General features: G+C 70.1%; 42 protein-coding genes and 6 pseudogenes (1 of these 48 running past the window's edge). 31 read left to right on the top strand and 17 right to left on the bottom strand.

The features are described 5' to 3' along the window. Positions 1-693, top strand: the 3' end of a protein-coding gene (gene leuC, locus ACFY32_RS32545; RefSeq protein ID WP_390676197.1) for a 3-isopropylmalate dehydratase large subunit. 738 nt of this gene lie to the left of the window's left edge; only the last 693 of its 1,431 coding nucleotides appear in the window; the start codon falls outside the window, past its left edge; its stop codon occupies positions 691-693. A 97-nt stretch (positions 694-790) separates the two neighbouring features. Continuing rightward, on the top strand, positions 791-1,408 hold the full coding sequence (leuD, locus tag ACFY32_RS32540; protein ID WP_359198772.1) for a 3-isopropylmalate dehydratase small subunit: 618 nt from the start codon (positions 791-793) through the stop codon (positions 1,406-1,408). Positions 1,409-1,722: 314 nt separating this feature from the next. Here the strand turns inward: leuD and ACFY32_RS32535 are convergent, their stop codons facing one another. Together ACFY32_RS32535 and ACFY32_RS32530 are read right to left on the bottom strand one after the other, a co-directional pair. After that, positions 1,723-2,973, bottom strand: coding sequence for a cytochrome P450 (locus tag ACFY32_RS32535; protein ID WP_390676196.1), 1,251 nt, complete (start codon positions 2,971-2,973; stop codon positions 1,723-1,725). A gap of 687 nt (positions 2,974-3,660) precedes the next feature. Then, positions 3,661-4,005 (bottom strand): hypothetical protein, encoded by a 345-nt coding sequence (locus ACFY32_RS32530; RefSeq protein ID WP_359198766.1) that lies wholly within the window; start codon positions 4,003-4,005, stop codon positions 3,661-3,663. 394 nt (positions 4,006-4,399) lie between these two features. Between ACFY32_RS32530 and ACFY32_RS32525 the strand changes: the two genes are divergently transcribed. From ACFY32_RS32525 to ACFY32_RS32500, 6 genes are read left to right on the top strand one after another with little or no spacing between them, the layout of a single operon-like run. Further along, entirely contained in the window at positions 4,400-5,419 is a 1,020-nt protein-coding gene (locus ACFY32_RS32525) for a 3-oxoacyl-ACP synthase III family protein (protein ID WP_390676195.1), read from the top strand. Between the two features lie 23 nt (positions 5,420-5,442). Next, positions 5,443-6,363, top strand: a complete 921-nt coding sequence (locus tag ACFY32_RS32520) for an alpha/beta fold hydrolase (RefSeq protein ID WP_390676194.1) — start codon at positions 5,443-5,445, stop codon at positions 6,361-6,363. Beyond that, on the top strand, positions 6,360-6,779 hold the full coding sequence (locus ACFY32_RS32515; protein WP_390676193.1) for an AMP-binding protein: 420 nt from the start codon (positions 6,360-6,362) through the stop codon (positions 6,777-6,779). The genes ACFY32_RS32520 and ACFY32_RS32515 overlap by 4 nt, the downstream gene beginning before the upstream one ends. Next, complete coding sequence (locus ACFY32_RS32510; protein ID WP_390676192.1) at positions 6,776-7,930, top strand: AMP-binding protein; 1,155 nt, start codon at positions 6,776-6,778, stop codon at positions 7,928-7,930. The genes ACFY32_RS32515 and ACFY32_RS32510 overlap by 4 nt, the downstream gene beginning before the upstream one ends. Continuing rightward, on the top strand, positions 7,927-8,934 hold the full coding sequence (locus tag ACFY32_RS32505; RefSeq protein ID WP_390676191.1) for an NAD-dependent epimerase/dehydratase family protein: 1,008 nt from the start codon (positions 7,927-7,929) through the stop codon (positions 8,932-8,934). Before ACFY32_RS32510 ends, ACFY32_RS32505 begins: the two co-directional genes overlap by 4 nt. 8 nt (positions 8,935-8,942) lie before the next feature. Continuing rightward, entirely contained in the window at positions 8,943-10,424 is a 1,482-nt protein-coding gene (locus tag ACFY32_RS32500; RefSeq protein ID WP_390676190.1) for a beta-ketoacyl synthase N-terminal-like domain-containing protein, read from the top strand. A 25-nt stretch (positions 10,425-10,449) separates the two neighbouring features. Here the strand turns inward: ACFY32_RS32500 and ACFY32_RS32495 are convergent. Together ACFY32_RS32495 and ACFY32_RS32490 are read right to left on the bottom strand one after the other, a co-directional pair. After that, positions 10,450-10,611 (bottom strand): annotated as a pseudogene (locus ACFY32_RS32495) (IS5/IS1182 family transposase); the annotation flags it as partial. A 34-nt stretch (positions 10,612-10,645) separates the two neighbouring features. Beyond that, a complete protein-coding gene (locus tag ACFY32_RS32490; protein ID WP_359198752.1) occupies positions 10,646-11,014 on the bottom strand; it encodes a hypothetical protein in 369 nt (122 codons plus the stop codon). Between the two features lie 676 nt (positions 11,015-11,690). Between ACFY32_RS32490 and ACFY32_RS32485 the strand changes: the two genes are divergently transcribed. The 5 genes from ACFY32_RS32485 (at position 11,691) to ACFY32_RS32465 (ending at position 17,869) form a co-directional block, all read left to right on the top strand. Next, a complete protein-coding gene (locus ACFY32_RS32485) occupies positions 11,691-12,878 on the top strand; it encodes a cytochrome P450 (protein WP_359198749.1) in 1,188 nt (395 codons plus the stop codon). Positions 12,879-12,897: 19 nt separating this feature from the next. After that, entirely contained in the window at positions 12,898-13,098 is a 201-nt protein-coding gene (locus tag ACFY32_RS32480; protein WP_359198746.1) for a ferredoxin, read from the top strand. A 773-nt stretch (positions 13,099-13,871) separates the two neighbouring features. Beyond that, positions 13,872-14,534, top strand: a complete 663-nt coding sequence (locus tag ACFY32_RS32475) for an HAD family hydrolase (protein ID WP_390676189.1) — start codon at positions 13,872-13,874, stop codon at positions 14,532-14,534. Between the two features lie 657 nt (positions 14,535-15,191). Next, positions 15,192-16,298 carry a hypothetical protein gene (locus ACFY32_RS32470; RefSeq protein ID WP_390676188.1) on the top strand — a complete coding sequence of 369 codons (1,107 nt, stop codon included), beginning with the start codon at positions 15,192-15,194 and terminating at the stop codon, positions 16,296-16,298. A gap of 281 nt (positions 16,299-16,579) precedes the next feature. Beyond that, entirely contained in the window at positions 16,580-17,869 is a 1,290-nt protein-coding gene (locus ACFY32_RS32465; RefSeq protein WP_390676187.1) for an FAD-dependent monooxygenase, read from the top strand. A 350-nt stretch (positions 17,870-18,219) separates the two neighbouring features. On the opposite strand, the gene ACFY32_RS32460 is transcribed toward ACFY32_RS32465, so the two are convergent. Both ACFY32_RS32460 and ACFY32_RS32455 read right to left on the bottom strand, forming a co-directional pair. Further along, entirely contained in the window at positions 18,220-19,632 is a 1,413-nt protein-coding gene (locus ACFY32_RS32460; RefSeq protein WP_359198734.1) for an FAD/NAD(P)-binding protein, read from the bottom strand. 37 nt (positions 19,633-19,669) lie between these two features. After that, entirely contained in the window at positions 19,670-20,587 is a 918-nt protein-coding gene (locus ACFY32_RS32455) for an ATP-grasp domain-containing protein (RefSeq protein ID WP_390676186.1), read from the bottom strand. Between the two features lie 726 nt (positions 20,588-21,313). Between ACFY32_RS32455 and ACFY32_RS32450 the strand changes: the two genes are divergently transcribed. From ACFY32_RS32450 to ACFY32_RS32440, 3 genes are all read left to right on the top strand, one after another. After that, the gene (locus tag ACFY32_RS32450) at positions 21,314-22,141 is read left to right on the top strand and encodes a phenylacetaldoxime dehydratase family protein (protein WP_390676202.1); all 828 of its coding nucleotides are present in this window, start codon (positions 21,314-21,316) and stop codon (positions 22,139-22,141) included. A gap of 80 nt (positions 22,142-22,221) precedes the next feature. Then, on the top strand, positions 22,222-23,010 hold the full coding sequence (locus ACFY32_RS32445; protein ID WP_390676185.1) for a class II aldolase/adducin family protein: 789 nt from the start codon (positions 22,222-22,224) through the stop codon (positions 23,008-23,010). Positions 23,011-23,064: 54 nt separating this feature from the next. Continuing rightward, positions 23,065-23,229, top strand: coding sequence for a transposase (locus tag ACFY32_RS32440; protein ID WP_390676201.1), 165 nt, complete (start codon positions 23,065-23,067; stop codon positions 23,227-23,229). Between the two features lie 69 nt (positions 23,230-23,298). On the opposite strand, the gene ACFY32_RS32435 is transcribed toward ACFY32_RS32440, so the two are convergent. After that, the gene (locus tag ACFY32_RS32435) at positions 23,299-24,183 is read right to left on the bottom strand and encodes a helix-turn-helix transcriptional regulator (protein ID WP_390676184.1); all 885 of its coding nucleotides are present in this window, start codon (positions 24,181-24,183) and stop codon (positions 23,299-23,301) included. A 211-nt stretch (positions 24,184-24,394) separates the two neighbouring features. On the opposite strand from ACFY32_RS32435, the gene ACFY32_RS32430 reads away from it, so the two are divergent. Both ACFY32_RS32430 and ACFY32_RS32425 read left to right on the top strand, forming a co-directional pair. Continuing rightward, positions 24,395-25,411 carry a zinc-dependent alcohol dehydrogenase family protein gene (locus tag ACFY32_RS32430; protein ID WP_359198726.1) on the top strand — a complete coding sequence of 339 codons (1,017 nt, stop codon included), beginning with the start codon at positions 24,395-24,397 and terminating at the stop codon, positions 25,409-25,411. A 43-nt stretch (positions 25,412-25,454) separates the two neighbouring features. Then, complete coding sequence (locus tag ACFY32_RS32425) at positions 25,455-25,865, top strand: cupin domain-containing protein (RefSeq protein ID WP_359198962.1); 411 nt, start codon at positions 25,455-25,457, stop codon at positions 25,863-25,865. Between the two features lie 320 nt (positions 25,866-26,185). Here the strand turns inward: ACFY32_RS32425 and ACFY32_RS32420 are convergent, their stop codons facing one another. Continuing rightward, positions 26,186-27,073, bottom strand: a complete 888-nt coding sequence (locus ACFY32_RS32420) for a hypothetical protein (RefSeq protein WP_390676183.1) — start codon at positions 27,071-27,073, stop codon at positions 26,186-26,188. 240 nt (positions 27,074-27,313) lie between these two features. On the opposite strand from ACFY32_RS32420, the gene ACFY32_RS32415 reads away from it, so the two are divergent. Next, positions 27,314-30,673, top strand: coding sequence for a hypothetical protein (locus ACFY32_RS32415; protein ID WP_390676182.1), 3,360 nt, complete (start codon positions 27,314-27,316; stop codon positions 30,671-30,673). Continuing rightward, complete coding sequence (locus tag ACFY32_RS32410; protein WP_390676181.1) at positions 30,670-33,270, top strand: CHAT domain-containing protein; 2,601 nt, start codon at positions 30,670-30,672, stop codon at positions 33,268-33,270. Before ACFY32_RS32415 ends, ACFY32_RS32410 begins: the two co-directional genes overlap by 4 nt. A 99-nt stretch (positions 33,271-33,369) precedes the next feature. Here ACFY32_RS32410 and ACFY32_RS32405 read toward each other — a convergent pair whose 3' ends face one another. Genes ACFY32_RS32405 through ACFY32_RS32385 form a run of 5 tightly spaced genes read right to left on the bottom strand, consistent with a single transcriptional unit; the run spans position 33,370 to position 38,701 of the window. Beyond that, positions 33,370-34,593 carry a cytochrome P450 gene (locus ACFY32_RS32405; protein WP_359198717.1) on the bottom strand — a complete coding sequence of 408 codons (1,224 nt, stop codon included), beginning with the start codon at positions 34,591-34,593 and terminating at the stop codon, positions 33,370-33,372. Next, positions 34,590-35,822, bottom strand: a complete 1,233-nt coding sequence (locus ACFY32_RS32400; RefSeq protein ID WP_390676180.1) for a cytochrome P450 — start codon at positions 35,820-35,822, stop codon at positions 34,590-34,592. The genes ACFY32_RS32405 and ACFY32_RS32400 overlap by 4 nt, the downstream gene beginning before the upstream one ends. Positions 35,823-35,826: 4 nt before the next feature. Next, entirely contained in the window at positions 35,827-36,099 is a 273-nt protein-coding gene (locus tag ACFY32_RS32395; RefSeq protein ID WP_359198711.1) for an acyl carrier protein, read from the bottom strand. After that, entirely contained in the window at positions 36,096-37,784 is a 1,689-nt protein-coding gene (locus ACFY32_RS32390; protein ID WP_359198708.1) for an AMP-binding protein, read from the bottom strand. The genes ACFY32_RS32395 and ACFY32_RS32390 overlap by 4 nt, the downstream gene beginning before the upstream one ends. Further along, complete coding sequence (locus ACFY32_RS32385) at positions 37,781-38,701, bottom strand: hypothetical protein (protein ID WP_390676179.1); 921 nt, start codon at positions 38,699-38,701, stop codon at positions 37,781-37,783. The genes ACFY32_RS32390 and ACFY32_RS32385 overlap by 4 nt, the downstream gene beginning before the upstream one ends. Before the next feature lie 1,506 nt (positions 38,702-40,207). On the opposite strand from ACFY32_RS32385, the gene ACFY32_RS32380 reads away from it, so the two are divergent. The 8 genes and pseudogenes from ACFY32_RS32380 to ACFY32_RS32345 all read left to right on the top strand — a co-directional run bounded on the left by ACFY32_RS32380 (position 40,208) and on the right by ACFY32_RS32345 (position 52,313). After that, positions 40,208-40,972 (top strand): hypothetical protein, encoded by a 765-nt coding sequence (locus ACFY32_RS32380; protein WP_359198704.1) that lies wholly within the window; start codon positions 40,208-40,210, stop codon positions 40,970-40,972. Between the two features lie 718 nt (positions 40,973-41,690). Further along, the gene (locus ACFY32_RS32375) at positions 41,691-42,152 is read left to right on the top strand and encodes a hypothetical protein (protein ID WP_390676178.1); all 462 of its coding nucleotides are present in this window, start codon (positions 41,691-41,693) and stop codon (positions 42,150-42,152) included. Between the two features lie 152 nt (positions 42,153-42,304). Next, complete coding sequence (locus tag ACFY32_RS32370) at positions 42,305-43,711, top strand: multiprotein-bridging factor 1 family protein (RefSeq protein ID WP_390676177.1); 1,407 nt, start codon at positions 42,305-42,307, stop codon at positions 43,709-43,711. Between the two features lie 238 nt (positions 43,712-43,949). After that, the gene (locus ACFY32_RS32365) at positions 43,950-47,156 is read left to right on the top strand and encodes a M20/M25/M40 family metallo-hydrolase (protein WP_390676176.1); all 3,207 of its coding nucleotides are present in this window, start codon (positions 43,950-43,952) and stop codon (positions 47,154-47,156) included. A gap of 1,129 nt (positions 47,157-48,285) precedes the next feature. Next, a pseudogene (locus tag ACFY32_RS32360) lies at positions 48,286-49,063 on the top strand (IS5 family transposase). 132 nt (positions 49,064-49,195) lie between these two features. Further along, positions 49,196-49,378: a hypothetical protein gene (locus ACFY32_RS32355; protein WP_359198698.1), complete on the top strand. Its 183-nt coding sequence runs from the start codon at positions 49,196-49,198 to the stop codon at positions 49,376-49,378. Between the two features lie 1,085 nt (positions 49,379-50,463). Next, a complete protein-coding gene (locus ACFY32_RS32350; protein ID WP_390676175.1) occupies positions 50,464-51,591 on the top strand; it encodes an SGNH/GDSL hydrolase family protein in 1,128 nt (375 codons plus the stop codon). Positions 51,592-51,671: 80 nt separating this feature from the next. Further along, on the top strand, positions 51,672-52,313 hold the full coding sequence (locus ACFY32_RS32345; protein ID WP_390676174.1) for a hypothetical protein: 642 nt from the start codon (positions 51,672-51,674) through the stop codon (positions 52,311-52,313). Here the strand turns inward: ACFY32_RS32345 and ACFY32_RS32340 are convergent. The 3 genes and pseudogenes from ACFY32_RS32340 to ACFY32_RS32330 form a co-directional block, all read right to left on the bottom strand. After that, the gene (locus ACFY32_RS32340) at positions 52,310-53,464 is read right to left on the bottom strand and encodes an IS630 family transposase (protein WP_390676173.1); all 1,155 of its coding nucleotides are present in this window, start codon (positions 53,462-53,464) and stop codon (positions 52,310-52,312) included. The genes ACFY32_RS32345 and ACFY32_RS32340 overlap by 4 nt on opposite strands. A 461-nt stretch (positions 53,465-53,925) precedes the next feature. Further along, a pseudogene (locus ACFY32_RS32335) lies at positions 53,926-54,229 on the bottom strand (IS701 family transposase); the annotation flags it as partial. An 830-nt stretch (positions 54,230-55,059) separates the two neighbouring features. Then, positions 55,060-55,866: pseudogene (locus ACFY32_RS32330) on the bottom strand (IS5 family transposase). A 142-nt stretch (positions 55,867-56,008) separates the two neighbouring features. Between ACFY32_RS32330 and ACFY32_RS32325 the strand changes: the two are divergent. The 3 genes and pseudogenes from ACFY32_RS32325 to ACFY32_RS32315 all read left to right on the top strand — a co-directional run. After that, positions 56,009-56,185: a hypothetical protein gene (locus ACFY32_RS32325; protein WP_390676172.1), complete on the top strand. Its 177-nt coding sequence runs from the start codon at positions 56,009-56,011 to the stop codon at positions 56,183-56,185. A 151-nt stretch (positions 56,186-56,336) separates the two neighbouring features. Next, positions 56,337-56,618 carry a hypothetical protein gene (locus tag ACFY32_RS32320; RefSeq protein ID WP_390676171.1) on the top strand — a complete coding sequence of 94 codons (282 nt, stop codon included), beginning with the start codon at positions 56,337-56,339 and terminating at the stop codon, positions 56,616-56,618. Positions 56,619-57,096: 478 nt separating this feature from the next. Next, positions 57,097-57,216: pseudogene (locus tag ACFY32_RS32315) on the top strand (site-specific integrase); the annotation flags it as partial. 12 nt (positions 57,217-57,228) lie between these two features. On the opposite strand, the pseudogene ACFY32_RS32310 reads toward ACFY32_RS32315, so the two are convergent. Beyond that, a pseudogene (locus tag ACFY32_RS32310) lies at positions 57,229-57,582 on the bottom strand (His/Gly/Thr/Pro-type tRNA ligase C-terminal domain-containing protein); the annotation flags it as partial. Positions 57,583-57,671: the final 89 nt, after the last annotated feature.

Below are 57,671 nucleotides of genomic sequence, written 5' to 3'. Positions count from 1 at the left end.
CAGATCACCTTCGACTACCTGGCCGGTCTGCCCGCCGCCCCCAGGGGCGAGGCCTGGGACGAGGCCGTCGCCTACTGGAAGACGCTCGCCACCGACCCCGGCACCCGGTTCGACCACACGGTGCGGTTGGACGTCGGCGAGCTGACGCCCTATGTCACCTGGGGCACCAACCCCGGCCAGGCCGTCCCGCTCGGCGACCAGGTGCCCGAGCCCGCTGCCTTCGCCGACCCGGAGCAGCGAGCCGCAGCCCGACGGGCCCTCGTCTACATGGGGCTGGTGCCGGGCACGCGTATGGACGCCATCGAGATCGACACGGTGTTCGTCGGCTCATGCACCAACGGCAGGATCGAGGACCTGCGCGCGGTGGCCGACGTCCTGCGCGGCCGGAGGATCGCCGACAGCGTGGACATGCTGGTCGTCCCGGGCTCGATGGCGGTCCGCCGACAGGCGGAGGAGGAGGGCCTGCACGAGGTGTTCACCGCTTCGGGCGCACAGTGGCGGCTCTCCGGCTGCTCGATGTGTCTCGGCATGAACACCGACCGGCTGATCGGGGCCAAACGCTGCGCGTCCACATCGAACCGCAACTACGAGGGGCGACAGGGCGCTCAGGCGCGTACCCACCTGGTCTCGCCCGCGGTCGCGGCCGCCACCGCCGTGACCGGCCGGCTCGCCGCGCCGAGCAACCTTCTGTGACCAGTGTCCTGCCGCGGCCGGGCGGCACCCCGACGCCACCGACCCCGGCATGACCCGCCTGGCACCATCCCCCACCGAAGCTGGAGCACCGTCACCGATGAAACCACTGGCTCTGCACACGGGCCGGGCCATGTCGCTGCGCCGCGGCGATGTGGACACCGACCAGATCATTCCCGCCGAGTTCTGCAAGCGGCTCACCAAGAGCGGCTTCGAGGACGCGCTGTTCGCCACGTGGCGCGCGGATGCCGGCTTCCCGTTGAACGACCCGCTGCGCCAGGACGCGACCGTCCTGGTCGCCGCCCACAACTTCGGCACCGGTAGTTCCCGTGAGCATGCGGTGTGGGCCCTGCGCGACTGGGGCTTCCGCGCCGTCGTGGCAAGCAGTTTCGGTGACATCTTCCGCCGCAACGCTCTCAAGAACGGCGTCCTGGCCGTGGAGTTGCCGGCTCGGTCGATCGAGGGTCTCGCCGCCCGGGTCGAGGCGGACCCGGCGTTCGAGATCACCGTCGACCTGGAGGCATGCGAGCTACGGGCCGACGGGCACAGTCATCCCTTCGAGGTGGAACGACGTGCCCGTTGGCTGCTGCTCAACGGCTACGACGACATCGCGGTGACCCTCCACCACCACGAGGCGATCTCCGGCTACGAAACCACCCGGCCGAGCTGGTTGCCCCGCATCGACGCGGCCGGGACAGGGCTGCTCGACCGGGCCTGAACTTCGGTCTGCTCGACCATGTCGACGCCGAGAGGTATCCGGCGGACGGAGTGGGACTGAGCGACGCGGACCTCGACCGCATCCGGGCCGGCGACGCCGTCCTGCTGGGCGCCGTCGGTGATGCCCGAGTCGACCACACCGACTACGTACGCAGTGTGCTGCTGCGGCTGCGCTTCGAGCTGGACCTGTACGAGAACCACCGGCCGGCGAAGCTGCGGGTCTGTACGCCGGAACGGGTGGAGTGCTGCGGCCGCGAACGCCGTTCGAAACGACCATGGACGTCGAGATCAACACCCATCACGGCGTGTCCCGGATCATCGACTACGCGTTCTCTGTCGCCCGCCGATCGATGTGCATGGTCGGCAAGTCCGACCGGTCGACGGCTCGGTCGGCCCCTCAACAGCCGCGCCGCCGGGGGACCGAGCGGAAGTGGGGGCGGGGGTGAGGCGGGTCCAGCCGGCGGGTGGGGCCAGGAGCGTGCGGACGTGAGGTTTGCGGGCGCGCAGCCGCACGTGTCCCCGGTAGCCCTGGAGGATGAGATGGCCGAGGTGTTCGAGGGCCTTGAGCGCGAAGCCGTTCGCTGGGCACATGCCCTCGCCTTTGCCGAAGGGGAGGTAGGAGCGCCGCTGGGCGTCGGTCGGTCGCTCCCAGCGCGAGGGGCAAAAGTCCAGGGGCCTGTCCCATACGGCCGCCGACCGGTGGATCGCGTGCGTACCGATCAGGACGTGCTCGCCCGCGCGGACCCGGGAGCCTGCCATGTCGTGGTCGGCGGCAGCCACTCTGACCAGGCGCCAGGCAGTCGGATACAGCCGCAGCGCCTCCCTGACCAGTCGATGGACCTGCTCCTGCCGCACCGCCGGGGTGTCGTAGCCGTGCCTGATGCCGAGCAGCACCGTCCATTCGAGGGTCACACCGGTGAAGCCGACCGTGGACAGGACGAGGCGTTGCAGCAACTGCGCGCGATCGGCCGGGGTCAGTTCTCCGGGCAGGCCCAGCACCAGGTCGACCAGGTCCTGCGCGCCGCTCTCCCGGGCCGGCAGTCGGCCGAGCTGTTCGGCGAGCCCGGCCCGGATGGCGGGTACCGTACGGTGCGAGCGCCTCAGTACATGGCCGACGATGTCGTCGGCGACGACGCTCGACGTGACATAGGCGTCGACGAGCGCGTTGATCTCGGTATGGCGCCGGTGCGCGATGACGGGGGCGAAGTACCGCCGGACCAGCTCGACACCCCAGCCCTGGTGCCGCAGACGGCCGCGGCCGTCACACACCTCGCCGAGGGCGGAGTCGAGGTCGAACGACGACGCGAGGTCGTGCCGGGCCAGGACTTCGAGCAACTCGCGGGAGGCTGCGCCCCGGACCGCCTGGGGCAGGGACCGCGGTCCGAGGCGGAAGAAGCCGGACTGGGACAGGTAGTCGTCGGCCGAGTCGACCAGGACGTCCCGGGCCGAGTCGGCATCGGCCACGAAGAGGGTGCCGAAGCGGAGCCTGAACGGACCGTCGCGCTCCGCGGCCTGCTTCTCCCACCGCCGCAGTTGCGGCCACAGGCTCTTCCTGTCAAGGAGCATGGGTCGTCCGCCCGTCTGACGGAGGACGGGACGCGTGGCGGCCCGGCCACTCGTCCCGTCCCTTCGCGGAGAGGACGTCAGGCGTTGCGCCCGTACCTGTCGCCGTACTGGTTGCGGCGCGCACGCGCCTCACCGCTGAGCGCCCGAAGGCTGCTGATGATCCATGCCATCGCGGCTTCCCTCCTTGTCGGCCGGGGCTGTACCTGGCCCGGCTGCCCAGCGTCAGTCCTGCTTCCCGTAACCGACGAAATACCCGTGCCACCGTGCACGCATCTCACCGCTGAGCGCCCGAAGGCTGCTGGTAACCCACGACATGTGGTTCTCCTTGTCGATCGGTGCCCTTGGACTGCGCCGCGGATACGGCATCCCGGCGGCCCACCGCTGGGGGCTCGACGCTACTCCCACGGCAGGAGCTGGGTGACTGCCGGAATCGGCCAAAGACGGTGGTGCTCCCGGGGTGGGCCGGCCGCGTTGCGACCCTCGACAACGTCGACCACGCCGACCACGCCGATATCAGTCGTACAGCCCGTGTCCAGGGTTCGGAGTCGGGACCGAAGGCCGGGTAGTCGGTGTTTCGCTGGTCAGGCAAGCCGGTTGAAGGACTTAGGTGTGGAGCGGCGGTGTTCGTTCGTACGGGCAGTCGTCCAGGACAGTCAGGCCCGGGTAGCCGACGGGACCGTACGGGCTTCAGCCCTCCGCGTCCGCGAACCTCGCCGCGAGCTCGCGATGCCTGTCTGCGGCCGACTTCGCCTGGGCAGGGCTGATGGTCGATCCCGGCATGCCGCCGAGGCGCTCGACCTCGTCCGCGAAGCGCAGGTGCCCGCGCCGGGCGTGCTCCCGGCAGGCGAGGCAGGTGACGTTGTCCGGGCTCGGCGAGGTCATCGCGTACGGCACCCGCAGCCCGCATCCGGTAGTGACGAGGCTCGGCAGGTCACCAGCCAGACCGAAGGTGGACGCCACCACGCCGCGGACGGCGGCATCGCGGCGGACCACATCCGACTCGACATGGACGTGCGGATCGTTCCCGTACACGTGTCCTCCCTGCCCGGCGACCGGACTTCCCGGGAGCATCCCCCGGCCGGTCGCACACCGCAGGACGACTTACCCATGTTACGGGCCGGCCGCACTCCAGCGCAGCACCAGAAGTCCGACGGGAACTGTGGAATGTTCTTGGCGGGTGGGGGCAGGGCATGACGCGGGAAAAGGCACGTCCCGAGGGGGGTAAATCAGCAAGCGGTGCTGCTCATCGCGGGGCTGGCCGATCTGGCGGCGAGCACCCGGGGTTCCGCGCGGATTGCCCGACCTGGCGCGGATCGAGGCGGATCGGGAAGGTGAGGAGAGCGAGAGTCAGCTCGGCTCACTCATTCGAGTGGAGAGACGCGACTTCCTGGTTCGGGCATGGGCACGACATGAATACGGTGGGTCGGTGTCCGAAGCCCTTCGTGCTCATGTCACGGCCGTCGCGGTTCATCTGCCGTCCCGTTACCGGACTCTGGACGAGAGCCGCCTCAAAATCGCCGCCAGTGGTGACTACGCCCCGCCGCCCGGCTTTCTGGAAGACCTCACCGGGGTGCGTGGTGTACATGTGCGCGAGGACGGGGAGAACGCCTCGGACCTCGCGGCGGCGGCCGCGTGCGCGGCACTCGACGAAGCGGGCATAAGGATCAAGGACATCGATCTGCTGCTGTTCGCGGCCACCGCTACGGACATGATCGAACCCGCCACCTCCCATCTGGTGGCGGTCAAACTGGGCGCCTGCTGCCCTGTGTTCGACGTCAAGAACGCCTGCAACAGCTTCCTCAACGCCATGGAAGTGGCCGCGTCCTTCATGGCGGCCGGCCGCTACCGCACGATCCTCATCGCCTGCGGCGAGGTGGGGTCCATGGTCACCCGCTGGAACGTGCCCGACCGACAGGCGCTGTTGCGCGCCCTGCCCGGATACACGGCCTCCGACGCCGGCGCGGCCATGGTCCTCACCGCCGCTCCCGTGGCGGACGGCCGAGGCATCCTGGACATGCGTTTCATCAGCAACTCCGCCGCCTGGGAGTCCTGCACCGTGGCAGGCGGCGGCACCCTGCACGGGCGCTCAGTACACGACGACCATGCCACCCTGCGCGTGAACGGGGACCTGCGCCAGGGTGCGTTCGACGCGCTCCCCGAAATCCTGGAGGCCGCGGGAGAGCTGCTCGCCGCCGCACGCGCCGGTGTTTTCGTGGCCTTCCACCAGACCGCCATGCCGCAGTACCGCGACACGATCAACACGCTGTCCCTACCCGAGGAGCGGTGCATGCCCGCGGTGGCCGGGCACGGCAACTGCGCGGCCGCCTCCCTCCCCCTGCAATTGGTCAAGGCCCGGGAGACCGGTCGGGTCGCAGAGGGGGACGTCGTGTCGATGATCGGCCTGGCCAGCGGTTTCAGCTTCGGCATGGCTCTCGTCCGGTGGTGACTCCCCGGGCCTGCCGTGTCACGGTGCGACGGTCCGCGGTCCTGGACCGGACGATGCCGGGCTACCCGGCCCCGTGCCACTGGCGGCGGGTACCGGCGACCGGGCAGCACTATCTCGATGCCGGCGCCGGTGATCCGGTGCTGTTCCCGCACGGCAACCCGTCATGGAGCTACGTCTGGCGCAAACTCGTCGCACAGCTCTCCCCGCACGTCCGGTGCCTGGTCCCGGACCTGCCGGGCTTCGGCCTGTCCCGGCACCTGCGGGCGGCCTCCGCACCCGCCGCCCTCTATCGGACGCGACTGGACCACCTGGACGCCCTCCACCGGCACCTGGTCGGTGACCGGGGACTGCCGGAGCGGGGCTGGACGTTCGTCGTGCACGACTGGGGCGGCCCGCTCGGCATCGCTTGGTCCCTGCGGCAGCCGGGCGTGATGGCGCGTCTCGTCGTCTGCAACACGGTCGCCTTCCCCTGGCCGGCCGGTTTCCGGCTGCCGTTCTCGCTGCGCTGCATCCGCGACAGCACGCTCGTGGCCGACGCCGTGCATCTCACCAACGGCTTCGCCCGCGCCGCCGTTCGCATCGGTGTCCACCACCGGCTGCCCGCGGCGGAGCGGCGCGCGTTCCTCAGACCCTTCGCCCGCCGGGCCGAACGCCGGGCCGTCACCGACGCGGTGCGTGCCATCCCCCGCGACACCACGGACCCGGCCTGGAAGCTCCTCGAACCCACCCGGCCCGGAACCGGCCCGGAATCGGTGCCCCTGCTGATCGGCTGGGGCATGCGTGATCCCGTATTCACTCCGCTCGTGCTGGCGGAATGGGCACGCCGCTACCCGCACGCCGTCATCCACCGATTCCCCGACGCGGGCCACTTCGTGATGGAGGACGCCGCCGACGAATTCGGCGCCCGCGTCCGCGACTTCCTGCGAGGACCCCCATGCCCATGACCGTGCTCGACATCCTCGCGCGTCTGGCCGATGAGCCCGACGCCACCGCGCTCATCCGGCACCGCGAGGGGAGCGCCCGGACGACCAGCAGACGTGACCTGCTCGGTGCCAGTCACACCGTCGCGCACGTCCTGCGCGACGCCGGTGTCCGGACCGGCCACAAGGCCGTCGTCATGACCCGCGACGCCCACGACCTCTCGGTCGTCACCTACGCGCTGATCACCCTCGGTGCCGTCCCCGTCCTGATCGAGCCGCGCGCCGCGGTGGGCCGCTGCCTGCAAGACGTCGCCCCGGACCTCTTCATCGGCAAACCCTGGCCCACCTCGGGCGCAGGCTCCTGGGCTGGGGCCGCCCGCGCGTACGGACAGCCCTGGTCACCGGCGCGACATGGATGCCCTCGGGTAAACGCCTGGTGACCGGGACACCGGCCGCCCATGGCCCCTGGCCGCCACCGCGGGAACCCGATGCCGACGACCTCGCCGTGATCGCCTTCACCTCCGGCTCCACCGGCCGCCCCCGAGGCGCGGAGTACCGCCACGCCACCCTGGCCGGACAGCTCGACGCCCTCACGACGCTGCTGTCCCCCCGGCCCGACGACGTCCTCCTCGCCGGATTCCTGCCGATCGCGATCCTCGGCCCGCTTCTCGGCCCGGCCACCGTCGTCCCGGCCGTGAACCACCTGGCCCCGGCCCGCACACCCCCGGAGGAACTCGTCGAGCCGGTCCTGAAGCACGCAGTCACCACCATTCTCGCCTCGCCCGCCGTCCTCGGCCTGCTCGCCGGTCACTGGGCCCGGCACGGAGTCGCCCTGCCCTCGGTCCGGCGCATCCTCTCCTTCGGCGCCCCGCTGCGCACCCGCCTCGCCGACGCCCTGCGCCGGGCCGTCCCGGACGACGCCGAGATCCTCAGCGTCTACGGCGCCACCGAATGCCTGCCCGTCTCCGCGATCAACGACCACGACCTGCGGGAGTCCCTCCGCCGGCCACCCGACGGTCACGCCGGGACCTGCCTGGGCAAGCCCCTGCCCGGCATCCACGCGCGGATTCTGGAGGCCGACCGCACCGGCCTCGGGGAGATCGCCGTCCGCGGCCCCACCGTCAGCCCCGCCTACCACGCGCGCCCCGACGCCGACGCGGCCACCAAGAGCGCCACCGGCCTCGGAGTGCTGCACCGCACCGGAGACCTCGGCCGACTCGACGACCAGGGACGGCTGTGGTACCTCGGCCGCAAGGTCCACCTCGTCACCGGCCCCGGCTTCACCCTGACCACCGAGGACGTCGAGATCGCGGCGGACGCCGCACCCGGAGTCCGCCGCACCGCCCTGGTCGGCGTCGGACCGGCCCTGTGCCAGTTGCCCGTGCTGTGCGTCGAGGCCGCGCCCTCCGCACGAGGGAGCGCGGTACTGGCAGCGGTCCGCGCCGTCCTGCGCGACCACCCGGAAGGACACCGCGTCGGCGCGCTGATGCTGCATCCGGGCTTTCCCACCGACCCCCGGCACAACTCCAAGATCGACCGGTTGCGGCTGGCCGGCTGGGCCGCCAAGCGCCTGCGCGGGAGGACACCGTGAAGGTACTGGTCACCGGGGGAAGCGGCTTCCTGGGCGGGGAGATCTGCCGCCAACTCACCGCGTGCGGCACCACCACGTCCTCCCTGTGCCGCCGTCCCAGCGCCGCTCTGGAACAGATGGGCGTACGGCAGCACCTGGGCGACCTCACCGATCCCGACGCGGTCTCCCGCGCGGTCGCCGGGTGCGACGCCGTCATCCACAACGCCGCCCTGGCCGGGGTCAGCGGTTCACCGGGGCCCTACTGGGCCACCAACGTCACCGGCACCCGCCACGTCATCACACAGTGCCGTGCCCACCGGATTCGCACGCTGCTGTACACGTCGACCGCCAGCGTCGTCTTCCGGCCCGGCGGCCTGGAAGGCGTCAGCGAGGACCTGCCCTACCCGCCCCGTCACCTGGCCGCCTACCCGGCCACGAAGGCCCGCGCCGAGGCCCTCGTCCTGGCCGCCCACAGCGCCGACCTGACCACCGTCTCCCTGCGCCCGCACATCATCTGGGGCCCGGGTGACCCCCACTTCGTCCCCTCCCTCACGCGTGCGGTCCGCGCCGGCCGTCTGCTGATGCCCGGCGACGGAACCAACCTCATCGACACCACCCATCTCCGCACCGCGGCCCACGCGCACCTCCTCGCGCTGGGCCGCCTCCGGCAGTCACCGGCGGCCGGCGGCCGTGCCTACTTCATCAGCCAGGGCGACCCGCGTCCCCTGCGCGAGATCGCCCAGCACCTGTTGCGGGCCGTCGGAGTCAGTGCCAGGTGGTGCGCCGTACCGCCCCGACTCGCGCGGGCCGCGAGCACCCTCGGCGACATCGCCCTGCGGCTGACGGGCAGTTCCCGCACCCATGTCCTGAGCCGCTTCCTGGTCGAGGAACTCCTCCAGCCGCACCACTTCGACATCGGCGCGGCACGCCGCGAACTCGGTTTCGAACCGCCGGTCGGCCTCGACGCCGGGCTCGCCGAACTCTCCCGGAGCGCCCTGACTTCTCCCGGACGGCAACGAGGATAGGAGCCACCGTGCCGGACACCTACCAGCGCCTCTGTTCCCTCCTGACCAGCACTTTCCGCATCCCGGAGGAACAGATCGAACCGTGCAGCACTTTGCAGCAACTGGACCTGGACTCCCTCGCCCTGGCGGAACTGTCCCTCGTCATCCACGAGGAGTTCGGGGTGCGGATCACCACGGAGCAAGCCACACCCGACACCACCGTCGCCGACATCATCGAGCGCCTGGACGCCCCGCAGGCCCGAACCGCCGAAACGGTGGACCCCCTCGTGACAGCGCCAGTCGCCATCACCGGACTCGGCCTGTGCACTCCCGGCGGAGCGGACGTCGACACCACATGGGACTCGGTCTGCCGCGGCGTGAGCACCGCGACACCCGACCCGGCACTGACCGGACTGCCCGTCGACTTCTCCTGCAGGGTCCCGTCCGCGCCCGAGACCGTGGACCGGAGCATCGGACGCGCCGCCTGGCGCATGTCCCGGACCGCGAAGCTGGCCGTGCTCGCGGCCCGTGAGGCAGTCGACGACGCCGGCCTCGATCCGGCGTCCTGGGACGGCGACCGGATCGCCGTCGTCATCGGCTGTGGCCTCGGCGCGGACTCGGTACGCGAGGAGCAGGCCAGACGACTGCGGGAGCTGGGACCCGACATGATCTCCGCGCTCACCATCTCCCAGATCATCCCGAACATGCCGACCGGCGAGGTCTCCATCGACCTGGGGGCGCGCGGCCCCAGCCTCGCGCCGGCCACCGCGTGCGCCTCCGGCGCCACAGCGATCGCGGTGGCCCGGGATCTGCTGCTCTCCGGGCAGTGCGACATCGTCGTGGCCGGCGGTACGGAATCCGCCATCAGCCCGCTTTCGATCACGGCATTCTGGCGTCTCGGCGCCCTGTCCCGGCGTTCCGACGCGGTCCGTGAGGCATCCCGGCCGTTCGCCGCGGACCGGGACGGGTTCGTCCTCGCGGAGGGGGCCGACGTCCTGGTCCTGGAACGCGCCGCGGACGCCGCCGCACGCGGCGCCCGCGTCCGCGCCCGGCTCGCGGGCTGCGGCAGCACCTCGGACGCCCACCACCCCACCGCACCGGCGCCGGACGCCCGCGGCGCGGAGGCAGCCCTGCGCATCGCCCTGACCGAGGCGGGGCTGGCCCCGCCGGACATCGACCACGTCAACGCCCACGGCACCTCCACCCCGCTCAACGACGCGGGCGAAGCAGCCATGATCGCCCGTGTGCTGCCGCACCGCCCCAGCATCACGGCCCCGAAGGGCGTGCTCGGCCACAGTTGCGGAGCCGCGGGGGCCATCGAGGCGGCCCTGACCGCCCTGACCCTCCAGCACCGCACCGTGCCCCCGATCGCCAACCTCCACGCCGCCGCCCCCGGGTTCGACCTCGACTGCGTCACCGGACAGCCCCGCGGGCAGGAACTGCGCACCGCCGTCAGCCATTCCTTCGGTTCCGGCGGCCACAACGTGGTCCTCGCGCTGACGCGGGCTTGAGCTCGTGTGATTCCTGGTGGGCTCACGTGCAGCCGGTCATGGTCACGAAGACGATCGCGGCCAGCACTTCACGGTCGCCGTGCCGGCGTCGGCCGCAGCCCTGAGGCCGCGAGGGTGCCTCCGGCACCACGCGCTGGAACAGTTCGCACAACTCGTCCGGCACCAGCCGCTCAACGATCCCCGCCACGGCCGACAGTCACCCAGTCAGATGAGATGCCCTCTTATACGGGCTCGAATCGGACCGACAGGAAAAGGACGCTGTTGCCGGTGTCACCCGGTTCGATCGGGTTGCCGAAGAGCGCGCAACTGGGGCCCACGTAGACGACGGCGCGGGCGTTCGTCTGGTTGTTGGGCGAGCCGCCTGCCGGGATCGGATAGCAGATGCCGTTCACCGGATTGTGGAGCTGCTGGGGCGTCCCGAGGTTGGTGTAGAAGAACGTCCCGGTGGCCTGGGCGCCGGTCGGGGCCGAGGGTGCGGCCGAGGCGGGCGCGATGGACAGCCCGGCGGCGCAGGCCAGGGCGGCGGCGCCGAGGCTCAGCCGCCTGATCGTTTTTCTGCTGCTCCTCTGCGTGGGAGCGGTACTTCGCATCACAACTGCTCCTTCGAGAGTTCTCGTCGTACGAGAGGTTGATTGGCGACGATTGTTTCCGCCGCCTTTCGTAGGTACGGACTCGGGGAGCAGTCCTGGTTCGCCCATAGCACGTCAGGAGGGGGGCATTCGCCCCCCGTTTGCGCACCCTCCTACCCACGCCTCGCGCACACCCGTCTTGCGGCGCACACCCGTGTGCGGTGGTGTGCGCCTGTGTGCGCGCTGTTCCAGGACGCCACGGGCGTGGGTCCGACCGGCCGAAGGCGAAGCCACCGTGTCCGGCGGGGCGTCCGGGTCAGGACCCCATCGGCATCTCGCCCCACTTTCCACGCAAGCGGCAACGTGACAGCACGCCGTCCGCCGCTCTTCGCGCGGGACGTCTGCGGACGGACCGGCTGTCGAGGAGGGGGCAGGACTGATCCGCGGCCACCGTGGGCCGGATCGGGCCAAGTTCGCGGGCTCCGTGACCGACCCCGGGAACGGGTCCGCCGGGGGTGGGAGAGCTGGTCGCGGGCCCGTCGGACAGCCGAGCCGGTGGGGGACCGACCACTTCGCGGGCGGGAGGCCGGAAAGCCGTCTGGCGGACCGCCTGAGCCGCTCCTACGGTGGGCCTCCTACGCCACCCGTCCGCCTGCCTCTGGAAAGGCCCACGACGATGGTCGACGACGATGCGCCGATGAGTTACCCGTTCGCGATGGAGTCGGCCCTTGAGCCCTCGGCCCAGTTCGCCGAGCTGCGGGAGAGGTGCCCGTACGCCAAGATCTCCATGGACGGCGGCGAGATGGTGCTGCTGACCCGTTACAACGACGTACGCACGGTGATGGCGGACCCCCGGTTCTCGAGTGCGCTGACCGCCGACGGGGCGGTCCGCCTCACCAAGGACGGCAGCGACGTCTTCAGCCGCCGTACCGAGTCCAGCAGCATGGCTGTCGGCGAGGCCCACGAGCAATGGCGGCGGATGGTCGGACGCTGGTTCACCGTCAAGCGCATGAGCGCGCTGCGGCTCGGGATCGAGGCGATGGCAGAGCGGCTGATCGACGGCATGCTCGAGCGGGGAGCGCCGGCCGACCTCAGGGAGCACTTGGCGTTCCCGCTGCCGGTGTGGGTCATCTGCGACATGCTGGGCGTGCCGCAGGAGGACCGGGAGAGGTTCTCCCACTGGTCCAGCGTCACCTTCACCTTCACACGGTTCTCCCATGAGGAGGTCGCAGCGGCCGACGCGGAGTTCGACGCCTACATGCTCGCCCACATCGAGGCGAAGCGCCGGGCTCCCAGGGACGACCTGCTGAGCAACCTGATCACGCAGACCGGCGCGGCCGGCTACCGGATGCCGGGCGGTGAACTCCTCCAGACCGCTAAGGGCCTACTCGTCGCCGGCCACGAGACCACGGCGGGACAGATCACCAAGATGACGGCGATGCTGCTGGCGGACCGGAGCCGCTGGGAGGCGCTGCTCGCGGACCGGTCGCTGATCCGCACGGCGGTCGAGGAGGCACTGCGCTTCGACGCCAATCTCGGTTTTGGAGTGCCCCGCTACCTCAGCGAGGCGGTCACGCTCGGCGACACGGTGCTGCCGGCCGGTACAACGGTGATGCTGAACATGTCGTCCGCCAACCGTGACGAGAGGGCGTTCGACCGGCCCGGGGAGATGGTGCTCGACCGCAGTCCGAACCCCCACATCGCTTTCGGGGCGGGTCCGCACTCCTGCCTGGGGCAGGCGCTGGCCCGCACGGAACTCCAGGTGGTCCTCGACGTGATGTTGCGTCGCCTGCCCGGACTGGAGCTGGCAGTCGCGGTCGAGGAGTTGCAGAACACCGAAGGACTGCTCGTAACAACTCTCACCGAACTCCCGGTCGCCTGGTGACCCGGGGAAGGACGGCGTCGTGAAAGTAACCGTGGACGAGAGCCTCTGCTGCGGGGCCGGACGCTGCGTGCTGCTGGCACCGGAGGTGTTCGACCAGCGGGAGGACGACGGAATCGTGGCCGTGCTCACTCGGGAGCCCGACGTGGAGCACGCCGCCGCGGTGCGGGAGGCCGAGGCAACCTGTCCGACAGGAGCCATCGAACTGCTCGACAGCGAGTGAGCCGGACCAGTCTTCGCGCGAGAGCGCACGGTCCTCGTCGAGCACCACGCCCCGCTCTCCGAGAGCGCCTCCGCCTTCTACCCGGCCGCCCGCGCCCGACCGGCCCCGCCGGCCCCGGCCGTGGGGCTGAGCGCGCAAGGGGAACGGTTCCTCGGTCCCGAGGCGGCCGACCACCCGCTCGGCGATCCCGACGGCTGCCTCGCGGTCGCCCAGTCCGAACCACTGGAACCGGTCGGCGATGATCGTCGCGGCCGCTCCGCCCGGTTGCCACCACGACGCGAACCAGGCACCGGCCTTCCTGATGGCCTCGGCCATCTTGAGCAGCACGCTGGAGAATCGCCCGTCCTTGGCCACGGGCCCGCCGAGCGCGACCGCACGCAGGAAGGAGCGGCGGGGTCTTTTGCGTACGCGTTTCCCTGTACCAGGCAAGGCACGGTCTCCGAAAGTGGTAGTGACGCAGAACGGGCCCACCGTCCCACCCCGCACTGCTCACTCTCCAGGCCGATCACTGCCCGGTGCTGCTCACTCCTGTCCACCTCCGCCGGACGACGCGGGGGACCCTCGGACCCTGCACGCCGCGGTACGACGTCCGCGGTCGTCCCGGGGCTCCTCCTCGGCGGCCTGTTCGCTCTTCGTTCCTGGAAGGCTTCCTCGATCGCCCAGCGTGGCCGTGCCGAAGTCCCAGCAACCGCACGCACAGGGCGTGTATCGGAAGCACAGGGGGCGCCCCCCCCGGATCTGGATGTCACGCGTGGCGGTGACATCCTTGGCCGGTGTTCTCATACGATCATGTGGGCGCCGTGTTCTTCGATGTCGACGGCACCCTCGTCCCAGGCACCAGTTCGTCGGTCTTCCTGGCCGGCTTCCTCGGCCATCGGGACGAGTTGGCCAAGGCCGAGGACGCCTACGCCTCCGGCGACCTGGACAATCGACAGGTCTCCGAGCTGGACGCCAAGGGCTGGGCGGGTGTGCCCGAAGAACGAGTCTCCGGCTGGCTCGATGGGCTCCCCTTGGTTTCGGGCATCACGGAGACCGTGGCCTGGTGCCGGCGAAACGGGTTGGTTCCCGTGCTGGCCACTCTCGCCTGGTCACCGGTCGGCAGCTACCTCACCGACCGCTTCGGCTTCCACGCATTCAGCGGACCTCGGTTGGAGGCCACCGACGGCCGGTTCACGGGCCGGGTCGCCCGTCATTTCGACGAGTATGACAAAAGAGAATGCGCCCTCTCGCAGGCCCGGGAGCTGGGGTTGGCTCCACGCTCGTGCGCGGCCGTCGGTGACGGCCGCTCCGACCTGCCCTTGTTCGCTTCCGTCGGGCTGAGCGTGGCGTTCAATGCCTCGGCGGGCGCCCGGACGGCGGCGACCGTCACGGTGGACGGCGGCGACCTACGAGGCGTGCTCCCCGTCTTGAGTCGCTTGGTCACAGCCACTCGTTGATGGCCGCGACGAGGACGGTCGCCTCGTAGCGGACCGCGAGCTTGTCGAACCTCGTGGCCACAGCCCGGTGCCGTGTGCGCGGAGCCGCCCGAGCCGCGTGACCTGGCGCGCCCCGGTCGACCGGGAGCACGGGGTTACGAGCACGGGGTTACGACAAGGGCTGCGCTGGAGGTTACGCCTACTGTTGCGCGACCCGACACCCCGTCTTGATGTTCGCGCAGTTCACTATGCGATTTCGCCGTGGTCGGATCGTCGACATCCCCGGTGCGGCCGGGGACGCGGGCCAGCTCAGCCGGTTTCGCGTCGGTCGGGGCCTCCGCGTGTGCCGACATCGTGCGACGGCGTCGTCCGGAGGGCAGCGTCGGTGGGGGAGAGGTCGGGGCGGGCGCGGTGCCGGCGCGCGGGAGGGCGCCACCGGCCGGAGGCGTCACGGGCAACATCGGCGCCGACTTCTTCCGCCAGCCACGCGAAAACCCGTCGACAAGCACGTACATGATGGAGAGGATTCGAGGCCATGGTTCCTGTCACCGAACCCGTACTTCCGCAACTCACGGCGCGTCGACCGGATCTGGCGGCAGACCGGTGAGGGGCGCTGCGTTCCCCGTGCTGTGGCTCTGCGGTCCGCCAGGAGTCGGTAAGACCACAGTCGCCTGGGCGATGTACACCCACCTCGAACGGGCCGGGCACAAGAGCGGTTTCGTCGACATCGACCAGTTGGGGATCTGCTACCCCGAGCCTGCGTGGGACCCGGGCCGGCACTGCATGAAGGCACGCAACGTTGATGCGGTGGTGGCCGGGTTCCGGGCGGCCGGCGCCCGGTGTCTCATCGTATCGGGCGTGGTCGATCCCGCCCGCGGAGCGCACGTCGACCGGATTCCGCGGGCCGCGGTGACGGTCTGTCGCCTGCGTGCCGACCGGGAGGTGCTTCGGCAGCGGTTCACTGGTCGCGGAGGTCCTGCCGAGTTGGTCGACGAGGTGCTGCGGGAAGCTGACGCCCTGGACGCGAGCACCTTCGCCGATGCCTGCGTCGACAGCAGCGGATTGCCGGTGAACGAGGTGGCGCGGCTTGTGAGGGAGCGAACCGGCGGATGGCCGGCCTCGGCTCCTGGCCGGTCGTCCGACGTGCCCGAGCCGTCGGCGGTCACCGCTGCGGGCAGGAGCACGGCCTCGGCGCAGTTGGAGCCTTCCACCGGCCCTCCGATTCTGTGGCTGTGCGGCGCGACCGGCGTCGGCAAGTCGACGGTCGGCTTCGAGGTCTACCGGAGGGTCCTGGCCGCCGGCGTCACCGCCGCGTATCTCGATCTCGACCAGCTCGGCTTCTGCCGCCCGGCTCCGGATGATCCCGCCAACCACCGGGTCAAGGCCCGCAATACGGCCGCCGTATGGCGGACTTACCGAGCGGCCGGGGCCCAGTGTCTGATCATGTCCGGTCCGGTCGAGGACGAGGCCACGGTCAAGTCGTACGCCGAGGCGCTGCCTGCCACCCAGCTCACGCTGTGCCGGTTGCACGCCGGACGGCAGCACCTGACGCAGCGCATCATGTCCCGTGGACAGGGGAGCAGTTGGGTCCAGCCCGGCGACCCGTTGCGCGGGCAGTCCATCGCGCGCCTGCTCCGCGTGGCCGATCAAGCGGTGGCATCGGCCGCCGGCCTGGAAGCTGCCGGGATCGGTGATATGCGCATCGACACCGACGGACTGACCCTCGAACAGGTAGCCGACGCAATCACCGCCGGTGCCGTTCTGTCAGAGCTGCGCACCTGGTGATGTCGTCCACGCCGACGCGTCCGAAACCGTCCGGACCGATGGACCGGCCGAGCCCTTGAGGCGATTCGCGAGATCTCAGGCGGCGGCCTGGCGGACAGGCTGGTGCGCCTGATTGCACCGGTTCGGGTTGATGCGCGTCTCATCGGAAGTCGGCGTTCCCGTCGATGTCTGCGTGACCGATGAGTTGCGTGCGGATTCGCGGTCGATACGGCTGGATACACCGACAGCGGTGGGCCCGCGCCGGGGGTGTTCCGGTGCGGGAGAAGCAGATGGAGGTTGTGATGAGCGTCGACGACTCGGACCAGGGGAACGCGTTCCGGACGGACGGGCGGGGGACGCGGGTGAGCGGTCCCAGCGTGTTGGTGGCGGGGGCGAGCATCGCGGGACCCGCGCTGGCCCACTGGCTGCGCCGCCGGGGGGCCGAGGTGACCGTGGTGGAACGGGCTCCCGAGCAGCGGCCCGGCGGGCAGGCGGTGGACGCACGCGGGGTCGCCAAGGAGGTCATCCGACGCATGGGGCTGGACACGGCGGTGCGCGCGGCGTGCACCGACACCGCCGGAGCGCACACCGTGGACGCGGACGGGCAGGTGCTGGAGACCTTCCGCGCCGACGACGACGGTGGCGACGGGTTCATCGCGGACATCGAAATCCTGCGCGCGGACCTGTCCCGGGTGCTCCATGACGACACCCGCGACGGCGTCGAGTACGTCTTCGGCGACCGGATCGCGCAACTCGCCCAGGACGCGGACGGCGTCGACGTGGTCTTCGCAGGCGGCAAGCAGCGGCGCTTCGACGTGGTGGTCGGGGCAGACGGGCTGCACTCGGAGCTGCGCGCGATGGTCTTCGGGCCGCACGAGCGGTTCCTCCGCCACCTCGGGCATGTGCTGGCCTTCTACAGTCTGCCCAACGAGTTCGGGCTGGACCGCTGGCTGCTGGAGTACCAGGACCAGGAGACCGGGCGCTCCGCCCTCCTGCGGCCCATCCAGGACGCGACCCGGGCGATGGCCATGTTCTCCTTCGCCTCGGCCGACCCCGACGTCGACCACCGTGACGTCGCGGCCCAGAAGAAACTGCTGCGGGAGCGGATGACGGGCCTGGGCTGGCTGGTCCCGGACATGCTCGCGCACCTGGACGACACCCCGGACTTCTACTTCGACCAGGTCGCCCAGGTGGTGATGGACCGTTGGTCGAGTGGACGGGTGGGGCTGCTCGGGGACGCGGCGTTCAGCTCGTCGCCGATGTCCGGGCAGGGCACCGGGCTGGCACTGGTCGGCGCCTATCTGCTCGCTGGAGAACTGGCCGCTGCCGAATGGGACCCCCACGCCGGGTTCACCCGCTACGAGGCGCGGATGCGCCCGTTCGTCGAGGCCAACCAGGAGATCGGCCGGTTGAACGCCCGCAGCCGCGACCTACCGGGGCCGGATACCGAGCCGCGCCCCGATTTCGCCGGCGCGGGGTTCACGGAGCTGGTCGGGCGCGCGATCAACGGCGTCGAACTACCCGACTACGCGGGGGTACCGGACTCGGCAAGCACGACCGGATCGCCGGCCAACCCGTCGGCCAAGTCGTAGGTGTCACATGGCGCGTCGACCGGCCTCTGCCGGGGCACGGGTGCCGTCGCGAGCATCACCGGCGGCGCCCACCCCTCCTCCGACACCACGTGTGTCCAACCTCGCCGGCACCGTCTTCACCAGCGAATTCACGGCACCGTCACCAGCGGCTGCCTCGCCGGGCGCAGTTTCATCGAGACCACGACCGCCCCCTCCTTGCAGATCACCGACCGCACCCTGCTCGGCGGCTTCGTAGATCGCGGACCTGTCATCGGAACGGCAGATGCGGACATCCAGCCCCGCCGACATCCTCCACGCCTCACCGCCCACCGTGCGCGAGCCCGTCAGGTGAGGTGGAGCGGTCCAAGGTGTCACCGGGGAGGCGGCGGGTGGCGAGGAAGAGCCCGCAACTGGCGCATGACATGGGAGATCTGAGGGGCGACGGCGACGACCCCGTGCACGAGCGGTACCTGGCTCGCGGAGCACTGTCCCACCGCGAACACGCGCTCGTCCGCATCCCGTCCGAGGTCCACACGCAGATCGGCTGTCACCGCGGGCGGCGTTCCCCTTCGGTGTTCTCCCAGGCGGAGTCCGCCGCCCGAACACCGGATGGCGGGTGGACGGTAACCGGTGGCATAGACGACGGTGTCGAAGTGATCATATGAGCCGTCCTGCCACGTCATGGTCCACCGGTCGCCCGTCCGGAACAGCTCGGCGGGCCGGCGCCCGCGCACCTCGAGGCGTCCGGCGTCCGCCAGTGACAGGAGCTTCTTCGCGCTGTCCACCGGCATGGCCGAGATGTACCGGTCGAGAACGCCCTCCACGACGGTCCAGAAATCCTTCCACGCCGCCGACGGTTGTCGGAGCAACCAGTCATTGGTCAGCGCGATGAACTCGACGGTCAGGTCCTGCCAAAAGTTGTGTCCTTCCTCCACGATGACGATCTCCGCGCGCAGGCGTTCCACCGGGTCGTCCGCCAGGGACAGTTGGTCCCGCAGGTGGGGGCGGCCATGACCAGCCAGGCAACGGACCAGGCCGGCGACGAACCGGTCGGCTTGTGCCGCCTCCGTCGTCCCCACCCAGGGGTGTCCCGCCAGGGCTGCGGGCGACTCCCTGTCCGAGGGGTGCATCCGGGTCCTCACGGAGGGCAGGGTGCCCGACGGCGAAGCCATCTGGACACGGCAGTTGGAACGGCCGAGCAGGATCACCGCGTCGACCGCGGACAGCCGACTGCCCAGGACCAGGACACGTGCGTCGTGGGGCAGGGCTGCCGCCGAACCCAGGGCCGAGGCCGGTACCACCCCCGGGTGATGTCGGAACGGCCTGACGACCGGTGGGGTCCACGCGTCCACTCCCATGCAGAGCATCACGACGTCTGCCGGACATTCGGCTCCGCTCTCGGTGAGCAGGGTGTAGCCCGGTCCCGCGCCCGCTACGGAAACCACCTTGTCCTGGTGGTGACGGAGCCGTACGCCGCGTGCCGAGGCTTCCGAGCGTACGGCCAGGTACCGGTCCCGGCAGTATTGCGCGAACAGGTACCGCGGTACGCAGTCCTGCGGCGCGACGGGCATACCGAGTCCGTGCAGATAGTCGACGAAGTCATCGGGACATTCGGTGACCAGCGACATGCTGTCGGCCGACGTGTTGCACAGGAGCGCCGGGTCCGTCGCGGAGAAGGCGTCCCCGTGACCGACCGCGCCCGGTTCGAAGACGTCGATGCGCCGGGCGACACCGGACCGGACCAGGTTGACCACCGCCGACGTACCGGTCGCTCCGGCTCCCACCACGGCCACATCGCGGAGCACAACCGGTGCCTCCGGGTCACACCGCGGCGATGTCGAAAAGGGCGCCCGCGTCCTCCATGCCCATCAGGACGGCGAGGGACTTCTCGACCACGGGCTCGTCCTCGTGGACGAAGTACACGATGCCGGTGGCACCCGTGGTGAGAGCGTGGTCCTCGACCGTGCTCCCGATCTCGGGCAGGGACGTGACGCTGTGAAAACCCGGCAGGCGGCGGACGGCTTCCAGCCCCGGGATACCGCGCAGAACACCGGAACCGAAGCTGCGCGGGAACGCCTTCCCCATCACGTTCGGCGGGGTGTACCCCGCGCGCAGGCGCCGCCGGAAGTCGGCGGGCGCGAGCATGCTGTCGACCAGGAGATGCTGCTGGCTCGATCCGAAGGCGATGAAGTAGGGATCGGGGTCAAGAGTCGGCCCGAGGACCCGGGCGTTCACCTCGATGATCCGGGGCCCATCCTCCGTGAGGCGTACGTCCGTGTTGGCCGCGCCGCTCCGGATGCCGAGGGCGTCCAGGCACGCCCATACGTAGGCGATGATGCCGCGTTCCTCGGGCCCCGGGCGGCGGCGGCTGATCGTGTGGCGCCGCGTCGGCGTGCCGCCGTGTTCGTCGACCCGGCTGCGCGACAGCTCGTAAAGATGGTGCTGTCCGTCCATGCTCACTGTGGAGACGAGGTACTGGGTACCGGGAAGGTACTCCTGCACGAGCACCGCCTCGTTGACCGCACCGAGCAGGTTGGGGCGACGGTGGATCGCCGTGAAATGCTCGGCGGCCTCCTGTTCCGTATGGCAGATCCTGCACCCGTCGCTCCCGGAGCTGGCAGGGGGCTTGGCGACGACCGGCAGTCCCACGTGATCGAGGGCACCCGGCAGGTCGTCGACGGCGGTGACCAGGGCCTGTCGGGGCACCGGGAGGCCGGCGTCGTGCAGGGCGTTCACCATCCGCGCCTTGTCACACCGCGCCGGGGCCGTCGCGTCGTCATTGCGCGGAAGGTCCAAGTGCTCGGCGAGGCGATGGGCGAGGTCGACGCCGGCCTCGCTCCCGGGAACGACGTGCCGGACACGCAGCCGCGCAGCACACGGGCGGTGCTGTGCACGTCCCGGTGGACCACACGCCGACCGGGGCCGCCGTCCTCAGCCGCCGCTGCGAAGTGTCCGTCGTAGACGAGCGCACACTCCTCGCCGCGTTCCCTGATGGCGGCCGACAGGAAAACGCCGCTCGAGATGGGATTCACGAGAGCAATCATCAGCGCACCTCCGCCTATCGATCTCCGACTGGACCGGTCGCCCGCACCGCGAGTCGGAGTCCGGGCCGACGGGCACACCTCGACCGGACTCAGACTATTACCGCACCTGGTAAGGCGCGATCGGAGCAGATCTGTAAAACCGGCGGCACCGACCCAGAAAGTGCCTGATCGTGAAAGCACGTTACAATGGAGCGAGGGCGTGCTTCATCCGCTCGGAACCCTCCCACTCTTGGCCAAAGATCTGAGGAGTCGCGCACCAAGGATGTGGCCATGGCGAAGCATTCCTCTGCCCCTGCCCAGCACACTCCTCGCTTTCCCGCGTTCACCGGAGTCTTCCCGTCCGGATGTACGGCCTATGTGATTGGGTCAGTACGGAGTGCAGTCCGCCGCTGGTGCGGTCCACGAGACGGCAGTGGCCGAAATGCGCGCGAGGTTTCGGTCCCCCAGCGGTCCGGACGTGGTGAATCGGGGCTCATTCACGGACTCTTCGGGGCTGACGAACACCATATGGTTCGCCTACTGGCTCAAGCCGACCCGCCATCGCTCATGGCTCGCGGAGGGGATGGGCTCGGCTCCGGTACCGGGCGCCGGCTGGTGGCGCGAAGAGGCGCTGATCCCTGTTGAAGCCACCGAGACCCTGCACACCCACCGGCAGGAGCAGTATCCCACAGGCGGCCTGGCGGAAATCCTCCACCAGCAACCGACAGAGCTGCACGACTACTGGGGGTCCGCTCGCGACCGTATGCGAAAATCGTCTGCTCCGCCAACCCGTAGTGCCGCGATCGAAGTTCACGGCAGCACCGTGGATGTGGCCGTAGAAGGCGGTATCTGCCTGATTCGTACTGCCCAGGACTGGTCAGGAAGCAGCGCTTTCCGTGAACATTTCCTGCAAAAGGTTCAGCCGGTCAAAAAGAGAGGTGTCACCTATCTCCAAGAGCATCCGGAAACCGGTTGCATCTGCACGCGAGAAATAGCCGAACAGGATATGGATGGACGCCCGCTGGACAGAGCATGCACCGTGGCCTGGTTCGTCTCGCTCGATCATCTTCTGTCGTGGACTCATTTCCACGAGACGCACCTGAGGATATACCGCTCGTTCTTCTCCATGCTCCACGAAGAGCAGAGTCCCCTGGACGTCGCTCTGTGGCACGAGGTGAGCGTGCTGCCACCGGGTTCCGTACGGGCCCGCTATGTCGGATGTCACTCGGCCACCGGATTGTTGCCACTCGGCCTCTCCCGCCATGAATGAGACATCCAAGGTCCGCCGCCGCTTCGCCTCCCGGGTCCTCGTCCAGCGCCTGCCCCACCCCCAGCGGAAGGACCCCGCTCGTGACACGCAATGAATCCGACAGCGACACCGGCCTGCCCATCCCCGCCCCACCCGTCTTCGCCTCCCCCGCCGACGAACGCCGCCACCGCAAACAGCGTCTGACCGCGGCCCTGCGCCTCTTCGGCAAGTACGGATACGGGGAGGGCATCTCCGGCCATATCTCCGTGCGTGACCCCGAACACCTCGATCATTTCTGGGTCAACCCCTTCGGTGTCTCCTTCAACCGCCTCCGCGTCGCCGACCTGATCTGCGTCGATGGCACCGGGGCCGTGGTGGAGGGCCACCACCTCCTCAACACCAGCTCCTTCGTCGTCCACTCGCCCATCCACGAACTGCGCCCCGACGTCACCGCCGCTGCCCACGGCCACACCGTGCACTCCCGCGCGCTGAGCTCCCTCGGCAGGCTCCTGATCCCCCTGGACCAGGAATCAGCCGCCTTCTATCAGCAACAAGCCCTCTACGAGGACTACGAAGGCCCTTCCATCACCCTGGCCCAGGGCCGCGACATGGCCCACAAGCTCGGCGACCACCGGGTCCTCCTCCTCAAGCACCATGGTCTCGTCACCGTCGGTGAATCGCTCGAAGAGGCCGTGCACTGGTTCTTCACCTACGAGACCTGCGCCCAGGTCCAGCTCCTCGCGTCGGCGGCCGGAACCCCTCGACCCCTCACCCACGAACAGGCCCTCGCCGCGGCCGAAGGCTTCGGTGCCCCCGATCTCGCCCGCTTCAGCTTCGAACTCCTGTGGGAGGACATCACCCACGAACACCCCGATCTGCTCGACGAGTGACGCCCCCTCCAGACCGGCGCTGTGGCGCAGTGGTGCGTATGCTCATTGATCTTGGTGGCCTCGCAGTTCGACACCGAGATCCGCCGGAAGCTCTGCACCACCAACGCGATCGAGTCGGTGAACGCCCGCATCCACCGGGCGGTCAGGGCCCGCGCGCACTACCCGGACGAGCAGACGGTCATGAAGTACTTCTTCATTTCGAAGGCCGCCCGCCAGTAACCCGATCGTTCTGGTCACACCGCTCGTTCGACAGACCCCCGGCCGCGCTCTCGGAGAACCCGGTGGTGGTCAGTCGACACCCTGCTCCGCCGGCGAGGCGTTGTTCTGGGTGGCGGCCCAGGAGGCGAGCAGCCGCAGGCCCTCCTCGGAGGCCGAACCGGGCTCGGCGGTGTAGATGGTGAGGGTGAGGCCGGGGGCGGCGGCCAACTCCAGGCCCTCGTAGGCGAGGGTCAGGTCGCCGACGGTGTGGTGGTGGAAGCGCTTGGTGCCGGTGCCGTGGTGGCGGACGTTGTGGGCGCCCCAGCGGGTGCGGAAGTCGTCGCTGCGGGTGGACAGCTCGCCGACGAGGTCGTGCAGGTCCTTGTCATGGGGGTTGCGGCCGGCTTCGGTCCGCAGAATGGCCACCGCGACGTCGGCGGCCTGCTCCCAGTCGGGGTAGAAACGCCGGGAGGCGGGGTCGAGGAACTGGAAGCGGGCCAGGTTCGCGTGGTTGCCGGCCGCCGCGTAGACGTCGTCGTAGAAGACGCGGGCGAGCTGGTTGGCGGCCAGGAGGTCCAGGCGGCCGTTGCGGACGAAAGCGGGGCCGGCGGTGACGGCATCCAGGACCCATTGCAGGCTGCGGTGCGCCTTCCACTGCGCGGTGCGGCGCCTCGGGCGGGTGAGGGCATCGGAGCCGTCGGCGGTGTGGGCGAGGTTGAGCAGGTGGGCGCGTTCGGCGTCGTCGAGTCGGAGGGCGCGGGCGAGGGCTTCGAGGACGGCCGGGGAGACGCCGGCGAGGTTGCCGCGCTCCAGTTTCGCGTAGTACTCCACGCTCACGTCGGCCAAGGCGGCGACCTCGCTGCGGCGCAGGCCGGGCACCCGGCGCCGGCTCCCGGAGGGCAGGCCGGCCTGCTCGGGAGTGATCCTGGCTCGCCGCGAGGTCAGGAACTCGCGGACCTCTGCTCGGTTGTCCACGCCTTCGACGGTACGTCCTGCCCGCGTCCATAGGGATGTACTGGCAGTACACCCCTTGATGGTGTCTCGCTGTCCGCGCGAAGAGCGGGTTACCTGGATGACGTGGTGCTTTTCGCCCGGTCATCACGACGGGACGGTGCACCCGGCCCTGCACTCGGCGACGACCCCGGCCTCCGGGAGCGCACGCCTCGGCAACGAAGGAAGATCATCCATGCACGGTGCAGTCATCCACGCCCCCCGCGACGTCCGCTTCGAGTCCCTGGACGACCCGAAGCTGCTCCACCCCACCGACGCGATCATCCGCACGGCCGTCACCTGCGTGTGCGGCTCCGACCTGTGGCCCTACCGCGGCGCCGAGCCGATCGGCGACCCGCACCCGATGGGCCACGAGTACGTCGGCTTCGTCGAGGAGGTCGGCTCCGAGGTCACCGCGGTGAAGCCGGGCCAGTTCGTCGTCGGCTCCTTCGCCACCTCCGACAACACCTGCCCGAACTGTCGGAACGGCTTCCAGTCCAACTGCCTGCACCGCGAGTTCATGTCCACCTGCCAGGCCGACTACGTCCGCATCCCCAACGCCCAGGGCACCCTCGTCGCCACCGACGGGACCCCCGGCGAGGAGCTGTGGCCCGGCCTGCTGGCCGTCTCCGACGTCATGGGCACCGGCTGGTGGGCCGCCGACGCCGCCGAGGTGAAGCCGGGCTCGACCGCCGTGGTCGTCGGTGACGGCGCGGTCGGCCTGTGCGCGGTGATCGCGGCGAAGGAGATGGGCGCGGAGCGGATCATCGCCATGTCCCGGCACGAGTCCCGGCAGAATCTCGCCTGCGCGTTCGGCGCCACCGACATCGTCACGGAGCGCGGTGACGAGGGCGTGCAGAGGATCAAGGAGCTGACCGGCGGGATCGGCGCGGACTCCGTTCTGGAGTGCGTCGGCACCGGCGAGGCCATGAGCCAGGCCCTGCACTCCGCCCGGCCCGGCGGCAATGTCGGCTTCGTCGGTGTCCCCCACAAGGTCGCGATCGACGGGCAGGAGCTGTTCTTCTCCCACGTCGGCCTGCGTGGCGGCCCCGCCCCCGTGCGCCGCTACCTGCCCGACCTGATCGACCGCGTCCTTGCGGGCCGGATCGACCCGGGCAGGGTCTTCGACCTCACCCTCCCCCTGGACCAGGTCGCCGAGGGCTACCGCGCGATGGACGAGCGCCGCGCTGTCAAGACCCTCCTCAAGCCCTGACCCCTGGCTGCCCCGAACCCCGCAACCCGTGAGGAAGCAACTCGTGCAGATCACCCGCAGCTCGATCGACACCGTCAAGGGGCCGGCCGCCTGGTTCACCGGCGACGTCCACATCGACCCGGTCGCCGCGGCCCCCGCCCCTTCCCGGGTCACCGCCTCCCTGGTGCACTTCATGCCCGGCGCCCGCACCCACTGGCACCGCCACCCGCTGGGCCAGACCGTCTTCGTCACCGAGGGCGTCGGCCTGTGCCAGCGCCGCGGCGGACCAGTCGAGGTCATCCGGCCCGGCGACCGCGTCCTGTTCGAGGCCGACGAGGAGCACTGGCACGGCGCCGCCCCGAACCGGCTCATGGTCCACCTGGCCATCAACGAGGGCGACGACGACCAAGCCGTCGTGCACTGGCTCGACCCCGTCACCGACGCCGAGTACACCGCCACCCCGGCCACCGACTGAACGCGGAGCACCACCATGACCACCTTCGCCCTGATCGGCGCCGGCCCCGGCCTCGGCTTGGCCACCGCCCGCCGCTTCGGAACCGGCGGCCACCACGTCGCCGGAATCCACCGAGCAGATGAAGGTCCAACTGGCTGACCACGCTTCAGTCCCTGACCTCACCCGACGGCGTCGACGCCGACTCCTCATGGCCGCGCGGATCTTCCGCTTCGGCGCGCGGGCCAGTACTCCACCCGCGAGCGGAAAAGTGTCACTGCATGCCTCGCTGCACGAGGCTGGAGATGCCCTCGAATGCATCGCTCCCACGCCGGGTAGAAGCCTCAGACACCGAGGTACGGGCCGATCGTGGCTGCGGTGGCGGCAGATCGAAGATAGTTTCTGGCCTGGTGGAAATCGAAGGGTGCGATGGCTGCCGTGTGATCGAGAGCTATGCCCTTGAAGTGGCGACTCAACTGCGGGGGCACGGACACGGGATCGCCGGGGTCAGCGATGTTCACCCAGCGTCCCGCACTCGGTGGGCGCAGGCCGAAGACGTTGGGCGGTTCACCCTGCGGGGTGGGATGCAGCCGGTGGAACACGACCTGGGGAAGGGCGAGCGGTGAGCCGAGTGTGAGGAAAAGGTCCGGCCGCAGTTCCGGATGGGCGTGCAGGGCTTCGTACGCGACGACAGAACCGAGTGAGTGCGCGATCACGACGTCGGGCCGCTTTCGCGCGATACGCTCGGCGACCTCTTCTCGTGCCGCGAGTCGTACCGATGAGTCCGGTTCCCTGAGGTACGCGGCCACCTCACGGAACAGCACGCGGATGAAGACGCTGAGCGGACCCTCGGCCAGATCGAATCGGGCGGCTACCCAACTGGTGATCTGACGCAACGGAGCGGTCAGATGCCCCTGAACTACCTCCATGGGCACTCCGAGCCGGGTGGACCACGCCGTCAGCATCTCCTGTTCCAGCGGATCGTCGATGCCATCCGGGGAACCACCGCCCTGCTCCGCGATCCGGGGGAGCAACCGGTCGGCGTAGTAGGCGAAGTCGAGATCGATGCGTTCGGCGGTGATACCCAGTCCCTCCGCCAGATGGCCCGCCCACGCCGCGGCCCTGACCGCCCGCAGTTCTTCCTTCCGCTCGGGCGTCACGTCCGCCCCGAAACTGTTCCCGACCCCGTGGACCGCGACGACGGTGAGGTCACCCGCGGTCCCGCGGGGCATGGACGATCGGTCCTCCACAGCCTGACAACCTCTCTCCTCGCCGGTGCCTCGCATGCATCATGGGCCAACCGGCACGCCTACCACGCGGATTCTCGGCGATTGCGTGTGCAGGCGAGCGTGACGCGTCTATGGTCGGTGCCGGGAGCCGGAACAACACAGCGGGAACTGGGCATGCACATGGGGGAACTGGCCGGGACGGCGGGTACTGCGGGGGACGGGGGCAGTCCCGGGAGGCGGGTCGTGCTCGCTCACGGAATTCCGCTCAGTCGCTCTGCGGACGGTTCCTCCCCCAGACTGGGCCTCGATCCGCTGGACAACGCCCCCGACCACGCCCGGCGCGTCGCTGCGGCCCTGTCCGAGTTCGCCTACGAGGTGTTCCCGGTACAGCCCAAGCACACGGACTTCGAGCATGTGATCGAGAGCCTCATGACCGCCCCTGACATCGCGGTCTTGATCATGCATTTCGTTGGACACGGCGAACTGGCCGACGGCAGCAGCGAGAAGCTGTACCTCCTCGACCACGAGGCGATGCGCCTCCGGCATCCTGTCAGCGGCTGGATTCAATGGATCGAGGACCATCCTGACCGCCATCGTCCTGTCACCCTCTTCGTCCTCGACGTCTGCTACGCCGGAGAGGCCGCCGTCACCGCCTGGCACGCCCGGATGGACGTTACCCGCCGCCGCGCATGGGTGCTCGCGGCGACAGGACCGCGGGACAAGGCGTTCGGCTACCGACTCAGCCGTGCGCTGGCCCAGGTTCTCGATCGCTACGCCAAGGGTGTCCTGCGCATCGACCCCTCGGTCCGCTACATCCCGGCCAGTACCGTATGGCGGGACGTCGAGTCGACCGTACGTACGCTCACGGCTCAGGAGGGGGGCCTGCCGCAGACCATCCTGACGAGCCTGATCCCTAGCCATGCCGACCTCTCCGAGCTGCCGTTCTTTCCCAATCCCGGCTTCGTCGAGGCCGGCCCGGAGGAGCGGCTACCGCCGGACATCGCCCGCCTCGCCGACGTCGGGGCGGACCCCCTGCACTTCATGCGCCGGGCCGGTGGTGCGGAGCCCGTCCAAAGGGACTGGCGCGAAGGGTACTTCAGCGGACGTGCCGAAGACCTGAGCCGGCTGGCCTCCTGGCTGGACGACGAGCGCGCCGGACCGTCGCTGCGTGTGATCACCGGCAGGCCGGGGGCCGGGAAGTCAGCGCTGCTCGGGATGCTGGTCTGCGCCGCCCATCCAGACCTGCGGGAGTACACCAAGCCGCTCTGGCAAGGGCTCGGCGATGCGGTACCAGGGACGAACGAGCGACTCGCGGTCATTCACGCTCGCCGACTGTCCCTGCAGGGCCTGGTGCGGGCCCTGTCCGAGCAGGTCCGCCGCATCGGGCCCCCCTCCGCGGATTCGGCTACTGCCGTGGAATCGACGGGACCCTTCTTCGCCCTGCTCCAGGAGAAACACCGGCGTTCGGGCCGCCCTGTCACGATCATCATCGACGCTCTGGACGAGTCCAACGACCCGGAGGCGATCACTGAGCAACTGCTCCATCCGCTGGCCCGCAGACACCAAGAACTTGTCCGGCTGCTGATCGCCACCCGGGACGACACCCGGGTCAGCGCCTTGACCGGTGCACGGACCGGATACAAGCTTCTTGATCTCGACGCCACGGTTCCGGAGGCGCTCCGCGACGACATCTCCCTCTATGTGAAACGCCTGCTGTCCGCTGCCGGACCGTACACCGCCGGTCCCATGCGCCAGGCCCGCAACGCCCTTGCGGACGCGATTGCACAGCGGCTGGCCGATGACAGCAACGATCACTGCAGCCCTCTACCTCCCCACCTGCGGCTGGGGGAGTTCCTGACCGCAGGAATCTATGTGAGCTTCATGCTGTCCGGCACCCAGCACAGCCCTGCGGTCGAGGACGCCACACGCATCGGCCACGCGGTGCCCAGGAGCCTGCCCGAACTGCTGGAAATGGACCTGCTGCGCCACGGCGAGCAGCCACTCCTGCGGAGCGTACTGACAGCCCTGGCCTTCGCGCAGGGACAGGGCATGCCGGAACTAGTCCTGGCCGACGTCGTTGCCAGGGACTTCACAGGCCAAGACCGCACCCTGCCCCTGGAGACTCTGTACCGTCTCCTCGACAACGAAGCGCGCCTGTACCTGAGCCGCAGCGTCGACGCGGACGGCACCACGCTCTACCGCATCTTCCACCAGGGCGTGGCCGACTGGTGGCGCGACTCGGCGAGCACCCAGGACCGACAGCGCCTCTACCGAGGCATCCTGGCGTCGGTCCGGCGCGACGTGCAGCAGCGGCCCTTGTGGCATCTCTCCCCGCCGTACATCCAGCGCCACCTGCCACAGCACGCCGCCGACGCCGGCAGTCTGGACGAGGTTCTCGAAGACGGCGACTACCTAGTGTTCGCCGACCCCTCCGTCCTGCTGCCGCTACTGCCAGAGGTCACCGGCACCCTGCGCCCGCAGGCCGAGGCGAACGCGGGGGCTTATACCGACGCGTTCGCCGAACGGGCAGATCAACCACTCGACGTCCGCCGCCAACTTCTCGCCACGACTGCGGCGCTGCGCGACAACAGCCCTCTCCGTGCGACACTCGAGCGCTCTGCCGACTGGTCGGTGCACTGGGCTTCACCCACCGCTTCGCCTCCGACCGCCCTGGCCACCTGCACTGTACAAGGCCACCTGTACGCCGTCATTGGCACCGACCTGGGTGACATCGAAGTCCGGGACATGCACAGCGGAAAGATGCTGGGCCCGGAGGGTCGCGGGGGACGGGCACGGACGGCTGCGGAAGTGCAGTCCCTGGTAGCGGTGGACATAGAGGGCCGTCCGCACATTGTCACAGGCAGCTACGGGGCCTTACGGCTATGGGAACCGCTGACCGCATCGCCGGCCCGTGAACTGCAGGGCCGCTTGGGGTCCGTCACGGCTCTGACCGCTGTGGAATCCCACGGTCGCACTCATCTTCTCGTCGGCGGCTACGGCGGCTTCGGTGTTTGGGACCTGACCGATGCCGCACAGACCGATGAGCTCGTCGGCCATGGCGGCTGGGTCGACGCGATCGCGGTGACGCGCGTGCTGGGCCGCCCCCACGTTGTGACAGGCGCGGACAACGGTCGTGTGCAGATCTGGGATCTGACGGCCAAGACCGTGGTCCATGACCTCGTCGGCCGCGTCGGCTGGGTCAACGCGGTGGCGATCACGCGCGTGCAGGGCCACCCCTATGTCGTCGCGGCCGGAGAAGAGGGCGTCGTGCACTTGTGGGACCTGCTCACGGGAGACCACAGCGGAGAACTTGTCGACCACCGGGGAGATGCTGTGACCGCTCTCAGCGTCGCCGGCCCGCCGGAGCGACCGCACGTGGTCACTGGCCACCTCTCTGGTCGCCTGGTGCTGTGGGACTTGACCGCCCGAACCCGCAGTGCGACCTTCCGTCTCCCCTCACAGGTCACCGCCGTAAAGGCCGGTTCCGACGGCTTCGTGCTCGTGGCCTTCGAAAACGGCTTGGTGGCCCTCGCTCTCGACGCTCTCACCGCCGGACTGACCACCTCTGACATGGCCCTCAGCGAGGGCGGTGGCCGCTGGTGACAGCGAACCGTGACCCGATTCTCGACCTCCTGCCGATGGTGTTCGCTGCACCGGAGGAGGCGTTGCCGAAAGCGGAGCGCGTACTCGACGCCGATCCGACACCCCTCCAGGCATCCGTCGCCCACCAGGTCCTCGGCATCTGGCAACGGGACTTCGGCGACCTGCGGCTCGCCCTGAAGCATCTGCGGCGGGCTCGGGATCTGGCCGCACGCTCCGACACGCCGGAGCGGGAGGCGGACGTCCTCGCCACGCTCGGCGTGGCCCTCATCCACGACGGCTGTACCCAGCAGGGCCTAGCTGCCCTCGACCAAGGAGTCCAGTGCGCTTCAGGCCACGTCCGAGCGCGTGTGCTCTACCGGCGGGCCTACGTCGGATGGGTTCTGGGCCGTCACACCGCTGCTCTGGATGACATTCGCCGGGCGATACCGGTGCTACGGCAGGCCGATGACGTGATCTGGACCGCGCGGGCACTGACTCTGCGCGCCACCATCCTGCTGGCCACGGGGGCGGTCGACCGAGCCGACGCCGACCTCGCCGCCGCCGTGGCACTGTGGGACGCCACCGGGAAACCTCATGACAAGGCGGACGCCGTCGAGAGCCGGGGGCTCGCCGCCTTCCGGTCGGGTGACATCCCGGGCGCGCTGCGGCTGCTCGACGAAGCTGAGGACCACTACGCCCGGCTCGGCATACCGGTCTTCATGCTCAGCATCCGCCGCTGCGAGGTCCTGATGGCCGCCGGGCTGGCCCCCGAGGCACTCGCTGAAGCCGACGCAGCGATCGCTACCCACGACACCCGGATGCAGCCCACGAGAAAAGCTGAACTGCTGCTAGCCGCTGCTCGGGCGGCCAGACTCCTGAACGACCCGCTCACCACCATGGCACGGGCCACGACGGCCGTGGAACTGTTCGCCCGTCAGAGCCGCCCCTGGTGGGAAGCGCACGCCCGCCTGGTACTGACCGACGCACACTTCATGGCGGGGCACGTCACGAGCCGGTTAGCGGCCGACGTGGCGGCCGTCGCGGACCGCCTGGCTGGCCTTGGCGCACCGGCCGCGCCGGACGCGTTCCTGCTCGCGGCACGCATCACGCTCGCCCTGGGGCGGAATGCTGAGGCCGAGAGGCATCTGGCCCGCGCAGCCCGGAGCAGGAACGACGCGTCCGCCCTGACCCGGATGACGGGGTGGACCGCACAGGCGCTGCGAGCCCGAGCCGCTGGGCGGCACCAAGCCGTACTGGACGCGTGCCGACGAGGTCTGGACGCCCTCGACGACCACCGAGCGACACAAGGGGCACGGGGGTTTCCTCGCTCGGCCGTTTCGCACGGAGAAGAACTGGCCGCACTCGCCCAGCGGATGAGCGCCCTCTCGGGCGGCCCGCGACGGCTTTTGATGTGGAGTGAGCGCCAGAGGGCTACGGCGTTCTTCGCACCACCGATCCGCCCGTCGGCCGATCCTCTGCTGCAGAGTGCGTTGACCGCCTTCCGGGAGATCACGGCTCGGGCGGTGGCGGCCCGCATGGAAGGACGTCGCGTTCCCGCCCTGGAGCGAGAACAGCAGCGGTTGGAGAGTAAGATCGCCGCCCGCGTTCGCGAGCTTCGAGCGGTCACGCTCGGCAACGGCTCCCGTTTCACCCCCGACAGGCTGCTGGCGGAACTGGGCGACACCACCTGTCTGGTGGAATTCCTCGTGATTGACGGACGCATCCACCTGCTTCTGTGCGGGCAGGGCCAGATACGCCACGTCCAGGCAGGACCGCTCGCTCAGGCCGTGTCGGAAGTCGAGCACACCCAAGCCCTGCTGCGGCGACTGATGCATCCGGGGGCCGAGGGACGACTGCCCTTGGCGAAAGCCGCAGGACAGCGCCTGGAACAACTGCTGCTCGGCCCGGCCGCGCAGCACCTGGGCAACGGTCACCTGGTGGTGGTGCCTCCCGTCCAGATGCACTCCGTGCCTTGGTCGCTGCTGCCCTCGCTGCGGGACAGGGTCCTCAGCGTCGCGCCGTCCGCCGGTGCCTGGCTGGGCGCCCGACAGATCGAACCACCGGCCGGCCGCCGGGTCGTGCTGGTGCGCGGGCCGGGCTTAGCGGGCGTGGGCGTGGAGGGGCGCCGACTGGCCCATCAGCACCAGGACGCGGTCGTCCTGGAGTCGCAGAGGGAGGCCGGTGTGCAGCAGGTCCTTGAGGCACTCGACGGGGCCGCACTGGCACACATCACCGCGCACGGCCAGTTCCGCTCCGACAGCCCACTGTTCTCCTCGGTTCGCATGGCCGACGGACCGCTCCTTCTCCATGACCTTCAACGCCTGAGCCGCAGCCCCTACCGGATCATCTTCTCCCATGACTCCACCGCACGCAGAAGTGAAGCGGATGGACTGCTCGCCCTGGTCGCCGCCCTACTGCCGCTGGGCACGGCAGGCGTTGTGACGACCCAAGGCCCTGTCACCGACACCGCGGAAGCCGCACTGCCCATGGCTCTTCACAAGGGCCTGGCGACCGGCCTGTCGCTCGCCGAGGCACTACGGGACGCCAGGGCCGCCCTCGCGACCGATGCCGCCCTGACTGCCTCGGGCTGGGCCTTCACAGCATTCGGAGGGGCGTGAAGCGGTAGGCCAAAACGCCTCCTCCCTGCGGTCGGCCCTGGACACCCGAGCGAAGCGCGCCCGGCCCGCGCGGACGTCGCTCACTGAGCTAACGGTCGATCAGGTCGCCGTCAGCCGGACGGGGACCGATGCCAGGCTCCTTTCCACCACCGCGCTGTGCCATCGCAACGTCGCGTACGGGACCGCCGGAGAGAGCGCCGGGAAACGGCGGAACAGGGCCGGCAGTGCGATCGAGGCCGTCAGCCGGGCCAAGGGCGCACCGACGCAGTAGTGGGCGCCGAAACCGAAGGTGAGATGGGGATTGTGCTCTCGTTCCGTGGAGAGGAAGCCGGGGCGTACGAAGGTCCGCGGGTCCCGGTTGGCGGCGGGAAAGGAGACCAGCACGATGTCTCCGGCCGAGATGTCCGCCCCGCCCAGGGTCAGGTCCTCGGCCGCGAACCTCCAGGTGGAGGCGGAGCCCGGCGGCGTGTGACGCAGGACCTCCTCGACGAACTCGCCGGCGCGTACCGGATCGAGCAGCGCCCTTCTCCTGCGGGGGTCTTCCAGCGCGAGGGCCGCGGTGCAGGCCAGGAGGGTGGAACTGGGGGTCAGCCCTCCGATGAGGATGGAGAAGGTCGTGCCGACCACCTCGCGCGTCGTCCAGGTGCCACGGGTGGCCTGTTCGAGCAGGACGGAGATCAGGCCGTCGTCCGGTTGCGAGCGCGTTACGGCCACCTGCTGGAGGATGATGTCGGTGAGGGAACCGATGGCCCGTGTCACCGCTTCGGTGGGGGCGCCGCTGACGATCGCGTGGGACAGCCGAGTGATGTCCGGGACATGCTCGGGGGCGAATCCGAGCACGGCGCACACCACTGCGGCCGGGACCGGGCGCGTGTAGTCCCGTACGAGGTCGGGCTCCTCCGCGGCGGCGAGTATGCCCAGGCAGCGACGGACGGCGTCTTCCACGTGCGGGCGCCAGTGTCCGGCCGAGCGGACGGACAGACGGGAGGCGACGGCCGAGCGCAGACGCCGGTGGTCGGCGCCGTCGCTGTTGACCAAGTGCCGGCCGGACAACGCGTAGACGTCGTCGGGACACCGGCGCCCGCCGAAGGCACCGCGCGGCTCGGGCAGCGCGCGGACATCCTTGACCAGGCGGTGATCGAGGAACACCTGCTGGGCCTCGGCATACCGCGTCACCAGCCACACCTCGGGGCCCTCGGGCAGACGCACCCGGTGGACCGGCCGGTCCTCCCGCAGGTGACAGAGCGTTCGGTCGTCGACCGCCGTCCACGCCGCGCGGGACAGGGGCACCACCGGGCACTCGTGCGCTGAACTGCTGGTCATGGGGTCTCGCAGGGAGGATGGAGGGCGACCGGCAGGGAGACAGGGGTGCGGTCGATGAGACTCGCCGTCCAGCGGACGTCCGTGTGCTCGATGGCGGGCCGCAGGGCCGGGTAGGCCCGGAAGAGACTCTGCAGAGCGATCCGCACCTGTGCCCTGGCCAGGTGGACGCCGATGCAGTAATGCGGACCGTTGCCGAAACTGAGGTGAGAGGTGGGGCGAGGGCGGTCGACGCGGATCATCGCCGGCTCCGCGAACTCGGCGGGATCGTGGTTGGCTGTCGCCAGCAGGACCAGCACCAGGGCGCCCGCGGGTACGGTGCGGCCCGCCAGGGAGGTCTTGTGCGGGGCGAACCGCCAGGGGGAGAACGGGAAAGGGGGGTGCAGGCGCACCAGTTCCTCGACGACGAGTTCGGCCTGCCGCGCGTCGAGCAACGCGTGCAGGGCCGATGCCTGCCGGGTGAGCGAGATGGTCCCCGCGGTGATGGCCGTACCGGTCGACGTGATGCCGGCCGCCATGAGCAGGAGCACCTGCGACAGCATTTCCCGTCGTGACATCCGCCGGTCATGACACGCCGCCTGCAGGTCGCCGATCACCGTCGGGGTTCCGGGGAACCGAGGGACGTCGGTGACCGAGCGGACGACGTCGACGAGGTCGTTGTAGGCCCGCCGCGCGGGCGGGCTGCCCGGATTCTGGCCACCTCCGAGGAACCGCAGGCGGGTCGCGGCCTCGTGCATGATGTCGGCGGGGACGCCGAGGACATGGCCCAGCACCCGTTCCGGCAGCGGGTGGGCGTAGTCCCTGACCAGGTCAGGGACGGCGGACCGGGCCATGGAGCCGAGCAGTTCCCGTGCGATGCCGGTGATCTCCGCCTCCCGCGTGGCCACGGCCGTCTTCTTGAACCGATCGGCCACCGTGGTACGCAGACGCCGGTGGTCGGCGCCGTCGGTGTTGAGCATGTGACGTCCCTCGACGGTCAGCATGTCGTCCGCGTGGCGAGGTACCGCCGGCGCACGGGACGACGGGCGCGGGACGCGATGGAGGTCCTTGACGAAGAACGGGTCCCGCAGGACGCTGCGACCGAGCCGGTACTCGGTGACCACCCAGGCGTCCAGGCCGTCCGGCAGTTGCACCGGCACGACGGGGCCGAGGCGGCGGAGGCTGTCGTAGGCGGCCTCCGCGGTGACCTCGCTGGGGCCCGGATCGAAGGCGATCGGAACCGTGGGTGTCATGTGCTCACCCGTTCTCGTGCAGCGTGGCCAGGACGAGGGCGCAGAAATCACGGCCGGTGCGTACGTCGTAGAGCGCGTCCTCGCCCAGGGTGATCCGCCACTGCTCCTCGGCCGACAGCACGCACTCGACCAGCCGCAGCGAGTCCATGCCGGGCAGTTCCGTCATACGGCAATCGAGATCCACCTCATCGGGAGGACATTCCATGGCTCGTGCCAGGGCGCACCGCACCGCGGCGGTGACCTCTTCGATCGTGGTCTGCGATGCGGGACGCGTCATCGTCCTTCCTCCCGTGCGGGTGACAGGGCCAGAGGCCGCTGTCGCAGTTCCTCGACGTGCTGACGGATCGCAGTACGTTGCCATTTGCCGCTGCTGGTACGGGGAAGGGCGTGGGGGGCGACCAGTTCCACGGCCACGTCCCCCAGCCCCAGGTGATCGGAGACGGCGCTGCGGATGTCCTTCACGAGTCTCTGCCGTTCCTCGTTCTCCGCGCCGCGTGCGCATTCGGCAAGCACCGTGATGCGTTCCTCCAGAAGATCGGAGACCGCCACGCAGTGGCCGCCGTGGATGCCCGGCACACGCCGGGCGACGCTCTCCACATCCTCGGCGAAGAAGTTGCGGCCTCGTACGGTGATCATGTCCTTGGCCCGGCCGGCCACGAAGAGTTCGCCGTCGATGACGAAGCCGTGATCGCCGGTGGGAAGCCACTCGTGCGCGGTGCGTGTCGGCCCTCCCAGATAACCGCTGGTGACGGCTGCTGCCCGGATATGGATCTCGCCGACGTGCCCCTCCGCCGCCGGGCTCCCCTGCCTGTCACGCAGTTCCATCTCCATGCCCGGTACGGGGACACCGACACTCACCAACCGCGCGCCCTCGGCCCCGGGCGGCAGCAGCCGGACCTCTGCCCCGGGTGTGAGACTTCCCCGGTCGACGGTGACACTACGGGGTGGCTCGCCGAGGGAGGCGAGGGTGATCGCCAGGGTGGCTTCGGCCATGCCGTAACAAGGCGTCATCGCAGTGTCGCTGACTCCCAGGGGTGCGAAGGCTCCGGAGAAGGCGTCGAGTGTCGTGGTGCGGATCGTCTCGGCGCCGTTGAGCGCGAGTCGCCACGAGGAGAGCGCCGTCGGGTCGCGTCGACCGGGTCCGAAGGCCGAGGACGCGGCGGCGGCCAGGCGGCCGTACGAGAAGTCGGGGCCGGTGGTGATGGTGCCCCGGACGTCGTGCAGGTGGCGCAGGAAACGCTCGGGGCGGCGGAGGAAGCCATAAGGGGAGAACAGGTGAGCGTCACACCGGGCGTGGAGGGAGCACAGCAGTGCGATCAGCCCCATGTCGTGGAAGAGCGGCACCCACTGGACCAGACGGTCACCGGTGTGTGCGCGGATGCGCACGTTGATGGCGTCCACTCCGCTGGTCAGGGCCTGGTGGGTGAGCCGCACGCCTTTGGGGGCCGCGGTGCTTCCGGAGGTGAACTGCACGAGAGCGGTACGACCGCCATCGTCGGCGGGCAGGGGCACGCGCCGTCGCGTGGGGGGAGGCGTCCCGTCCGTCGGCAGGACATGCGCGGTGACATCAGGCCGGGTCTTCAGCAGGCGTTCGACCAGTGGCAAGGCCCCGGGCTCGGTCACCACGTGCCGCACGCCTGCGAGGTCGAGGTGTCCGGCCAGCTTCTCCAGCGTCTTCGCCGAGGCGACGGGAACCGGCGGCAGGGCCGGGACGGTGACGGCGGCGCCGGCCAAGGACACACCGAACAGGGCGGGAAGAAAGGCCGGGACGGTCGGCATCATGACTGCCACGATGTCCCCTTCACGGACGCCGGCGGCCAGCAGCGCCTGAGCGGTGGCCTCGGCGGCGGCGGGAAGACCGGCGTGGGGCGTGACCGTGTCGAGCTCCGGGAAGTGCACCGAGGCATCGCTGTCGACCAGGCGCTGGAGGAGACCGGGCAGGGTGACGGCTGACGTGGTCAACGGGTGCTCCTGTCGGGTGAGCCGGAAACCGGCGGTGCGGCCTGGCGAGCCACCCCGGACGGTGGGACCAGGGCTCCGGGGATCGGAGCCGCCGACCGCGGGGCATCGTGCGGGTGGCGTACCGGCCGCACGGACGGGCCGCTCAGGACCACCGAGGTGGAGGCGGCGGCCACACCGAGGCTCACCACCAGGGCGTGCCCGCGCTCCGCGGCAACGCGTGACCGGTTGAGGTGGTGCAGGTTGGCAGCCGTGTCCCCGGCGAACAGGTGACCCGTCTCCAAGGTGAGTTCCGTGTGTTCGACGGACGCTTCCTGGGAGAGCGTCGCGGGCATCAGCAGACGGGTGACCTGTGGGAAAAGCCGTGGTCCGAGAACGGTGCGGACGGACTGCCCGGGTACTCCGGCCTCCGCCAGAGCTCGGGCCGCGGAGTCGGAGACGCTGCGCCTGCAGAGTTTCGCCGACAGCATCAGGGTCGCGAGGGTCAGGGACCCGAGAGTGTCCTGCTCGCCACGTACACCGGGATCAGGAGGGTAGGCCTCCTCCGCGCGGGGGAGGGAGTGGGAGGCCAGGGCACACAGCCGCCAGTGACCGCCCTCCCGGCCGACCACGACGGCTGTGGCACCGTCTCCCAGGACGCCCCCGACAGCGCGCGATTCCCAACGGCGTCTGTGCTCCCCGGCCAGAGTGTCCCCGGTCACCACCAGGGCCACGGAGGCGTCGGAATCCGTCTGGAGGTAAGCGGTGGCCAGGTGCAGGGCCATGGCGCCGCCGTTGGAGAGCTGCCGCACACCGAGAGCCACCGCCTGATCGCACCCGAGCAAGCGCGCCAGGCGCGGGGCGTGCCTCGACCCCTGGCCGCCGTCGATCGTACGGACGTGGACCAGGATGTCCACGCTCTTCGCCGGCACATGAGCCATGGCCAAAGCGTCACCTGCCGCCTGGAAACACAAGCGTTCGAGGTGCTCCTCGTCCGCACAGACCGGTACCGAGAAGTCCTCGGACGCCATGGGGTGGTCCGGTTCCGCCCATCCTTCGCGCATGGCCTCCGACACCGACTGCCGCCGAGAGGGGAGCGCAACGGCTGTTCCGAGAACTGACAGGTCGTCGGCGACCCTCACAAGAGCCCTCCTGCGCGGGTGGATGGTGATGGCCGGGCCCCGGGCAGGGCCCGGAACCGGTGACGGGCGGGCCGCCGGTGCACATGCCGGGTCATGGTGGCGACGGTGCGGCAGCCGGACCGCCGTTCCCGCCCGGCCGAGGGCCCGAAGACAGGCGTGGTGGCCGCGTCCGGGCAAGGTCCCGCGGCGTCTTGCGGCGCCTCGGTCATGAACGGTGACCGGTCGACGCCCACCGAGACTGCTCGCGCGATCACGGCCGGGCCCCGGCCCCCGGCCTGTGCCGCGTGTGGTGGGGATGTGACGTCAATGATTCGGCGCTTTCTGCTTTCCAGCACTGACCTGCATCGCATCGGGAGGCCTGGCTCGCAGTTCGCCTACTGTGGCCTCCGTGGCGACGCACCAAGTCTTGACGTTCAGCGTCGCACCACGCATCACCTTCGACGCTTTGTCATCCGTCCGGGGAGGTAGTACCTCAGTGTGAATCTGGATCTGTTCGAGGGGTCGCCTCCAGCAGGGGCTGCGTCGTTCCGCTCGCCCTGCGCCAACTGTGTGGAAGGTGGCAGGCGGTCACCGCGGAACCCGCCGAGACGGTCCTGGCCGAGTGGGGCCGGGAGTTCGACGCGTTTGAGTCCCTCGCGATGGAGCTCCCGCCGCAGGTCCTGCCCGGCACTGTCCTACGGCACCTGATTCCTTCCTTCTTGGCGGTGAGTTGGGCCGGTGGGACCTGCCGCGCGCTCATCATCACCCTCAGCTCGCCGGACATTGCACACGACGGTAGAGGGTGCACCAGGCAAGCAGACACGGACCGGAAGATGAAACTGCCAGCAGATGCCAGCGAACCGGCCCCCCGGCCGGTCCGCTCATGCGGGTGAGACGAGCGCTGTTCCCGGGCGTGTCCCGCCCCCCGGTCCGTTACGCAGGTCACGGCATGTTCCGCGACCTGTGAAAGGAACCCCCTTCGTGCGCTTCGTCCGCAACGCCCTCACCACCGCCGCCCTGGCCATCGCCCCGGTCCGGCCCACGCCCGCCGCGGCCGCCGCAGGGCCGCCCGCTGGGGCCGCGCGGTACAGCGGACGCGGGCGGCGTGCCATGAGCCCGCGTGTCCAGGTCCGCAGGTCCTCTGATCCAGCAGGCCCGCCGACACTCTTGAAGGGATCATCAGTGGTGAACGGTGCACACCGCTCCCAGGCAACTGCGCAGGCTCCGGCTCCTTTCGTGCCGGGCCCAGCACCGGGGCAGGCCAAGGCAGCGGTAGCGGCAGTGGCACCGGACTGGACGACGTTCTTCGCGTGGACTAATGCGCCCATGGCGCTCAGCGCAGCGGGCACGGTGATCATGGCTGCGCTGGCTCTGGGGCACCGTCCTGACCCTGTTCTTGCGGCTGTCGCGTTCTTCACTGTGATGTGCACCTACACCTACGACCGGCTGCCCCGGGGGCCCGAACGGGTGCGGGAGGGCCGCTCCGGGTGGATGGCCCGGCACCGGCGCGTCATGACGTGGCTGTCGGGCTGTTCACTGCTGACTGTCCTGGCGCTGGTGGCGGTGCGGCCGACCGGTGCCTGGGCCTTGGTGCAGGTGGCGATGCTCTGGCCATATGGCAAGGTGTGGATTCCATGGCGCGGAAACCGGGTTGCCCTGCGGCAGTTGCCCGGCGTGAAGGCGCCCTATGTGGTGGTCTCCTTCTTCTTTGTCAGCTTCCTGCCCCAGGCCGTCGCGCTGGACGCGCTGGGTTCGCCCCTCCTGTGGTGGCTGGCCGCGGCAGCCGGTTTCCTCGCGGGGGCGGAGCACGTCCTGAATGACCTGCGGGACGTGGACGCCGACCGTGCTGACGGGACGGCCAGCATTCCTGTGCTGATCGGGCCGGGCAGGGCCCGGCTGCTCGCGATCGCGATCGCATGTGTCGGCGGTGTGGTGGGGCTGCAGATCCTGCCTGCCCCGTTCCTGCTCTGGACGCTCCTCGGGGTCGCGTTGATCGCTTTCTACCGGCCGCACCTGGACAACCGGCTCCGGCTGTGGATCGAGATCCAGGCCGTGCCCGCCGCGCTCGTCGCCCTGGCCATCGGCTGGTGAGCCCCTGCCGGCCCCGCCTGGAGGGAAAGCGCGTCCCGTTGCAGGAGGTCACCGAGCAGCGCACCGCGGAGGCGGCCGTCCAGCTCGGCGTCCGCTCACCCGCCCAGTTCCCCGACGCGGCACGGTTCCCCGACGCATGGTTTTCCGGCATGACGCCTGCCCCACTCACCAGCGGGACTATGACCTCACAACTTGATCGAGGCCGTCACTCGAAAGGAACCGCACCCTTCTTTGCTTCCCCGGGGCGGGTTCCCGGGCGCCCGCCGGTGGGCCTTTGCCGACCACGACCATGAGCGCGAGGGGCGCCTCCTCCTTCTCAAGGCCCCGCCCTCGGACCCCTGGACGACGCACTCGTCCCGGTCGTCACCGTGCTTCCACAGGGCGTCGGTTCGCCTCGTCCGGGCTCTTGACCGTGCCCGGTTCACAGCTATGGTCTAGACCTAGCAGTACAGGTCCGGACCAGCGCTCCCCGACCCCCGAGCCCGTGGCGGCGGTTTCGATGTACAGAGAAGGACGTGGCATGGCATGAGCGCGAAAAGACGAGTGGCTGTCGTCATCGGCGCACCGGTCGTCCCCCCTTGCTCGCCGTCAGCCTCCCGGCCGGCCCGGCCGGCGCCCACGGCTGGGTGACGATGCCCACGAGCCGGCAGCAGCAGTGCGCCGAGGGCGTCGTCGCCCACGGCCCGATCGTGTACAGAGCGTCGAGGGGCCCGAGGGGGTGCCCGGTTGCGGCGGCGGGTACGCCGCGTACGCCGGACTCGACGACGACGGCAAGCTCCGGCAGGTGGCACCAGTCGGCTCGACGGCGACGTTCACCCGGCACCACACGGCACGGCACGCCACCGGTAACCGGCAGTCCTTCACCGGGGGCCGGAAGATCACCGAGTTCGCCGGCAGCACCACGCGGCTGGCCGCGGACCTCCGCCGGCAGGTGGCCCTCGGCGGCCGCACCGGCCGCCAGAAGGTACTCGCCGCGGTCCGGAGCGTCCCGGACACCGCCGGCGCCTCCTCCTGTGCGGACGTCGGCGTCGGCGGTACGAGCGAGGGCAGGGACACCGACAGCGGCGACGCCGTCTTCTGCGGCGGCCACGCCTGGCGTACCGAGTGGAGCGTGACCGGTGACAAGCCCGGCGCCGGTGAGTGGGGAGTCCGGGCCGACCCGCGAGTCCGCCCGGCCTGAGCCCGGACACGCGGCGCTCCCCGGGTCGCGGCCCACCACACCCGGGGCGCGCGGGCCGGCCCGCCCGGCCCGGACGAACGACCCGCGCAGACATGGAGCACCCGGCGTCACGCTGTCGGCGGCGGGGCGCCTTCGTCAGGAGGGGCAGGTCCGTGGAGACGGCACAGCCGGTGGAGTGCTGGGCGGAGTTCGGGCGGCGGCTGCGGGCCTGGCGCAGACAGGCCGGACTGACCCAGACGCAGCTCGGACTGAAGGTGGGGTACCACCACAGTCTCATCAGCAGGCTCGAAGCGGGGCTGCGCGAACCGCCGGCCGGGCTCGCGGGCCGGCTCGACTCCGTCCTGGGGACCGGCGGCGAGCTGGCCGCGGTCGTCGCCGCTCCGGGCGGGACGCCGTACCGCCCGCAGCGGCCGCCGGCGGACCCCTGGCTGTTCGCCCCGGTGCCGGGCGGCGGGGAAGCCCCCGCCGGCCAGGACGTGCTGGAGCCCGTGCTGTGGCCGTCGGAGCTGCCCGCCGAGGGACTGGCGTGCCCGCTGCACGGCACGGTGGGCTGTGCGGTGCCCGACCTCGCGGGGGCACCGCACCTGCTGGACGGGCTGACCGCGCCGCAGGGCGGGTTCGACGGCCTCACGGGCAGCGAGCCGGAGCTGCTGCACACGCTCACCGCTGTCCTGGCCTGTCTGATCCGCGGCGCGCTGCACCGGGGCGCGTCCGACGGTCTGGCCACGGTGGAGCGGCTGTTACGGGCACTGGTGCGGTGGGCGGGGGCGGTGAACTCCGCCGGCCGGCTGCCGTACGGACAGCTCCGGCTGGCCGCGCAGTACGCCCAGGTCGCCGGGCGGTTGCGGATGCAGCGCGGGCAGAGCAGCATCGGCATGGCCTGGTTCGGCCACGGCCTGAGCTGGGCGGACGCGGTGCACGACGTCCCGGGCCGGGCGACCCTGCTCAGTGACGTGTGCACCCTGGTCCGGCTCGACCGGGACGCCGGGTCGGCGCTCGCGTACGCCGAGGCCATCGGCGCGGTGGACCCCCGGCGGCGGTGGGTGGTCACCCTCTCCCACCTGTACCGGGCCCGCGGGCACGCGCTCGGCCACGACGCCGCCGAGTGCCGACGGCACATCTCCCTGGCGCGGCGCGGATTCGCCCGCCTCGGCCATCAGGACCGTCTGGAGGCGCCCTGGCTGTCCGGCGCCGAGGGCGAGATGAGGGTGGAGTCGGCGATCGGCGGGGCGCTGCGCGACCTCGCCGCCGTGACCGGCGACCGGGTGACGGCGCGGCGTGCCGTCGACGCCACCGCGCGGTCGCGTGCCCAACTGCCGCCGCTGATGCGGGAGACCCGGGTGCTGCTCACCCTGCGTCTGGCCGACAGTTGGGCGTGCGCGGGCGACCCTGGCGCGGCGGTCGCCCTGGCGGCCCCGGTGCTCGACGAGGCGGTGTCCTCGCGCGAGTTGGTGATCAACGCCGAGTTGCGCGGGCTGCACGGCAGACTGCTCGCCCGCTGGGGTGACGTACCGGAGGTCAGGGAGTACCGGGAGCGGCTGCCGGTTCCGGGGATCTGAGCGCGTCCCGCCGCCCCCGGGCCTGTGCCGGTTTTTGCCAGGGCGGGACGGCGGGACCGCGGCCCGTTGACCCGGGCGCGGGGCGGTGTGAGGGTTCGGCCAGCCCGGTGGCGTGGCATGCCACCCGGCGCGGGGCGGGCGGAGACACCGACGTACCGCGGACACCGACCCTTTGATTGGCATGAGCATGCCTATCGGAGGGCCGGGTGAGCCACACGACCTCTCACAAGGAGCAACGATGCTGAGAAAGCTGGCGGTGGCCGGGATATCCCTGGCCCTGACGCTGGGAGGGGTGGTGATGCCGGCCGCCTTCGCCTCGGCCGCGCCCCACGCCGCGCCCCCGGCGGGCAAGCCGAGACCGACCCCGGTCGCCAGAGCCGTCGCGGCCGCCGACCAGGCGGCACGCAGCGGCCTCGACACGCTGGCCAAGGGCCCCGAGGAGCAGTACGACCGGCGGCAGGTCACGCCCTGGGTCAAGGGCCTGTACTCCGTCGCCTACGAACGCACCTACCGGGGCCTGCCGGTGGTGGGCGGGGACGTGGTCGTCCTCGCCGACGGCGACGGCGGGGTCCGCTCGGTCCAGTCCGCCACCAAGGCCAGGATCTCGCTCTCCACCAAGGCCCGGGTCAGCGCCGCGCAAGCGGTCCGCACCAGCCGGGCCAGGCTCGCGAAGACCGAGAAGGTCGACTCCCGGCGGCTGGTGGTGCGGGCCCGGAGCGACCGCGCCACCCTCGCCTGGGAGACCGTGCTGACCGGGCGCACCAAGGCGAACGCCCCCAGCCGGCTGCACGTCTTCGTCGACGCGCGCACCGGAAAGGTCGTCGACGCCTACGACGACGTACGCACGGGCAGCGGCAACAGCAAGTGGAACGGCCCGAACCCGCTGACCATCGACACCTCCCGGTCGGGCTCTTCCTACGTGCTGCGCGACACCACCCGGCCCGGACTGCAGTGTTCGGACTACAGCGGCGGACTGTTCACCAAGGCGACCGACACCTGGGGCACCGGCAACCCCACGAGCAAGGAAACCGGCTGCGTGGACGCGATGTTCGCCGCGCAGAAGGAATCGGACATGCTCAAGAACTGGCTCGGCCGCAACGGGCACGACGGCAACGGCGGCAGCTGGCCGGTCCGCGTCGGCCTCAACGAGCTGAACGCGTACTGGGACGGCTCCACCATCACCATCGGCCACAACAGCGCGAACGAATGGATCGCCGGGATCGACGTGGTGGGCCACGAGTTCGGCCACGGCCTGGACTCCTTCACCCCGGGCGGCGCCAACCACGAGAGCGGGCTGGGCGAGGCGACCGGCGACATCATGGGCACCCTGACCGAGGCGTACGCCAACGAGCCGGCGCCGTACGACACCCCTGACTACACCGTCGGCGAGGTGATCAACCTCCAGGGCCGCGGCCCGATCCGCAACATGTACAACCCCAGCCAGGTCGGCAACAACCCCAACTGCTACTCCTCGTCGATCCCGCAGACCGAGGAGCACGCGGCGGCCGGCCCGCTCAACCACTGGTTCTACCTGCTGGCCGAGGGCTCCAACCCCGGCGGCGGCAAGCCCTCCAGCCCCACCTGCAACAACTCCACCGTCACCGGCGTCGGCATCCAGAACGCGGGCAAGGTCTTCTACGGAGCCATGCTGCTCAAGACCAGCGGCATGACGTACAAGCGCTACCGCACCGCCACCCTCACCACGGCGAAGAACCTCGACGCCAGTTGCTCCCTGTTCAACTCCACCAAGGCCGCCTGGGACGCGATCAGCGTGCCCGCGCAGACCGGCGACCCGGCCTGCACCGGGGAGCAGACCGACTTCTCACTGGTGCTCAGCCCCACCTCCGGTGACGTCAACGCGGGCTCCTCGGCGCGCGCCACCGTCAACACCAGCACCGTCTCCGGCAGCGCCCAGCAGGTCTCGCTGACCGCCTCCGGCGCCCCGGCCGGGGTGAACGTCTCCTTCAGCCCGGCGACGGTCACCTCCGGCAGCAGCTCCACGATGACGGTCTCCACCTCGTCGGCCACAACCGCCGGGACCTACCAGATCACGGTCACGGGCACCGCCGGTACCAGGACCCACACCGCCCAGTACTCGCTGAGGGTGGGCGGCGGTGGCGGCAGTCCGTCCACCCCGCCGGACGTCGACGTGGCCAAGGTGCAGGCACACCTGACCCAGCTGAACACCATCGCCTCGCAGAACGGCGGCAACCGCCGCTCCACCACGGCCGGCTACCGGGCCTCGCTCGCCTATGTCAAGGGCCGGCTCCAGACGGCGGGCTATACGGTCACCGAGCAGAGCTGCACCTCCGGCTGCACCGCGGGAGCGGGCAACAACCTGATCGCCGAGTGGCCCCAGGGCGACGCCAACAACGTCTACATGTTCGGCGCACACCTCGACGGCGTGTCCGCCGGGCCCGGCATCAACGACAACGGCTCCGGCTCCGCCGCGCTCCTGGAGTCCGCGCTGACTCTGGCGCAGTCCAACCCCACCCTGAAGAACCGGGTCCGTTTCGCCTGGTGGACCGACGAGGAGCAGGGCCTGAACGGCTCCGACTTCTACACCCGTTCGCTCTCCACGACCGAGCGCGCCCGGATCAAGGCGTACTACAACTTCGACATGGTCGCCTCGACCAACGCGGGTTACTTCGTCAACAACCTGAACTCGGCCGCCTCGGGACCGCTGAAGGCCTACTGGGACTCCCTGGGGCTGGCCCCGCAGGAGAACGTCGAGGGCCAGGGCCGCTCCGACGATTACTCCTTCCAGCAGGCGGGCATCCCCACCTCCGGCTACGCCACCGGCGCCTCGGCCGTGAAGTCCGCCGCCGAGGCGGCCAAGTGGGGCGGCACCGCGGGCCGCGCCTACGACTCGTGCTACCACTCCGCCTGCGACACCACCAGCAACATCAACGCCACGGCGCTGAACCGCAGCGCGGACGGGATCGCGTACGCCATCTGGAAGACCGCCGTCGGCGACGCACCCGCACCGGCCGACGACTTCTCGATCTCCGCCAACCCCGCCACCGGCACGGTCTCGCCCGGCTCGTCCGCCACGGTGACCGTGTCCACCTCCACCACCAGCGGAAACGCCCAGAACATCAGCTTGTCGGCGTCCCGCGCTCCGGAGGGGGTGAGCGTGTCGTTCAGCCCTTCCTCGGTGACCTCCGGCCAGTCCTCGACGGCCACCGTGCAGGTGGCCGCGGGCACGCCGGGCGGCACGTACACCCTCACCATCACGGGAACGGGTGAGGCCACCCACACCACCACCTACACCCTCACCGTGCCCGGCGGTAACGGCGGCGACACCACCTGGAAGGTGGGCGCCACCTATGCGGCCGGTGACGTCGTGACCTACGACGGCGTCAGCTACCGGTGCCTCCAGGGCCACACCGCCCACCCAGGCTGGGAGCCGCCGAACGTCCCCGCCCTGTGGCAGCGCATCTGACCGTCGCCACACGGCAAGACGCACCCGCACGAGCGCACACACCGGCCCCGGCCGGTCCCCGTGGGACGGGACCGGCCGGGGCTGCGTCATGCGCGGCCGGAAGGTCATCGCGATATTCGTCGAGACCGCCGTCCCCGTTCCCCGCCGCCCGTGACGGAGTCGACGTTGCCGCTTCGGGAGGACGGGCGCCGACGACCACGTGAGCGGGCCGCCGACGTCCCGCGTCGGCGACGCCGGGAGCCGCGTTCGTCGTCCGCCGCTTCCTCCGTGAACGCGAAGCCCCGGTCAGGCTGCGGGAACGGACCGCAGCCAGCAGGCGAACCTGTGGGCGACGACCCGGCCGACAGCCCGGTCGGGAGACCCCGCAGGAGGACCGCTGAGGAAGCCGCGGCAGGAAACCCCGCTCAGGACGCCCCGGTCAGGCGAACGCGGGCATGATCCGCTCGTGAATCATGCGGAGCTGGGTGGGTCCCTGACCGAACCACACCGGGCTCGGACGACCAGCACAACCAGCCCCCCGGAGCGCCTGGCCATCAAGGGACAGCAGACTCTTCCGCCAGCAGGAAGCCCGCGCTGCCGTGCAGGGGGAGCGGCGCAGTGCCGCTGAGAGGGAGACACGGAGGCCGGTGTGCAAGCGGTGAGGGCGGACGTTCGCCGACCAGCACTGGGAGGGACCATTGTGCACCGGACGGTCTCGAAGGACGGGGGTGTGCCGGTGTGCGGCACCGCCTCGCGGACGACGTCGCCCGCGAGGAATCAGCCTGCTTCCAGGCCGTGCTGCACCGCCGGAACTCGATGACGACCAAGGGCCGGGACGGAGCCGCGGCCGGTTTCGCCGACGGTCCTGATAATGCCCTTCGTAGTCGGGGCGGCCACGGGCCGGGTTACGGAGGGCTGCACCCGCGGCAGGACTACGCTGGCGCAGGCTCCGGGCGCAGCGCCGCGAGCGGAGAGCGCCGGCCCTTCTCCACCGTGCGCCTTTGCTGGACTGCGGTGAGCGGACCCATCCGAGCCGGACCATGTGATCGAAGTCGGTTTTACCGAGTGCGGGAGTGCCGGTATCCCTCCTGAGCAACAACACTGCATTGCGTTGGTGTCCGTAACGTGGGCCAGGAGGACTCGGCCTGTCGTGCCGTCCCAGCCGGATGGGCTGTGGCCGCTTGGAGCCGCTGCTTCCGCAGCGTGAGTGGTGTTTTCGGTATCCGGGTGGCAAGCTGCTGCCGGACCGGGAGGTGTTGTGCAGGATTCTGTACGTGCTGCACACCGGCATCCAGTGGGAATACCTGCCCTGGGAGCTGAGTTTCGGCTCGGGCATGACCAGATGGTGGCGGCTGCGGGACTGGAACGAGGCTGGCGTCTGGCAGCGACTTCATGAAGTTCTGCTCGCAGAGCTAAACGCGGCATCGCGACTGGACTGGTCCCGCTGCGTGGTCGACTCCTCCCACGTCAGGGCCCTAAGGGGGGCAGCACACGGGCGTTCGCCGGTCGACCGCAGACGGGCGGGCTCGAAGCACCACCTGATCACCGACGGGCATGGCACACCCCTCGCGGTCCTGTTGACCGGGGGCAGCCGCAACGATGTCACCCAACTGCTGCCCCTGTTCGATGCGATTCCACCGGTCCACGGCCGGGTGGGCCGTCCGCGCCGCGAGCCCGACGCGCAGTTCGCCGACCGGGGCTACGACCACGACATCTACCGCGACCAGGTCCGCGACTGAGGCCCCCTGCCCGCGATCGCCCGGCGCGGCACACGCCATGGCGCCGGACTGGGTACCTACCGGTGGGTGGTCGAGCGCAGCTTCGTCTGGCTGCACGGCTTCCGACGACTGCGGACCCGCTGGGAACGACGGGCTGACATCCACGAAGCGTTCCTCGAACTCGCCTGCTTCCTGATCACCCACCGATAACTCGGCTCGTGGTGTTAGCCGTTGTAACTCCAGGGCCTATCGCACGTACGAAATGAAGCGAACCGGCAGGGAGTCAACGCAGAGACCAGGGGTACTTCCCGTCTGTAACCATCTACCCTGCAGGAAAGAGTCATGACACAGACCGTTGGAAGCGCCGAGGGCAATCGGTTCTGCAAGGCGTGCGGCACGCCGGCCGAGGACGGCAGATTGTGCAACCACTGCGGCGCCGTCCTGGACCTCCCCGACGAAGCAAGCCTGGTCGAGGACCAAGGCGCGGCAGTACGACGCGACTTCGAAGAACGCACTCAGCAGTAGGCATGAGAGGTGGCCGGAGGAGGCGAACCCGGTGCACGCTATTCCGTTGAACAGCGTGCACCGGGGTACACGGGTCGTCATGACATCCACAACTGATCGCGTCATGTCTCTGCGGGCCGTGCGGCAGATGCGCCGGGTCCGCACCTTCTATGCGGGGGGCGTCCTTTTGTGGGCGGTGCTGACCGCCTGGACCGTCTGGCAGTTGCCCGGCAGCCGACAGATGTGGGTGTCCGGCCTCCTTCTGGCCGTCTTCAGCGGCCTCCTGCTGACAGCCTCCCTGTGGCTGCAGCGCCTTCAGAGCGCAGTCCCGCCGCGACGTTCCGCGCACCATGCCGCATCACGCAAGGCGACTGCACCACGTCACGCGCATGCCTGACACACCGTCAGCGCGGCGTTAGCTCTCGCCGCCCCAGGTCTCATCCTGTTTCCTGCGCCTCGACATCTGGCTTCCGCCGCAGGTCGCGGACGAGATCGGGATGCACCCGAGGATCGGGTGCGAGATATCGCGCCCCCGCAGTCTCTCCGTCACCGTCCAGACGCCTGGCCAGCCCCTCCAGACCGCGCTGTCCGCACGCGCCATGTGGCGCAGTCTGTCCGGGTCCACCGCGAGCCGGATACCGTCGACCTCCCACGCGACGGGCACTTCAGGTGCCCGAGCCGCTCGTGGAATCTGGCAGCAGCCTCCACAATCTGGGGCATCTGCCCGGCCGCCGAGTCGTCCACCACGCGAAGGCGCAGCCAGTCCACCACGGTCCGCACCGAGCGCCCCGGGTCGGAACAAGTCGAAGGAGCGGCTCCGGCACACACCGGGGTGCGCACCGGGCGGAGGCCGTTCAACACCTGCCGGGCCGGCGGGACTGAGAGTGGCTGCCGGGATTCGGGGTGGTCACGTGCGGACGTGGTGGAGGAGTCCGCCCGACGCCTTCGGCGTCCTGGTGGGGCTGGAAGCGGGGGAGGAGTGCGGTGAGGTGCCGGCCGCGTATCCGTCGCCATCGGCCACTCCCCGTACCGCGTCGGCACGAGCATGATGGGAGCGCTCCCGCTCCACCGCACGTGCAGATCTCCCGACACCGGAAGGACCGCTCATGCGCACCGCTCCCCATCTCTCCCGGCGGGCACTGCTCACGGCCGCCGCCGCGGGCGTCACCGCGGGCGTCGCCGCCGCTCCCTCCCAAGCGTCCGGCGGCATCCATGGCTCCGTGCCGTCCGCCGCCTTCGCCGGGTTCCGGACGGTGGGCCGGGTGAAGAAGGCAGCCGACGGCTCGGTGCAGTACACCTGGCCCGGCATCGTCTTCGAAGGCCGGTTCCGCGGCACCGGCGTCGGGATCGTGCTCGACGACTCCGTCAACGACTACGACGTCCAGATCGACGGGGCGACCGTCAGCACCCTGGTGACTCCCGGGCGCACGACTTCCTGGGTCAAGGGCCTCGCCGACACCGAGCACACCGTGCGGCTCGTCAAGCGGACGGAGAGCGCGTGGGCCGCCGGCCGTTTCGGCGGGTTCGTCGCCGCCAGGGGAGGAAGGGTCCTCCCCGCCCCGGCGGCGCGCAGCAGGCAGATCGAGTTCATCGGCGATTCCTTCACCGCCGGGTACGGCAACATCTCGAGCACGCGCGACTGCTCGGCCAACGGAGGGGTCGACAGGAACAGCAACGCGGATCTCGCCTTCGGTCCCCTCACCGCACGCAAACTCGATGCCGACTACCAGCAGAACGCGTTCTCCGGCCGCGGCATGGTCCGCAACTACAACGGCGGCGACCCGGGCACCGATTACCGCACCTACTACGACCGCGCCCTGTTGAACGTTGCCGGCGACGTCTGGCACAAGCCGCGCGGCTGGCGGCCGCAGGTCGTCGTCATCGGCCTCGGCATCAACGACTTCTCGACCCCGCTCCACCCGGGCGAGCCGTGGGCCACCCAGAGCGAGCTGATCGCCGCTTACGCGAGCGCCTACCACGGCTTCCTCGACAAGCTGCGGGTCCGCTACGGAAGCAGGACGTTCCTGGTGGTCAGTGCCACCGCGGTGTCCGCAACCGCCTTCGCCGACACCGTCGAGGGCATCGTCAGGGACCGCAACGCGCGGGGGGACGACCGGGTCGGCTACTGGTACTACGACGATCCTGGCCTGGACCGGCTCGGCTGCGACTGGCACCCCTCGCTCCACGACCACCATGTCATCTCCGGGCTGCTCGACCAGTACCTAGTGCTCTGACCGCATACCTTCGCCGGGTTGGGCGGGTGTGGGGCCATTAATGCCAGCTACCTGGCGAGGGATCCGCCTATGCTCGGCTCGTGCAGCCGCTTTCCGACCGCAGCAATCTGTTGATCAAGGCGTTCCCAGCCGAGCTTGCAAGCGATGCCGAGGCAGTCCTGGCGGTGATGCCTGATTCTCGGCTCCAGCCGCATGCCGCGTTCTCGGTCGTTGTAGAGGGCCAGCAGGTTTTGATCCCCGGGCGCCTCTACAACGACGAGCCGTCAACTGTCAGGGTGGCGTCGCTTTCGTCGCGCCAACAGCAGCTTCTGCACTGCCTGTACTCAAGGCACTGCGACGGGGCGGTCAGGCAGCGTCACCTGGAGAAGGTCGTTGGTTCCACGGACCCGTGGGTCGTCCCCTTCGTCGTGCAGCTGGTCGGCGAGTACGTCTTGGAGATCCTGGTCGTCATCTGCGATGAGCTCCGTGATCTCGCCACGCCCGGCACCTGCGGCCGCCTCGCTTACGGGCAGTTCATCGTGGACAACCCTGCCTTCTTCGCGCGCACTCAACGGCGGGTCGTGAGCTACTGGAGCTGCTACTTCCGGGGCACCTACGCGAGTTTTCGAGGCTACCCGGGGGGCACGATTCTTGACATCCTACGGTCCGCTGCCTCCGACAGAGCAGGACATCCTTGGCCCAACCTCGCTCCAGCCGGCGCCAGGGCGGACGGCTACTGCTAGGACCCAGCCGGGCACGGTCGCCGGGCTGGTGAAGCGGCATCGGCGAGGGGACGTCCGCCCCAACGGATGCCCTTCTCGCTGCGGATGCGAGCGCGCTCGCGGCGCTGGGCTGCCAGCACGTCGGGGTGACGGGCATTCGCGTTGCGCCAGCGCAGATAGGCGTGCAGGGCCCGAGTCTGCACGGTGTGGTTGCGGTGGTTGGAGTTGGCGATGGTGAACTGCCGCAGCGGCCCGAAGTGCGCCTCGATTGGGTTGGCCCAGGACGCGTATGTCGGCGTGAAGCACAGCTCGACGCGGTTCTTCTTCGCCCAGCGGCGGATCGTCTCGCCCTTGTGGGCCGACAAGTTGTCCAGGATGACGTAGATGGGGGCGCCGTCCGGTCGGGCGGCCCGGACCGATGTGAGCGCGGCCAGCGTGTTCGCGGCGCCCTTCTTCCGACGGTTGACGCCCCAGAGCGTGTCGTCACCGACCGAATAGCAGCCGTGGAAGTACCTGACGCCATGCGTGCGGTGGTAGGTCGCCGGGTGCCGCTCGGGGTGACTGGCCGGGGCCCAGCCCGCACCGCCGGTGGGGCGGATGCCGAGCGGGCCGAACTCGTCGAACGCGAAGACCCGGTCCGGGAAGCGGTCCAGGATCTCCTCGATCCGGTCCAGCTTTGCCTCGCGGTCGGGATCCGGGGACTCCTTCCACGTCTTGGTGCGCTGGAAGGTGATGCCGCGGCGGGCGAGCAGACGGCGTAACGCCTCGCGGCCGATGCGGATGACCCGCCCATGGACTTTCCGCAGGTGGGCCAGCAGTTTACGGATGGACCAGCGAGTGAAGGGCTGGCCGAGCTTGGTCGGGCGGGTGGTGGCCGTCTGAACAACGAAGTCCTCGTCGTCAGGACTGAGCAGGCGGGGACGGCCTCCCGCCCACCGAGGGTCCAGACAGGCCAGGCCGATCTCGTTGAACCAGTGGATCACATCCCGGACGGTGTCCTCGTCGGCCTGCACCAGTTGGGCGATAACCGGGCCCCGGTTCTCGCCGGCCGACGCCAGCAGCATCATCGCGCGCCGGAAGCGGACCGAACTGGTGCTGCCCCGGCGCACGATCTGCTGCAGTTTCTGCCCCTCCTGGTCGGTCAACCTGCGCACGCGGACAGGCTCAGCCACCGCACCCCCAGCACTCGGATCGGAACGTCACGCAACATCCAACCGCCCCGACCACCAACCCGGCGAACCAATGTGGTCAGAGCACTAGATATGCCACGGCCACGCCGAAGCCGTACAACTCGTTGCGCACGGAACGCGAACTGTTCTGTCCGCCGACCGCCTCCGCACCGGCTGCGGGCCGGGTCGGCACCTGCTGTCGCAGGCTGCCCTTGGCTTGATGATGTCGGGAATCTTGGACACGGCGAGGAACCTGGGCGATACCCGTCCCGTTGCCGCCCACCGGAAACAAGATCCCCGACAGCATCAGCGAGGTAGTCGGTAACGCTGAGCAGTCTCCGCAGGTCGCACCCCTCGGTAGCCGGTACATGGGCGCCGCCGTCACTCCGTTCTGTAACGCTGGCCCTTCCTGATTCAGCTCCTCCAGCCCCGCTCCCGTCGGGTTCACCCGCGTTCGGCGGTACGGCGCCTGGGTCGCCGAGGTTGCTGGCCACGTGCTGGCGCACGTCGTCGAGGACCTCATCGGCGTCCCACTCGATCGGGTTCAGCATCCGGTGGATGCGGTCCGGGCCCGCGTGGCCGGCTTCCTCCGCCAGCGTCCAGCCGTTGTTCCGCTGCTGCGGAGCAATCAGTCCCCGCATATGAGCCAGTGCCGACTAACGCAGCTCTGACCTGCTGAAACGGCACGAACTGCTCATGCACAGCTTCCAGTTCGCCTGCCCACAACCTGACATCAGCAAGGTGGTACGGGTAGGAGCAGGGCGGCAAGGGTAGTGGCCGCAGAACGGGCGAAACGCATGGAAGCTGGTGTCTCTACGAAGATCCCGAGCGTCCTTGGGGTCTTCGTAGCGGCCCGCCTGGACGACACGCCCGGAACCGGAGGTGGGTCACCCGCGCGAACCGCACACAGCATGGCATTGCCATGCGTCAAACATGGCTTCGTGCCGTCTACCGCCCGACCGGGCACCAGGAGGACCCTGGGACCGTCAACACCCGGACCGGTCGAGGGGGGAAGCCGTGAACTGTCCGAACTGCGGAGGCCAGGCCCAGCAGGGCCCGGACGGATCGTGGTCGTGCCCGCAGTGCGGCCCGATCTCCCGAAGCACCCCGGGACCACGCGTAGGGTCGACACGGTGAACAGGAAACGACAGTCCGACCAGGAGACCGCGGCGGCCGCGGAGTGCGCGAGCGCGGCGGAGTCCGCAGAGGCTGCGGCGGCGTTCCTCGAGGGACAGGAGATCACCCGTACGTTGTGCGGACGGTGCGGCACGGAGATCCACGGGATCAACGGGCGCTACTCCTGCGGGAACTGCGGCTGGTCGAATGCCTGGTCGGAGGGGCACCGTCCGCTGCCGACCGCTGAGGAGGATCCTGATTGGCCCGGCCTGTGACTGACCTGTAGGGGCTCCCGTATCCGGTGCAAGCTGCCCTACCCTCACCGCACCGGACAAGGGCGGGGGGTTGCGGTGAAGACGCGACGACGAATGGCTGCCCGCGGCGGCCATGGTGGCGGTGATCCGGGGACGGACAACACCGGCGGAAGCGGGACAGCAGTCGGCCCGGCGCTGTCCAGGAAGTGGCTTTCCTTAGACGCCATTTCACTTGGCCAGACGGCGGTGACATATGAGGGTTGCGGCGATGGCGGTGAAGGCGAGGAAGTGTTCCGGCTTGCGCTCGTAGCGACGGTGCAGGCGGCGGCAGCCGGACAGCCAGGACATGGTCCGCTCCACGACCCAGCGGTGCCGGCCCAGGTGCCGGGATGACTCGATACCCTTACGGGCGAGGCGGTGCCGGATGCCGCGGGAAGAGAGCCACCGCCGCAGGTGCCGGTAGTCGTAACCCTTGTCACCGTGCAGCTTGCCGGGACGCCGACGTCGCGGGCCGCGACGGGAGCGGATGGGCGGGATGCCGCGGACCAGCGGGATGAGGGCCTGGCTGTCGTGGAGGTTGGCGGCGGAGACGCCGATCGAGGGGCAGGCCCTGGCGGTCGACGATGAGGTGGATTTTCGATCCCTTCTTGCCGCGGTCGGTCGGATTCGGTCCCGTCAGTTGCCCCCTTTGAGGGCCCGGACACTGACGGAGTCGATCGCGCACCGCGACCAGTCCAGCTCACCCCGGGCGCCGAGTTCGTCCAGGACCAGGCGGTGGAGCTTGGCCCACACCCGGGCCTCGGTCCACTCGGTGAACCGCCGGAAGGCCGTCACGCCCGACAGGCCGAAGCCCGGTGGCAGTTGGTTCCAGGTGCAGCCCGAGGTGGCCACGAAGATGATGGCGGCCAGCACCTCGCGGTCCCCTCGCCGACGATGCCCTCCACCCTGCGGGCGAACCGGCGCCGGCGGCACCACCCGCTGGAACAGGGACCACAAGTCTTCCGGCGCCATCCGCTCGACAAGCGCAGCAGTCATCACCCCAGATTGCCGCAAGATCACGCCAAGTGAAATGGCGTCTCAGTCGGAATCAGAAACGCGGACACGACAACACGCGTCAACGGGCATCCGGCGGACGCAACGACTTCGCCAGGACGACCCGAGAGCGCAGGGGGAGAAGATGACGGGGGAGATCCCGCAGGAGCAGGTGCCCACGGGACCGGGCCAGCAGACGCTGTTCCCGGTGACGGTGACCGCGGTGCGCCGCGAGGTCACCTACGCCCGGCCGGACGGCGGCGCGCTCACCGACGGCAACTTCGCCGCGCTGCACGCCCTCGCCCGCGGCGGCTCCCGGTGACCGGCCCGGCGCCCGACGGCGTCGCTGCCCACTCCCGGCACTCGCCGCGCTCCGCCGCGTTCGACGCTACCGCAAGAAGAAGCTGACCTGGGACCAGAACCCCACCGCCGCCCTCGGGCTGGCGGCCTGACCCCGCACACCGAGGAGAACCGTGCCCACCACGTACCCCACCAGCCTCCCCGCCGTCCCCGAGAACCGGTGGGACGCCGAGAAGCTCCCCGACCGGGGGATCGAGCGGCCTTCCGAAGGGCGGCCGGTCGCGGTCGCCGACTTTGCCCTCGACGCCGGCACCGCCGAGGAAGCCGAGCTGCGCCTGCTCGCCTACATCGCCAACGACTACGAGGACGACCTGCGGGGCGCGAGCGCGACCGCGGCCGAGGATTCGGCGCCGGGCCGCTGGAGGGTGACCCTACGCGTGCCGGGAGAGTTCTGAGCCGTCGGATCCCGCCTGCCCTCCGACCGCGGTCGCAGCGGCCGGGGCAAGCGGGTGGAGAGCCGGTCGGACGCCTCGGGACGCTGCCATCACCTGTGTGTTAGGCCCTGGCCAGGGCCCGGCTCTCCCATTCCTCGTACGCCTGGAAGTCACCCGTGATCGCGTACTGGCGCATCTCGACGCGCTCCACGGTGGTTAATCTCTGCGGGTCCTCGCCGAGCGCTGCCGCCAGGACGCGGGCCGCCGCCCGGTCCGGGAGCCGTGAGGGCGCGATCTCCAGGTACAGCACCCCCTGCCGCCAGCAGGCCATCTGAAGCTCCTCGACCAGCGCTCGCCCGGCAACCACGTCCTGTCGGCCGTAGCCGTGTCCGCCCTGCTCGGGAACGTCCAGGGCCCGCCCGGAAGGCCTGCAACTGCTCGGCGCTGCCGTGCAAGGCGAAGGCCCGTACCGCCATGGCGTGCGTCCGGCGGGTCTCCGATGCTGATGGCCAAGTCGAGACACAAGAAGCCGGAGAACGTCCGCCGCTACTTCAAGCCCTCGCCCGACGCCATCGCTGAGATCACCAGCCTCCTCGCGCCGGGCGACAGCAGACGCTGATCGCGACGCCTGCTATGAGGTGGCGTGGGCCCACAGTTCGGTGCTGTGGTCACCGATGAAGGCGCTGATGCGGGTCAGTGCGTCGCTGACCGGCTGCGGGTCGAGTCGGCGTCCATCACGCAAGCGCAGTGCGACGTGATCGTCAGCGGCCTCCTTGGCGCCGATGACGGCTTGGTAGGGAACCAGGCGGGCTTCTCGGATTCGGGTGCCCAGGCTGCCGCGGTCCGGTCCCGCGATCTGGGCACGCAGTCCGAGACGGGTGCAGCGTTGGGCGAGGGCTGCGGCGTTCGGCAGTTCGGTGTCGGATATCGGGAGAATGACGAGCTGAGTGGGGGCGAGCCAGGCGGGGAAGGCGCCGCCGTGCCGGACTCCCTGGCGCAGACCGGCGGCGACCTGTACGCGGTCATCATCAACGTGGCCGTCAACGCATGGATGGCCGGCCACATCCACGGCGA

The organism is Streptomyces sp. NPDC000134 (genome assembly GCF_042899225.1).
Lineage (GTDB): Bacteria > Actinomycetota > Actinomycetes > Streptomycetales > Streptomycetaceae > Streptomyces.
The sequence above is the reverse complement of the archived record's forward strand: the minus strand, read 5'-3'. Positions and strand labels throughout refer to the sequence as shown.

Coding starts and splice junctions, on each gene's coding strand:
- leuD (WP_359198772.1), top strand. CDS start 791: ATGAAACCACTGGCTCTGCACACGGGCCGGGCCATGTCGCTGCGCCGC.
- ACFY32_RS32535 (WP_390676196.1), bottom strand. CDS start 2,973: ATGCTCCTTGACAGGAAGAGCCTGTGGCCGCAACTGCGGCGGTGGGAG.
- ACFY32_RS32515 (WP_390676193.1), top strand. CDS start 6,360: ATGACCGTGCTCGACATCCTCGCGCGTCTGGCCGATGAGCCCGACGCC.
- ACFY32_RS32490 (WP_359198752.1), bottom strand. CDS start 11,014: ATGCGAAGTACCGCTCCCACGCAGAGGAGCAGCAGAAAAACGATCAGG.
- ACFY32_RS32485 (WP_359198749.1), top strand. CDS start 11,691: ATGAGTTACCCGTTCGCGATGGAGTCGGCCCTTGAGCCCTCGGCCCAG.
- ACFY32_RS32470 (WP_390676188.1), top strand. CDS start 15,192: ATGTACACCCACCTCGAACGGGCCGGGCACAAGAGCGGTTTCGTCGAC.
- ACFY32_RS32465 (WP_390676187.1), top strand. CDS start 16,580: ATGAGCGTCGACGACTCGGACCAGGGGAACGCGTTCCGGACGGACGGG.
- ACFY32_RS32455 (WP_390676186.1), bottom strand. CDS start 20,587: ATGGTGAACGCCCTGCACGACGCCGGCCTCCCGGTGCCCCGACAGGCC.
- ACFY32_RS32450 (WP_390676202.1), top strand. CDS start 21,314: ATGCGCGCGAGGTTTCGGTCCCCCAGCGGTCCGGACGTGGTGAATCGG.
- ACFY32_RS32430 (WP_359198726.1), top strand. CDS start 24,395: ATGCACGGTGCAGTCATCCACGCCCCCCGCGACGTCCGCTTCGAGTCC.
- ACFY32_RS32420 (WP_390676183.1), bottom strand. CDS start 27,073: ATGCCCCGCGGGACCGCGGGTGACCTCACCGTCGTCGCGGTCCACGGG.
- ACFY32_RS32405 (WP_359198717.1), bottom strand. CDS start 34,593: ATGACCAGCAGTTCAGCGCACGAGTGCCCGGTGGTGCCCCTGTCCCGC.
- ACFY32_RS32400 (WP_390676180.1), bottom strand. CDS start 35,822: ATGACACCCACGGTTCCGATCGCCTTCGATCCGGGCCCCAGCGAGGTC.
- ACFY32_RS32395 (WP_359198711.1), bottom strand. CDS start 36,099: ATGACGCGTCCCGCATCGCAGACCACGATCGAAGAGGTCACCGCCGCG.
- ACFY32_RS32385 (WP_390676179.1), bottom strand. CDS start 38,701: ATGGCTCATGTGCCGGCGAAGAGCGTGGACATCCTGGTCCACGTCCGT.
- ACFY32_RS32380 (WP_359198704.1), top strand. CDS start 40,208: ATGGCGCTCAGCGCAGCGGGCACGGTGATCATGGCTGCGCTGGCTCTG.
- ACFY32_RS32365 (WP_390676176.1), top strand. CDS start 43,950: ATGCTGAGAAAGCTGGCGGTGGCCGGGATATCCCTGGCCCTGACGCTG.
- ACFY32_RS32355 (WP_359198698.1), top strand. CDS start 49,196: ATGACACAGACCGTTGGAAGCGCCGAGGGCAATCGGTTCTGCAAGGCG.
- ACFY32_RS32350 (WP_390676175.1), top strand. CDS start 50,464: ATGCGCACCGCTCCCCATCTCTCCCGGCGGGCACTGCTCACGGCCGCC.
- ACFY32_RS32325 (WP_390676172.1), top strand. CDS start 56,009: ATGACGGGGGAGATCCCGCAGGAGCAGGTGCCCACGGGACCGGGCCAG.